This window comes from Mammaliicoccus sp. H-M34, from assembly GCF_022386495.1.
GTDB classification, from domain to species: Bacteria; Bacillota; Bacilli; order Staphylococcales; family Staphylococcaceae; genus Mammaliicoccus; species Mammaliicoccus fleurettii.
On sequence record NZ_JAJNIK010000011.1, the window covers coordinates 1 to 57,671 of the forward strand.

Sequence of the window (57,671 nt, forward strand, 5' to 3'; positions counted from 1 at the left end):
TGAATCGCACGATATCTCAACAGTCTTCGTGCGTTTTGACTCGATTTAGTCCGAATCGCACGATATCTCGAAAGTCTTCGTGCGTTTTGACTCGATTTTGCTTGAATCGCACGATATCTCAACAGTCTTCGTGCGTTTTAGCTCAATTTTGCCTGAATCGCACGATATCTCAACAGTCTTCGTGCGTTTTGACTCGATTTAGTCCGAATCGCACGATATCTCGAAAGTCTTCGTGCGTTTTGACCTGATTTTGCTCGAATCGCACGATATCTCGAAAGTCTTCGTGCGTTTTGGCTCGATTTAGTCCGAATCGCACGATATCCCAACAGTCTTCGTGCGTTTTAACCCGATTTAATCAAACTTCACTTCATAAAACTCTATTCTACTTATTCAACTTCTTATTTAACTTCTCGTCTATTTCTTTTTGTCGACGTTTTCGTTCTTCATTTCTAAGTCGCAATCTTTCTTCTTCTTCTGGATCGCGTTTCTTTTGAAGTTGTTTTTGAATTTTCTCCATGAGTTCTTCTTCTGTTAACGCGGCACATGGGCGGTTGTTAACGAATGCGAATGTTTTTCTTCTGCCTGGTCCACAATAAGATTGGCATGCTACTTCTACTTCGGCTTCTGGATCTATTTTTTTTAATTTTTTCAGTAGTGATGGTAAATTAACAGCTTGGCAATCATCGCAGACTTGAAATTTATTTCGCATTTGTTTCCCCACCTTTCTCGGTTTCTAATTTAGCAATAAATTATTATACCACCTTAACAGTTGTTTGAGAATGTCATTTTATTGTTTTTCCATATTTCGTACCATTTTATCATTTCGTTCAATCATTCTTTCAAAATATTTATCATATAGCTCCCATTCTTCTGTTGTGACGGGATTCATATTTAATGTTGCACCTAATGTTTTTAGACTTCCTAACAACTTGAACAATATGTCATTCGTTGTATAATCTTTATCTAATAATTCATTTATAGATGCCATACTTTCAGGAATGATGGTTGGATAGATAAATTTTGTTTTTTCATTTTTTAATGCATGTTGATAGAATTCTTTCATCATGTTTGCACGTTCTGCTCCAGATCCTTCTACACATAAGTATATTTGAACTGCTATACCACCTCTAACTCTTCGTTGTGATATACCAGCAAACTTTCTGTTATTGATACTTAAGTCATAGCTACCCGGACAGTATGAGGCAGAGATTTCTTTATTTTCAATAGCATTTGTTTCTTCTTTAAACATTTCACGTATGAGACGTAACATCACTTCATATCCCGTATCAATGGATACATCATGTTTACCTTTAAAAATCAAAGATATATTTAGTACACCTTTGTCTAACACAACGCCTAAACCACCTGAATTTCGAACGATTGCACTGTATCCTTTAATATTGTTTAAAAATTCAATGCCATCTTTTAAAAAAGGTAATCTAGAATCGTGTATGCCTAATATCACGACGTGGTTGTGTATCCATGTTCTTACTACACTTGGACTTTTATCATTTCCAACTTGATCACAAAATGTATCATCGAAACTAAAGGACTGCATTGGCTGCAGTCCTGAAGTGTGGTCAATGTATCGCCATTCTTGTGTAAAATAATCTTTCAAAGTTTCCACGATTATAATGTTTGAGCAGCTGTAATAATTGAAAGACTGTATACGTCTTCTGCTGAACAGCCACGTGATAAATCGTTAACAGGTGCGTTTAAGCCTTGTAATACAGGACCAACTGCATCAAATCCACCTAAACGTTGTGCAATTTTGTATCCAATGTTACCCGCTTCTAAGCTAGGGAAGATAAATACATTTGCATCACCTTGAATTTCAGAATTTGGCGCTTTTTTAGCAGCTACTTCTGGAACGATTGCTGCATCAAATTGGAATTCGCCATCTAATACTACATCTTTTAAGTCTGTTGCTTTCAAGTTTTCTTGTGCAATCGATACCGCTTCAGATACTTTTTCAGTATCAGGTGATTTCGCTGAACCTTTAGTTGAGAAGCTTAGCATTGCTACTCTTGGAGACATACCGAATGCTTGAGCAGTCTTAGCACTTTCAATTGCAATTTCAGCTAAGTCTTGTGCATTTAATTCTGGGTTAATTGCGCAATCACCAAACACATACTGTTCTTCACCTTTAGTCATGAAGAATACACCTGATGTTTTAGTAACGCCTGGTTTAGTTTTAATGATTTGTAATGCAGGACGTACAGTATCCGCTGTAGAATGCGCAGCACCACTTACTAGTCCATCTGCTTGATTAGTATAAACTAACATTGTTCCGAAGTAGTTTACATTGTTTAATAATTCTTCAGCTTGTTCTACTGTTGCTTTTCCTTTACGGCGTTCAACAAATTTTTCTACTAAATCAGCTTTTAATTCGCTTTTTTCAGGGTTAATAATTGTAAGTCCATCGATTGATAAATTAGCACCCGCTGCTGTTTCTTTAATTGCTTCTTCGTTACCAAGTACGATTGGTGCAACCAAATCAGTAGCTTGTAATTTAACAGCTGCTGTTAATACACGAGCATCGTCACCTTCTGGTAATACGATACGAACATTCTTACCTGATAGTTTGTCACTTAGGACATTAAGTAAATTAGACATAATTGCCTCCTATATATGATTGCTTTAATTTTTCCATTCATAATTATAACATTTTTTCATAAATTTTCACGTATCCGAACTGTGAATTAATTTTATAAAAATACACAAATTTATGATTTATATCTTGAATAATATAAAATAAATAGGTTGAGACAGTTTAATTGTCTCAACCTATTTTCAATCTATCTTAATTATTATCATTTAAGTAATTATACATTTGACTCGGTTGTCCTAATCTCATATCTACAATAATGTGCTGGGCATCTACAACTTTTTTAACTGGAAAGTCAGCTAAAGGTGCCATTACATGTTCAAAAAGCTGTAATCTTGCTGGTCCTCTATATGCTTCTTTCACTTTTACATCCGTTATTTGGCTGCGTGTTAATTCACTCATTAAAAGTGATCCATCGTAGTGTCTCATCTGTTTCAACATAAATTGTGGTGTTGTTATGATTGACTTAGCTTCTTCATCATCCATACGATAATATTTATATCCCATAGTAGCTTGAGCTACTCTTAATGAGTTGTAGTCCAAAGTGCCAACTAGTACGTCGTTGTCTACATATAAATTAGGCGTACCTGCTTTTTTAGGAAAAGCTGCAACTTCTCTACCTGATGCGATTGCTGCTTGGTTATTTACATACATAGAAAGATAGAATTCGCCAGCTTCACCATTATATTCTACTGGAATAACGTGTCCAGCTTCCATATAAGAACCTAATCCTGTACTGTCAGGCATATTAATGACTTCAAACTTTATTAAATTACTCGTAACTGTAAGTGGTTCTGGAACAATTTCTTTGAGCATATCCATATCTGTTTCATAAACGATATTCAAAAATTCTCTATCTTTAAAATACATGTCAGTTGCAGGAAATACCGGTGCATTCAATGGTGTAGCTGAGATATTTTTAATTTCTTCTTTTCTCATATTAAAAGCTCCTTTTTCTGCTCAATTATTTTAGCAAATTCCGAAATACTTTCACTAAATTGCGGAACTGTCTTTTTATTTTCCGCTTTTGATACGATGTCTACAATTTTATCATTATATGGTGTAGGTATATCGATGTTATCTCCTTCTTGTGCAACTAAACCGTTAATATAGTGAATTTCTGTTTTTCTACCTTTTTGTAAGTCTTGTAACATACTTGCTTCCAATTTACGGTTTGATTCCATTATCATTTTCAACTTTTTAGTTTGTTCTTCAATGTTATCAATTATTTTAAATTGAGTAAAATCAACGCCAGACATGATTTCAAATTCTATACCTTGTTTTTCAGCTACTTGAATGCCTTCACTGATAATATATAATGCTGATTGAATACCTACTTCATTATCCATTATATCGCCATACGTACATCCACATGCTGCAGACAAACCACTAAAAGAACTATTAATTAACAACTTAGACCATTTTGTTCCAATCAAGTTTGATGAAACAAATACACCACCTATATGTTCTAAAACTTCTTTAATATTCTTGATTCTCTCTGTAACAACACCATTTAATTCACCAATTTGTAATGCGTATTCTTTGAATGTGTCATAAGTAGTAGTCAGATTTGATACACCAGGTTCAGCATATGTTGCACCAAATTCTACAGATCCAGCTATAATTTGCTCTTTCGGAATAGTTTCACTGATAAAATGTTCAGGCACACCATTTTGTAAAGATAGCAGTATCCCATCTGTATTTAAAATATTTTTTATAATAGGTAATACATCATTATTATAAATTTGTTTAGTTAATAACAATACTAAATCATATTTTTTATTTATTTTGTCCGGAGTAATTGCATTTACTTTACTATGAAATTCAATACTCCCTTTTATAGTTGCACCATTTTCATTCAATTTATTAATATGTTCTTCGTTTACATCAATTAGATCTACGTTTTCTGCAGATTGTGATAAATAAGCTCCCATTATCGTACCTAACGAACCCGCTCCATATATTGCAATATTCATATATATTCTCCTTTGCTTATATCCAATGTATATTTCACTTACAATGTTACGCTTATGTTAGAATAATTAAAAATACATATATAGGTATATACGCATAACCACCTAGTTATATATGTGAGGAGGTATATAATGGATTTATTACAGCTAAAATACTTTAAAACAGTTGCAGATTTTATGAGTTTCACTAAGGCTGCTAATTTTCTATACATTAGCCAACCTGCTTTAAGTAAAATGATTAAAAATTTAGAAGTTGAATTAGATATTAAGTTGTTTGAACGAAAATTACGACAAATAGAATTAACGAAAAATGGCGAAATATTTTTAAGTTCTGTTAATAAGATTTTTGGAGAAATCGATTATGCAAAAGAGCGTATGTTAAAAAATAAAATTGATGAAGAAAAGACCATTAACATTATTACATCAAGTAATCGTTTTACTTCAGATCCTATTTTATCTTTTACTAAAGACCATCCTGATGAAATATTTAATGTCGAAACGTCAGATAATCATACAATTATTAATAAATTAATGTCTGAAGAGGCTGATTTTGCAATTTCATTTTTTAAAATTGAACACTCAGATATACAGTGTGACTTCCTCTACAGAGAAGATATTGTATTAGTAACGCCACCAGAGTATGATGCTTATGAACCAAAAGATTATATTTATGAAGCAAATAATTTTAAACATTTTCTCTTTATTTCTAATTACAAAGAATACAATCAATTTATTAAAAATAAACTTTATGAAAAAGGTATTAAATATCATAATTTCAATTATGTTGATGATGCTTTATTTAATATTTTTATTCAAAACAGAAAACATTTCACTTATTTACCTGTAGCAGTATGTCGAAATTTTGAAATACCTTATGCAACAGACCAAAATTTACTGATTTCTAAACGCATCTATATATCTAAAAAGAAAGATAACCAATTAAAAAATAAAAGTAAAACTATGTATAACTTTATCTTAGACTATTACCAAAAATATGAGATGAATTATAGAATTTAAAACTGCTAGCAAATAAGTTTAAAAACCACGAGGCTCGGGACAAATTAATTGTCCGAGCCTCGTGGTTTTATTCTGAATATATTTAGAATGAAGGTATTAAAGTATCTTTATGTTTCTCTTTTAAATATTTTTTTACTGCATCACTCTTCATTGCTTTATGTAATGCTTTAATTTTTTCGGAATCTTTATTGTCTTCTCTTGCAACTAATTGTATAGAAAAACGAGTATCAATATTTTTTTCTAGGAATAATGCATCAGCTGGTTTTAATCCAATTTTTGATATATATGTTGGATAATTATAAACGAGTGATACATCTGATTCGCTATACGTTTCTGCTAAATTGAGCAAGTCTACTTTTAACCATTTAAAATCTTTAGGATTATCTACAATATCTTTAGTCGTTCCGTTTACACCAACACCATCTTTTAATTTAATAAGTCCTTGTTCTTCAAGAATTGCTAAAGCTCTACCCTCATTTGAGATATCATTTGGAATAGCAACTTTTGTTCCATTTGGTATAGATTTTGTATCTTTATATTTCTTAGAATAAAACCCTACTTTTGCATCATAAATGGGTTGTATTGCTACTAAATTAGCTTTTCTTTCTTTATTGTATTTTTCCATAAAAGGTTTATGCTGAGCAAAACTTGCATCCGCTTCTTTACTCGTTACCATGTCATTATATGCAACGTTATCATTTACTTGTACAAGTTTGATTTCCCAACCATCTTTTTTAGCTTCTTTAGCTGCTTCTTTCACTACATCTGTCATTGGAGGTGCTTGTGAAGCTACTTTAATAACTTTATCTTCACTGTCTTTCTTATTTGCACCACAACCAGCAATAATAACACTAAACATCAATATCATAATAAATAAACTTTTTTTCATATCTACACTACTTCCTTTTGTCTAATTTTCGAGAAATATTATTCCCTAACATTTGAATGATAAATACACTGATAATAATGATAATAATTGAAAAGTACATAATTTCATTTTCATAACTTTGATAGCCGTATCGAATAGCAAAATCTCCTATTCCACCTCCGCCTACAATCCCCATTACTGTTGAATATGAAACCATACTCACTGCTGTCGTTGTGTAAGCCAAAATAATACCGCTTCTGGATTCTACTAAAATGAAATTCCATATATATTTAAACTTTGTTGCTCCTAATGATTCTGCTAGCGTCTTTATTTCGCCAGGTATATCTAGTAATACTTGTTCAACTAATCTTGAAAAGATCGCAATTCCAACAATACTTAAAGGAATGATGGAAGGATAAGGACCAAAAGCACTTCCTAAAATAAGTCTAGTTAATGGAATTAAACTGATAACAAATAATAAATACGGGAATGAGCGAATAAATGTAATCAAGAAATTAAACGCCCAATAATAGTTTCTATTTAATTCTTTAATGCTTGGATTTGATAAAAACAAAGCTATCCCTAGAGGCAAACCTATTAATAAAGTGATGATCATTGAATACCCTAGCATGATACAAGTTTCTTGCAACGATTGGATAAGTTCTGGCATATAATAATTAATTTTTTCTAAAAACGTCATTCTTCAATACTCCGCTTCACGTTTTCTAAATAAGAACCTGTGTCCTGTTCAACACTTTTAGTTCTATTTTCAATAATATCTAACAATTGACCATCCTCCATCACACATACTTGCTCACATAATTGTTTTACAACATTCAATTCGTGTGTGACAAAAATGATTGTTATATTAAATTCTTTGTTAATATTCTTTAACATTTTTATGATAATTTCAGTGTTGTGTTCATCCAAACTACTTGTAGCTTCATCACATAATAAAATATCTGGATTTCTGACTAAAGACCGTGCTAATGCAACACGTTGCTTTTCTCCTCCAGATAATTGAGCAGGATAGCTATTTATTTTATCTTCTAATCCTACAAATTCAATCAGTTCATTCACTTTGTGTTTATCTTCTTTATTGATAATCTTCAAAGGTAATGCAATATTTTGATAAACATTCAAGTTATTCAATAAATTATAGTTTTGAAAAACCATTCCTATTTTCTCTTTATATTTTCTAATTATTTTTTTAGATACATGATTAATTTCTTTATCTTCAAAAATAATTTTACCTTCAGTTGGTTGCTCTATAAAATTAAGCATTTTCAATAAAGTCGATTTCCCGGATCCACTTTTACCTACAATCCCTGTTATAGAACCTGGCTCTACTGTTAAAGAAAAGTTTTTAACAGCAAACTTATCATTATATTTCTTAGATACATTTTCTAATTTATACAAATTTATGCTCCTATTAAATAAATTTTCAACAATCTATTATCATTATCTAATAAATAAAATCGATAATCAATATCAATAAATTTTCAACGTCACTATTTCTCTTTCACAACAATGTAAAAAGTTGAGTCATTTAATCTGTTTCTAGTATGATAGACTAATAAAGAAGATATTATTTTCTAAAAGGAGCGAAAGTAAAATGAACGAAGCAGCAAAAACATTAGATGGTTGGTACAGCTTGCATTTATTCTATGCGATAGATTGGACTAGCCTTAAAACTGTACCAGAAGATGATAGAAGCACAATGATCAATGAATTCAAAACTTTCCTTGAAGGTTTAGAAACAGTTCATAATAATAAAGAAGGCTCTCATGCTTTCTATAACATCACAGGCCAAAAAGCAGACTTAATGTTATGGTTCTTACGTCCAGATGTTAAACAATTAAACGCTTTAGAAAATGAATTTAATAAATTAGATATAAGTGATTTCTTAATCCCAACTTATTCTTATGTATCAATAGTAGAACTTTCAAACTACCTTGCTGGTGATTCAGACGAAGATCCATACGAAAATCCACATGTAAAAGCAAGATTATATCCAGAAGTACCACGTTCTGAATATGTATGTTTCTACCCAATGGATAAAAGACGTGACGGTGAAGACAACTGGTATATGTTAGATATGGATCATAGACGTAGCTTAATGCGTTCACACGGTTTAATTGGACGTAGCTATGCAGGTAAAGTAAAACAATTTATCACTGGCTCAGTAGGTCTAGACGACTACGAATGGGGCGTAACATTATTCAGTGATGATATGTTACAATTCAAAAAATTAATCTATGAAATGCGTTTCGACGAAGTATCAGCTAGATATGGTGACTTCGGTGCATTCTATGTAGGTAACATTTTAAATATTGATGAATTAGATACATTCTTTCAACTAAACTAAAATTTAAACCGGGTAGACTCGTGGGAGTCTACCCGGTTTTTTATTTTTATTAGAGTGATGTGTCGTTTTCGGGTCGCTAATTATTTTTATCGGCCTGTATTTCGCGTTTTCGGGTCGCTATTTATTTTTATCGGCCTGCATTTCGCGTTTTCGGGTCGCTATTTATTTTTATCGGTCCGTATTTCCCGTTTTCGGGTCGCTATTTATTTTTATCGGTCCGTATTTCTCGTTTCTGGACCGGTAATTTTTTTTATCGGTCCGTATTTCTCATTTCTGGACCGGTAATTTATTTATCGGTCCGTATTTTATCTATAATTATTCCCAAAATAGAAAAGAGGATTTCCAACACTAATAGTTGGAAATCCTCTTCTTATTTTATTTAACTAAATATGTTTATAAATAGTGTAACAATTGGAACGCCTAGTAAATCTATTAAGAATGCTCCTACTACTGGTACTACTAGATATGCTTTTGGTGATGCTCCGAATTTTTTCGTAATAACATCTAAGTTTGCCATTGCATTTGGAGTTGCTCCTAGTCCATGACCTATAAATCCACCGATCATAACTGCTGCATCATAGTTCTTCCCAAGTCCTTTGAATACTACAAACACTGAGAATAATACGATAAACACAATTTGAGCTAGAACAATAACTGTTAATGGTAATGCGAGTTGATAAATTTCTGTTAATTCAATACTCATTAAAGCAATTGATAAGAATAAACTTAATGAAACATCACTTACATGATTCGTAATTTTCATATCGATAATGTTTAAATTACCATAATCAGAAATATTTCTAATAATTACTGCTACAAACATTGCGCCTACATAAACAGGAATATTGATACCAGTTAAACTAGTAAACCCTTCACCGATATATGTACCTATAGCCATACATACTGCAATAATTGTAAATTGAACGATAAACACTGTAGTTGGGTTCATTCTACTATGTAAATTTTGATTGTATTCCACGTCACTATAATCTAATCCTGTATCTTTAGCATCTTCAGGTTTCAAGTCGAACTTTTTAATTAAGAATCTAACGACTGGTCCACCTATTAATCCACCAGCTACTAAACCTAGTGTAGCTGCTGCAAGTGCTGCTGTAACTGCAGAATCAACGCCTAATGTTTCTAATGTTTGACCGTATGCTGCTGCATTACCATGTCCACCTTCCATTGACATAGAACCAGCTGTTAGTCCTAATAATGGTGGAATGTTTAATACTTTTGCTAGTGAAACCCCTATAACATTCTGACAAAATGCTAATATTCCACAAAAAATAAAGTACAGAATTAGCACTTTACCGCCAAGTTTTAATAATTTTAATGATGCTCCTAAACCAATAGTTGTAAAGAATGCAAGCATAAAGAAGTTTTGGATAAATTCAGAATCCAATTTAATCGTTATAATATTTGTTGATTGTAATATCGCCACTAAAATTGCAAATAATAATCCACCAATTACTGGAGCTGGAATACATAAACGCCTCAAAATAGAAACTTTATTTACTACTGCCTCTCCTAATAAAAGTAGGACACATGCTAGCGCCAATGTTGTAATAGCATTGAGCTCTAACATTTCACATTCCTCCTTAAACAACTTGTTTCATACAGTTGTTCTTTATATTTTTCAAGAAATCGTTTTCAAGCCATGAAGAACATTATACATATCAGTCAATAAAAAATCTACCATGCATTTTTTACAATAAAATATTTATTTAAATTAATTATTTAGCCATTAACCTCGCCTTTAAAGTTCTTTATAAAAATTCACTAAATTTTGAAATTTCCAATATACAAATCCGCTTTATCGTGTATATTAATTTATATACAGAGAAAAATTTCATTTAAATTATACATATAAGGAGTAGCTATGAAACAAAATCAAGAACAATCATTACAGAAATCTATCGGACTAATGACTGCTATTACAATTGTCGTTGGTACGATTATCGGATCAGGTGTATTCGTCAAACCAGCAGTCGTTTTAACACATGCAGGCACAAGTAATATGGCCATTCTTGCTTGGGTAGTCGGAGGACTCTTAACGTTAGCAGCAGGCTTAACAATAGCAGAGATTGGCGCTCAAATCCCAAAAACAGGCGGATTATATGCCTATATACGTGATATTTACGGACCATTTTGGGGATTCTTAACAGGTTGGGTTCAAACAATTATCTATGGTCCTGCAATCATCGTATCACTTGTACTATTTTTTGGTATTCTCGTGACAAATTTCTTTAATATCAGTAATGATATGAGTGTCTGGTTTGGATTATTCGCGTTAATATTTTTAACAGCCGTTAATATTTTAGGTACAAAATTCGGTGGATTAATGCAAAATGTCACAACAATCGCAAAGCTTATTCCAGTATTTGCAATTATCATATTTGGATTACTTTGGGGCAATGAAGGAATTTTTGGGCAAGATGTAACATCATTAATTAAAACAGATGGCGAAATAAACTTTGGTCGTGCTGTCCTAGCAACTTTATTCGCTTATGACGGATGGATTATGTTAACGAACATGACTGGAGAAATGAAAAAGCCACAAAGAAATTTACCACTAGCTATGTTAATCGGACTATCAATCGTAACACTTGCTTATGTACTTATTAATATCGCTGTATTCCATGTAATACCTGCTGCAGAATTAGTAGGATTAGGTAATACGGCAAGTGCAGAAGCAGCAAAAGCACTATTCGGTGATATAGGTTCTAAAATTGTAAATATCGGTGTAATCATTTCAATCTTTGGTTGTCTAAACGGTAAAATCATCACATTCCCACGTATTCCATTTGCTATGGCTGAAGACGGATTATTGCCAATGCATAAGTACGTAGGATACATTAGTCCTAAATTAAAATCACCACTTGGCGCATTAATTACTGTGTTCGGAATCTCAATGGTATTAATCGTATTAACATTATTATTCCCAGATGTCGTAAACGCAGACTATTTATCAGAAGTAACAATATTTATTATTTATATTTTCTATATGATGGCCTTCGTCGGGTTGTTTATTCTTAGAAAGCGTAACAAAGATATTAAAAGAGAATATTCAGTACCACTCTATCCATTCATACCATTGTTAGCACTTTTCGGTGGTGCATTTATTATTATTAATACTTTAATCTCTGACTTTATGGGATCATTATACTCATTGATTATATTAGCAATAGGAATACCCGTTTATATGTATTTGAAAAACAAACAAAAAACAGACTAATATTTAGTCTGTTTTTTGTTTGTTTAATCTTTAATTTCTGTTTTTGCTTCTAGTTCTATCATTTCTTCTTTTGTTTTATCTAATACGAGATAATTCAACTCATCGTTTGTCATTTTTTTAAGTGATGGATATCTTATCATAAAGAATATAATTCCAAGTACGAACCATACAAATAATGCGATATATGATGGTAGTGATAAACTTGCTGGTGATCCTGGAATTAGTAATAAACATAAGAATATACCTGCAATGATTGCTCCGATGATAGCAAATGTTTTATATTTCGGATGATACATCATACTTCTTTTATCATAAGAGAATAGTTTAAATGCTGATAAACATGTTATAAAGTATGCGATTGATACACCTGTTGAAGACATATCTACAATCCATGTTAAAGCTGTTCTTCCTAACCAAGGTGCTACTAATGCAAGCACTAATATAAATATAATACTAATATATGGCGTATTATATTTTGGATGTAATTTTTTGAAGATGCTTGGCATAACGGATGCTCTACCCATGGAGAATAATAATCTACTAGAACTCATAAAGAATCCATTTAAACCTGTAAATATCCCCATCATGATCGCAACAATTAACACTGCCAACCCAACAAACGAGAATGCTTCTTGGACAACTGATCCAGTTACCCATAAGTCTCCTCCTACTGCTGATGCATCTTTAAATAACCAACTTGTTAACAATATCATCATGACATAAGTTAATGCTGAAGCTAATAAGCTGAATACGATTAACTTAAATGTCTTACTCGGTGAAAAATTAAATTCTTCTGCTGTTTGTGGAATATTGTCAAATCCTACATATGCCCACGGAGCAACTGCCAAAATTACTACGATAGACGATAACCAACCAACGTCGTTATTAACGACTGGTTTCAAATTAGAGAATGAAAAATCTTGAGTGAAAAATGATCCTGCAAATAATAATATCACTACAACAGCTAATATAACGCAGAATACATATTGTAAACTACCTGAAAAACTTGATCCTTTTATACTAATCCAAGCAAAAATTAATAAAATAAGTGAGGATAGTATAATTTCAGTTATGTACACGTCCCAACCTGCGACTGTATATAATTTACCTTGTTCTAAAAATCCTGGCATAACAAATTTAAAGAGCAAACTAAATGCCGAAGCGTTTAATGCAACGATACATATATAACCAAATGTTAGAAACCATGATGAGAAGAATGATACATATTTACCGAATCCTAAATATCCAAAAGCAAATGCGCCACCGGAAACTGGAAACTTCTCAACGAGTGCACCATAACTAACTGCAATAACGATCATAAGTAAAGCACCAATAAAGATACCGATTGATGCACCTAATGGACCTGCTTGACTAATCCAATCACCAGGAAGTATAAACGCTCCCCATCCGATACTTGAACCGTAAGCTATAGCCCAAACAAATTTTTCAGATAAATTTTTATCTAAATTTCCTCTTGATAAATCTTTCTTTTTTCTTGCCATAAATGTTCCACCTTTATATATATGTTTCGTGAAACGTAATTAACTACTTCTTAAGATTTCCAAACAGCAATTACGAGTAAAATCCAACTTGCAATGAACAGTACGCCACCAATTGGCGTAATAGCACCTAATATTTTAATTTGTGTTACCGCTAAAATATATAATGAACCACTAAAGAACACAATTCCAAATGTCATCAACCAACCTGCTAAATTTAAACTTGTTGATGTTGCTCCCGAAATAATACCAAGTAATATCAATCCTAATGCATGGTACATTTGGTATGTTGTTGCTTTTTCCCATATATCTAAGTACTTAGCTGATAATTTGTTTTCTAAACCATGTGCACCAAATGCTCCAGCTGCTACTGCGATCATTGCATTAATCGCACCTATAATTATAAATAATTTCATTTGTTATCTTCCTTTCTATTATTAAAAATCAAAAATTGAATTTCCATTACCTACACCATCATCTGTTGTTAACTGATTTTCAGTTTTATTAGCAAATGGTTGATCGAGTACTTTTCCACCCATCTTTCTAATTTCTTCATTAGAGACTTTTGATTGTGATTTTTTAATTGGATTTTTTGGAGTCGAAGAGAAGTTTTGTTCCACTTTTATATCGTGATTAATACCCTCTTTTTTATCAACTAACCCACTTAAAGTATGAATTGCATGCATATGACGATTAAAAACTTCATTTGTTGAGGCATTATCAGCTCCAACTAGTTCTTCTTCAATGGCAGCAATTAATTGATCTCTACTAATCATAAATTGTCACCTCCACACCATTTTATAGGCTCTTTTCCATTTGAAGTCAGATATTCGTTTGTTTTACTAAATGGTTTCGAGCCAAAGAATCCTCTATAAGCTGATAACGGGCTTGGATGAACAGATTGTATAATATGGTGACGTTCTGTATCAATCAGCTTAATTTTAGATTGCGCTGGTTTTCCCCACAAGACAAACACAACATCATCTAGTTCACGAGAAACACTTTTAATGATTTCATCCGTGAATATTTCCCAACCAATATCTTTATGAGAATGTGCTTTATGTGCTTCTACAGTTAATACAGTGTTTAACAATAGCACGCCTTCATTTGCCCAATCTTGCAAGTGTGGTGTTTCGCGTTTACACCCTATATCTTCCTCTAATTCTTTATATATATTTCTTAATGAAGGTGGAAACTTTGCATCAGGTTGAACTGAAAAAGCTAAACCATGTGCTTGATTAGGTCCATGATATGGATCTTGACCAAGTATAACCACTTTCACTCTATCTAAAGGGGTTAAATCAAACGCTTGATAGATATTTTCCCTATCTGGATAGATTGTTTTGTTTTGATATTCTTCTTCAAGAAACGACTCCATTTCGCTAAAGTCATGCTCTTTTTTTATATTGTGAAATATTTCTTGCCAATCCATATTATTCACCTCAATCAAAATGATAACATAGCACTAATGAAAAGGTCATAACTATTTTTTACAATTAAAAAACATGATATGATGTAACATATGAAATATTGGGAGGAATCATCAATGGCATTAAAAAAAGTCTTAACAATAGCAGGATCTGACACAAGTGCTGGAGCTGGAATGCAAGCTGATTTAAAAACATTCCAAGAACACGACACATACGGAATGGTAGCATTAGCAGCAGTCGTTACTATGGACCCAAAAACATGGGCACATGATGTAACGCCATTACCTCTTGATTTATTAGATAAACAGTTAAACACTGCTATTTCAATTGGCCCTGATGCAATTAAAACGGGTATGCTCGGTTCAGAAGAAGTCATTAAACGTGCACGTCAAGCATATGATGAATCAGGATCTGAAATTTTTGTAGTTGACCCTGTAATGGTATGTAAAGGTGACGATGAAGTACTTAACCCAGGAAATACTGAAGCAATGATTAAAGAACTATTACCAAAAGCTACTGTCGTAACACCAAACTTATTTGAAGCTGGTCAACTTTCAGGCTTAGGTAAACTTACAACAATTGATGATATGAAAAAAGCAGCAGAAAAAATCCACGAACTTGGTGCACAATATATCATCATTAAAGGTGGAAAAGCTTTAGAATCAGATAAAGCCTATGACTTATACTACAATGGTCAAAAGCACGTTCTGCTTTCAACAGACAAATTCCAATCTAGTTATAATCACGGTGCAGGATGTACATTCGCCGCAGCAACAACAGCTAATTTAGCAAATGGTGAAACACCAGAAGAAGCGGTTAAACATGCAAAAGCATTTGTAGCATCTGCAATTAAAAATGGCTGGAAAATGAATGATTTTGTAGGACCAGTAGATCACGGTGCTTCAAATCGAATTGAAAAAATCGAAGTATATACTGAAGAAGTATAATAAAAACTGCCTACAAAGGTTTCCGACTTTGTAGGCAGTTTTTTTATATTTACTAGTACATTATGCTAAATTCTGCTGTAACTTTAGCTACAACTTTGCGATTCTTAAATAATGTCATTTGATATTGGTAAAATGCATTATCTCCATCTTTGTTTTCTTTAAGACATTCTAATTCTGCGTTGTAATTTTCTAATGTCATAATACGTTCTGTTTGTTCGAACTCACTTTTAATTTGTCTGAGTTTCGTCTTACTCCCCATAAAAGGCTTAAAACTATTAAACTCCCGAAGAATACTTAACAAATATTGAACAGGTACTTCTTCAAAATATTGGTACCCCATTATATTACAATAATCCAATACCGCTTCATCATTAAATGAAATACGCATTGTTTCCACTACTTCCACCCGCCATTTCTTGAGGCTAATCTCAGTAGTAATTGTACTTTAAAGCTAATAATCATTCAAGTGAATTTAAAAACAATGCAATGTTCTAAATTTCTTCTTGTTCACTTAAATATGCGTTATTATCTAATATTACTTCCACATTTGGATGATTGTATAAAGCTGATGCTGGTAAATCAGTTGTGATTTCACCAGTTAATAATTTACGAATTGCATCAGCTTTTTTAGGTCCATATGCTAATAAAATAATACGTTTTGCTTTCAATATAGATTGAATTCCCATTGATATTGCTTGTTCAGGTACTTCTTCTTTTGTTTCAAAGTATCTGCTGTTTGCTTCTATTGTAGACTGTGTTAAACCTACGATACTTGTTAAACTATCAAATGATGTCCCTGGTTCATTAAAACCGATATGCCCATTTTCACCAATTCCTAATATTTGTACATCTACCGGTCCTTCTTTATCTAATAAACCTTCGTAACGTTTTATTTCTTCTTGAAGATTTTCAGCTGACCCATTTGGTAAATGTATTTTCTCTTCGTTCCAAGTTGGTAAATGATTGAACAACACGTCATGCATATATGTGTAATAACTTTCCGGATGGTCATAATCTATTCCAATATACTCATCTAAGTTAAATGTCGTAATTTCACTTAAATCAATCTCATTAATTCTAATTAAATTAACAAGTTGCTCATATACACGAACCATCGTTCCGCCTGTAGCTAAACCTAGCACACTCTTTTTATTTGAAATAATTTGTTTTAACAACTCATTTGCTACGTAATGACACGCTTCCTCTTTAGAACCTAAGTTAATAATTTTCATTATTTATCCCTCTATTTCTTTAATAAATCGTTTTGCTATTTCTAAAGGTCTTGTGATGGCTCCTCCAACTACTGTACAATGCACGCCTAAATCAGTAACACGTTTAAACATTTCAGGTGTAATAACATTTCCCTCTGCTATTACTTTTGCATTAACATTGCTTAATACGTCTTTTAAAAATTGAAAATCATTTTCGTATAAAACATGCCCTTTAGTATATTCTGTGTATCCTCTTAATGTTGTTCCAACGTAATCAAATCCTAATTTATCAGCATTAACCGCTTCTTCTAAATCAGATACATCTGCCATAATCTCAACATTTGGTGCATGCTCTCTAATATAAGAAACAAGCTCCTCAAGTGATTCTTTAGGTCTTTCTTGTTTCGTTGCATCTAAAGCGATCACTTCACAACCACTTTCAATTAACTCATCGACTTCTTTAGATGTAGCTGTAATAAAGACTTTAGATCCTTCATAATCACGCTTTACAATACCTATTACTGGTAAACTGATTTCTTCTTTTATTGCGATGATATCTTCTTTCGTATTTGCTCGAATTCCTTTTGCACCTGCTTGATATGCTGCTAATGCCATCTTACTCATTATAAATGATGAATGCAAAGGCTCCTCTGGTAAAGCTTGACATGAAACAATTAATCCTTGTGGTAACATTTATTAAGCACTCCTTATTTGTTTTCTAATGCTTCTTCTACTTCATTTTTTATTGTTGTAACATGTGGACCGTAAATGATTTGAACACCTGTTCCTTTTTGTACAACACCTCTCGATTCAGTTGTCTTAATAACATCTTCATTGAAAAGTTTTTCATCATTGATTGTTACTCTAAGACGTGTTGCACAACAATCAACTGTATCTATATTGTCTTTGCCACCTAAGCCTTCGATGATTGTCTTTGCGCGATCACTCACGTCAACAGATTTGACTGCATCTTCATCTTCACGGCCAGGTGTCTTAAAGTTAAACTTCGTAATTAAGAATCTAAATGTTACATAATACAATAAGAACCAAACTATACCTATTGGAATAACAAGTAAGAAGTTAGTCTTGCTGTTTCCTTGTAACACGCCAAATAGAATGTAATCAATAAAGCCACCGCTAAATGTTTGTCCAATTGTAATATTAAATATATCTGCCATCATAAATGCTAATCCATCAAATATGGCATGAATAACATATAATACTGGTGCTATAAATAAGAAACTAAATTCTAATGGTTCTGTTATACCCGTTAAAAATGATGTCAATGCTGCTGACAGCATTAAACCACCGACTACTTTTTTCTTTTCTGGTTTAGCTGTATGATAAATTGCTAAAGCTGCACCTAATAGTCCAAACATCATCGTAATAAATCGACCTGACATATATCTAGAAATACCTGAATAATATTGCGTTACATTTGCATCTCCTAATTGTGCAAAGAAGATGTTTTGTGTACCTTGTACAATTTTGCCATTGATTTCCATCGTTCCACCTAATGCAGTTTGCCAGAATGGTAAATAGAATATGTGATGTAAACCAAATGGTCCAAGCATACGTAATACAAATCCATAAATAAATGTACCAATTACACCTGTTTTATTAACAAGTCCCCCCGCATTGAATATCCAACCTTGAATCGTTGGCCAAATAAAGAATAGGATAACGCCTAATCCTATAGAAGCCACAGAAGTTACAATTGGTATAAATCTAGATCCACCAAAGAACCCTAAAAATGGTGGTAATGAAATTTTATTGTACTTATTGTGTAGCATTGCTGTCATAATACCTACAATAATCCCGCCAAACACACCTGTTTCAACAGTTTGAATCCCTAAGACCATGCCTTGTCCAGCTTTAGCTAATTCTTCTTGTGCTGCGACATCATCAGTAATGGTTAATAATGCGTTCATTGTAGCATTCATGATTAAGAAACCTAACATTGCTGCTAAACCTGCTGTTCCTTTATCACTTTTCGCCAAACCTATAGCCACCCCGATTGCAAATAGCACTGGCAAGTTAGCAAAAACGATATTACCTGCTGAAGACATTAAGATAAATATATATTGCAAAAAATCTATATCCAAAATTGGATATGCTTTAATTGTATTTGGATTGCTTAATGCACCACCAATACCTAATAGCAAACCTGCTGCTGGTAGAATGGCGATTGGTAACATAAATGATTTCCCGAATTGTTGCGCTTTATCAAAAATTTTACTCATAAAATACGCACCTCCTATTTATCCTAAATATAACACCATGAAAATTATAGTCAATACTATTATTTGTTTTGAAAAACATTTTCATATATACTCATAATTACTAAATAAATAGAGGTGTAAAATATGAATTTTGAAAATCGTATTCAGCAATTTTCATACCTTTTCACAAAAGCTGACGAAAAAATTGCTAGATACATATTAGATCATCCTGTAGGAGACCATTTTTCAACTATTACTTCATTGGCATACGCTATCGATGTTTCTACTTCAAGTATTACAAGGTTCAGTCATAAATTGAATTATCAACACTTTCAAGATATGAAATTCAACATTCAACAAACTTATGAAAAAACAGATATTCAAAATGTTCCGCTTATTAAAAGGATTCATGAATATCATCAAACAATTATTCAACAAACAGGTGAATTTATATCTAATGAGAAAATCAATCAACTTATTAGTACTTTATCTAATAGTGAACAAACACTTTTTGCAGGTTTAGGAAGTTCTGGATTAACTGCAACTGAGTTTTACTATAGAACAATGAGAATGGGCATAAATGGTAGTGCCGTAACAGATGCACATCAAATGAAAATTGGCGCATCATTATTATCTGAGAAGGATGTACTTATAGCATTTTCAAATAGTGGGAAGACGGATGAACTCATTAATGCTGCAAAAATAGCCAAATCACAAAATGCTACAGTTATCGCTATTACAAATTATGCTGGAAGTGAACTTACCGCAAACTCTGACATTGTTATCATGACAATTGATCAAACAAGAGTGAACGACAAACAATTTATTAATACACAAATTTCAGCTCATTTTCTAATTGATGTAGTGAGTTATATGTTGTTAGAATACCAAAATAATATGAATCAATATCAACACACTAGAGATGTAATATTAAAAGATAATAAATCATAGGTTGTGAGCAGATTGTATATAAATTTACTCAAGAATTTAGTAGAATAGTAAAGTATATACTATGAGGAGTGAAAGGCATGGAATTAATTCAAGTAGATCAAGTACAAACACTAATATCAGAATATGAAAATAAGCCAGTATATCTCCATGTAGAAACGACAAATGGAGCTTATGCTAACCATTTCGACAACAAAGTATTTAATGCTGGTACATTTTTAAGAAATATCCAAGTCACATTTACCCATGCACATTTAACTGGTGGGAATAAAGAGCCTTATCGTGTTGGATTAAAATTAGACAACAATGGTTGGGTCTATGTACAAGGTTTAACACACTTTGAGGTAACTGAAGATAAAGAACTATTATTAGCAGGACTAAATTATGAAGGACAACTTGCTGCGACATTAGAAATAAGTAGCAATCCTTTCAAGGATTAAGAGGTGAATACAATGAATGATGAAAGACAAGTATTAGTTATATTTCCACATCCTGACGACGAAGCATTCGGTACATCTGGCACACTTAGTAAATTTGTAGATGATGGTACCCCTGTAACATATGCATGTTTAACTTTAGGTCAGATGGGGCGTAATCTTGGTAACCCACCTTTTGCTACACGTGAATCTTTACCACATATTAGAGAACGTGAATTAGATGCAGCTGCTGAAGCAATTGGTATAACAGATTTAAGAAAAATGGGATATAGAGATAAAACAATTGAATTTGAACCTAAAGATGAAATAGATAGTATGGTAAAATCATTAATAGATGAACTTAATCCATCACTTATTATTTCATTCTATCCTGGTTATTCTGTTCATCCAGATCATGAAGCAACAGCAGAATCAGTAGTAAGAACAGTTAGTCGCATGGATGAATCATCTAGACCTAAACTACATTTAGTAGCGTTTAGTAATGACACATACAGCGATTTAGGAGAACCAGATATAAATATAGATATTACTGGTTATGAAGAACGCAAGATGAAGGTCCTTCAAGCTCATGCGTCTCAAACCGGTCCAATGTTACAAAATCTCGCTTCAAATACACAAGAAAGTGAAGCGGCTAAAGATATGTGGTTGAAGACAGAACATTTCTGGACATATCATATTGAATAGATAGTGGAGGCAATGTGTATGACACAATTAGATTTATCAACACGTGAAGCGAGATGGAAATATTTCGGTTCAGTTGATCCTATAAAAGGAAATAAACCTACCGAAAAAGAAAAGATGCCTGATTTGCAAAGCTCTAAAAAAGATTTCCTATTCGAAATTGAACATGTTGGTATCAAAAACTTAATTTACCCTGTCAGAATAGATGATTTTCAAACAGTTGGAAACTTTGAATTTTCAACTAGTTTAAATCAAGATGAAAAAGGCATCAATATGAGCCGTATTATTGAAAGTGTTGAAAAGCATTATGATAACGGTGTGAAATTAGAATTTGACCATTTAACAACATTATTGAATACACTTCAATCTGTCATGCTCCAAAACACTGCATCATTAGATGTTACAGCTAAATGGTTCTTTAACCGTTTTAGTCCTGTGACTAACCAAAAAGCAGTCGGACATGCAGACATTAGATATATACTTTCTGTTTCAGATGATAAAGTGACTAAAAAATCTTTAGGCATCGAAGTACCTGTTACAACGTTATGCCCATGTTCTAAAGAAATCAGTGAATATTCAGCACATAACCAACGTGGCATCATTACAGTACTCATTGACTTAGATCCCGAAATAGACCTACCTGATAACTACAAAGACATCGTATTAGACGGTATGGAGGCTAACGCAAGTTCAATGTTGTATCCAATATTGAAACGTACAGACGAAAAAGCCGTTACAGAAAGAGCATATGAGAATCCAAGATTTGTAGAAGACTTAATTAGATTAATAGCTGCTGATTTAGTAGATCTTGACTGGATACAAGGATTCGAAATAGAATGTCGTAACGAAGAATCAATACACCAACACGATGCATTCGCAAGACTAAAATATACAAAGTAATCTTAATATGAACAGACCGCCTCCATGAGCCGGTCTGTATTTTTATGTGTTTCGCGTTTTCGGGTCGCTATTTATTTTTATCGGCCTGTATTTCGCGTTTTCGGGTCTATAAATTTTTTTATCGGCCTGTATTTTGCGTTTTCGGGTCGATAAATTTTTTTATCGGCCTGTATTTCTCATTTCTGGACCGATAATTTTATTTATCGGTCTGTATTTCACGTTTTCGGGTCGCTATTTATTTTTATCGGCCTGTATTTTGCATTTTCGGGTCGCTAAATTTTTTTATCGGTCCGTATTTCGCATTTCTGGACCGGTAATTATTTTTATCGGTCCGTATTTCGCATTTCTGGACCGCTAATTTTATTTATCGGTCCGTATTTTCTTATATAGAACAAAAAGAAGGCAACAGCCTCTGCTGTTGCCCTCTAACCTCTTTATGAATTCACTTGTTCTTCTGCTTCTATCCAAGGATTATTTTTAATTAATTTTGTAATTTGCTCTGTAAACAATTTAACACGTAATTTAATGTCATCTACATCAATATAATATGTGCCATCTTCTGTTTTACCGAAGTCAGCATCTTGTGTTGAAATTTGGACAGGAACTGCAATTCCTAATAAGTTTCTCATAATAATTCTCAAATGTGATAATGGCTCTGTACTTCTCATGCCACCACTATTACATATTAAGCCTACTGGTTTCATTTTAAATTGATCCATTGTTAAATGGTCTAAAGCATTTTTTAAAATACCAGAATATGAACCGTGGTAATTTGGCGTACCAATTATAATCGCATCTGCTTCTTCAGCTTTTTCGCGTAATTCATTTACATTAACTTTAATTCGTTCATCATTTAAATGTTGACCTGATACGTCTAAAAACGGTATTGGTTTGTCATATAAATCAAACAAAGTTACCTCTGCACCTTGGTCTTCTAAATTCCCACGAACAAATTGTGCAAGGGCGTGTGTATGTGAATATTGCTTAGCGCTACCTACAATAAGTAATACTTTCACTGTTGTCACCTCAAAATTTTAATGATATTAATTACGTATCATTATAGCATACTGAGAAACTAAGAATTTAATTTTCATTAAAAATCATTCTTATGGACGATGTATATTAACGGTCATAATTTTTCAATGCATGAATAATCGCTTTTCCTACACCACTATGCTCATTAGTATCCGTAACGTAATCAGCTATTTCTTTCACTTCAGGTGCTCCGTTTTCCATTGCAACAGCATACCCGGCTTTTTCTAACATTGAAACATCATTTAAGTTATCACCAATTGCCATCACATCTGACATTGGAATATTTAATTGATTTGCTATTGCTTCTAAAGCTATACCCTTTTGTGCATCAGAGTGTGTGATTTCAATATTACCTCTTGAAGATGATGAAACTGCTAAACTTTGTGATTCTGAAATTTCAGCTTTAGCTCTATCAATTTTAGATAAATCACTCGCAAATGCTAAAATTTTCAATATAATTTCCCCTGGTCGACTTTCAATCTCATCGTAACTATCTACTGTTTTTAAAGTTCCATTATCAATTCTACTTTGAATATTGGCACGAATTTTTTTGACATCAGCTTTTTGACCAGCTTTTTCTGCTATATCGACATAAATTTCCAAGTCTTTCTCAGGATCTTCAGTATAAATACCAAAGTTCGTATAAACTTGATAATAAATATCTTCTTTATTTAAGACTCCTGTGATTTTATTAATTAAAGGACGTGTTAATTTAGAAGTATGGACGATATTAAATTCTTCATCTCTTACTTCTGCTCCATTTAAACAAATGTATGGTAATGATAAATCTGTTTTTTCAATTGGGCTATGTGCCTCATAAAATGCTCTTCCAGTAGCAATAACTACCGAGATACCTTTTGATTGTGCAAATTTTATTGCTTCATAATTTTCATTTGAAACTTCATGTGCTGCGTTCAACAAAGTACCGTCCATATCTGTTGCGATTAACTTTATCATGAAAGTAACCTCTTTTCTTTATATTCAACATAAATTTTAACAAATAAAAGTAATAATCTCTATAAATCTGTATTATTCTGCTTAATTTGTTTTTTTAGGCTTCTTTTTTCTCTAAAAAACGCACGTAACATCTCACCACATTCTTGCTCAAGTATCCCTCTTTCAACTGTAGCACGGTGATTAAAACGAGTATCTTCTATTAAATTCACTAAGCTACCACTACAGCCACCTTTAGGATCTGTTGCACCATAAACGACATGCGGTATTCTACTCATCACAATCGCGCCCGAACACATGACACAGGGCTCTAAAGTAGCATATAAAGTAGTTTCTTCTAGTCTCCACGATTTCAGATACTTGGCTGCCTCTTGTATTGCAATCATTTCAGCATGTGCAATTGGATCTTGATCATTCTCTCTTAAGTTATGACCTCTTCCAATCACTTCTCCTTTATATACAACAATTGCACCAATTGGTACTTCATCCATTTCCCAAGCTTTTTTTGCTTCTTCAATTGCAAGTTTCATATAATTTTCATGCACGCTATATTTCACTCCGTTTAATTTATGATAGAATAAGTATGTCTATTTTAACATCTAGGGAGATATATATGAAAAAAACCTTTATTGCAATCGAAGGACCTATTGGAGTCGGGAAAAGCTCCTTAACTAAAAAACTTGCTGAAGCTTTAAATTATACCGAAGAATTTGAAATTGTTGACGAAAATCCTTTCTTAAGTGATTTTTATGATGATATTTCTAAATGGAGTTTTCAAACGGAGATGTTCTTCTTATGTCATCGTTACAAACAGCTAACAGATTTAAAGAATATTAAAGGAATCGTAAGTGATTATCATATTTTTAAAAATAAGATTTTTGCAAAAAACACTTTAAACGATAGTGAATTTGATAAATTTAGTCGAATTTATGATATTTTAACTGAAGATATTCGTATGCCTGATCAAATTATCTTTCTCGATGCCTCATTAGAAGTCCTTCAACAACGTATTGCCCATCGTAATAGATCATATGAATCACAAATAGAAAATAATTACTTAGCACAACTAAAAAGTGATTATAATCAATTCTACGAAGAAGTGAAAAGTGAAATCGATGCTATTCAAATTGATACTTCTCATTTAGATTTCGTAAATAACACCGCAGATTATCAACAAATTTTAAAATTATTACAACCTTTGATTGGAGAGATTACACATGACAAATAAAGTCATACCAAGTGATGCTATTATCACAATTGCTGGTACTGTTGGTGTTGGAAAATCATCTTTAACACAAGCACTTAGCGAACGTTTAAACTTTAAGACTTCTTTTGAAAAAGTCGACAATAACCCGTATTTAGAAAAATTTTATCATGATTTCGAACGATGGAGTTTCCACCTACAAATATACTTTTTAGCGGAACGTTTTAAAGAACAAAAAAGAATGTTTGAATATGGTGGAGGATTTATACAAGACCGCTCAATCTACGAAGATGTTGATATCTTCGCAAAAATGCACGAAGAACAAGGAACAATGACAAAAGAAGACTATGCAACTTATAGAGATCTATTTGAAGCAATGGTTATGACACCATACTTCCCTAAACCTGATGCATTAATTTATTTAGAATGCGACTACGAAGACGTTATACAACGCATCAAAAATAGAGGTCGCCAAATGGAAATCGAAACAGACGAAGCATACTGGAAAAAACTTTTCGCACGTTATGATAATTGGGTTAACAATTTCACAGAATGCCCAGTAGTACGTGTAAATATAAATGATTATGACTTATACGAAGATCCAGAATCAATCAATCACATTATCAACAAGATTGCACATGTTATAGAAACACACCGTTCAATCGATACACGAGTAAAATAAAAAATGCTCCAATCCATTAATTATTTCAAATGGTTTGGAGCATTTTTTTAATTATCTTATTTATTCCATTCCTCTTCTTTTAAATAAAACTCGTTAATATCTTTATAAATATAATCTGCACCTGTTAAATCTGCTTTATCTCCTGTACCACTAAGCACGCCAACAACTACTTTGAAATGAGCATTTTTGCCCATTTGTATATCAGTGGGTGTATCTCCTATTATTGCGATTTCATCAGGTGCTACGTTCCATTTTTCATAAAATTTTTCTACCATTTTAGGGTTTGGTTTTTGATAGCCATTTATAGATGCTGTAATTTTTTCATCAATCAAATGTTCTACTTTCGCGTCTTTAATAAATCGTTCTGTACCGTCTATATCATCACTTGTGATGATGCCAATATTATATTTTTTGTCTTTAAAAGCTGTTAAAGTTTCTATTAATCCTTCAATGACGATAGTCTCAGGTTTATATTCACTTATTAAGTCTTTGCTTATTTTTACCGTCCATTTTTCAATTTCTTTTTTATCTATAGTTGGTGCGTATTCAGAGAACACATCTATAATATCTGACAATGTACCTGAAGCAAGTATGCCACTAGATAAAAATCTATCATTTACGTATCCTAGTTTTTCTTGTAAGGCTTGCTTATTATCAATTTGATACTGTTCTACAAATCGATCTATCATAACTAATGAAATCTCTGACCATGTTTCATCAAATTTGAGTAATGTACCATCTTTATCGAACAATAACCATTTAATCATTATTTGTACTCCTTTAAAAAGAGCGGCACTACAATTAGTAGGCCGCTCTTTATTGTTTTTCTATTATACTATTTCGATATGACTTTCTTGTCCTACTACAACTCTCCAACCATTTTTATCTTCTTTTTTACCAGTTTGAATTGCTGTATATTCATCAAATAACGCTTGAGTAATTGGACCAATCTCATTATTATTGATTGTAATTTCTGCCTCTTCGTATTTTAAGAATCCTACTGGAGAAATAACTGCTGCAGTTCCTGTACCGAAAATTTCTGTTAAACGACCATCGTGATGTGCATTAATAATATCATCGATAGATAATCGTTTCTCTTCAGTTTCATAGCCCATTTCTTGAGCAAGTTCGAGTACAGTTTTACGTGTAATACCTGGTAAAATACTGCCGTTTAATTCTGGCGTTACTACTTTTCCATCAATAACGAAGAAAATATTCATGCTTCCTACTTCTTCGATATATTTTTGTTCTACACCATCTAACCACAATACTTGATCGAAACCTAATTCATTAGCACGTGTTTGTGCAATTAAACTAGCCGCATAGTTACCACCACATTTAGCAAAGCCAACGCCGCCTCTTACTGCACGTACAAATTCATCTTCTACATAAATGCTAGTAGGTTTCATTTGTTCATCACCATAATAAGCGCCTACTGGAGAAAGAATCACTAAAAATTCATAGTCTGTTGAAGAACGCACACCTAAGTAAGGTTCAGTAGCATATACAAATGGTCTAACATATAAAGATTGTCCTTCACCACTTGGGATCCATTCACGTTCTAAATCTATAAGTTGTAATAGACCATCTAATACTTTTTCTTCATCGATTTGAGGCATTTCAAGTCTTTTTAAAGATAAATTAATTCTCTTGAAATTTTCGTCTGGTCTGAATAATGCAACATCATCACCATCTTTATAAGCTTTCATACCTTCAAATACTGTTTGTCCGTAATGAAGTCCTTGTGCACTTGGTGACAAAGTAATCGGCCCATATGGAATTATTTTAGGCTCTGACCAGCCTTCACCTTCTTTATATGACATAGACAGCATATAATCAGTAAAGATTTCACCAAAGACTAAATTTTGAAAGTCCGGTTTCTCTTTAAGCTGCTCACGCTTTTCTACGTAAAATGTTTCTGACATAATGATTCCCCCTAGGCTAATTAATAATTAATGTTAACAAGTATATCAGTCATAGAGGTGTTATTCAATGAATTTTTGGAAAATTTAAAAAATATACACATTAAAGTTTACTTTTGGCTAAGTTATCTTTTTCTTCAATTGCTTTAAGCATTAATTCAGTCATACTATCTAAATTATAATTCGGAGAAAATCCCCATTCTTCTTTAGCACAAGATGAATCGATAGCGTTTGGCCAACTCTCGGCAATTGCTTGACGATCTGGATCAACATCATATCCTAGTTCAAAGTTAGGCATTTTCTTTTGAATAGCTGCTTTAATTGTTTCTGGATCAACGCTCATTGCACTCACATTATATGCATTACGGTTAATCAATCGTTCACTGTCTGCTTCCATTAACTGAATGATTGCATCGATGGCATCGTCCATGAACATCATATCCATATACGTATCTTTCGCAATATAACTGTCGTATTTGCCTTCACGAATTGCTTTGAAGTAAATTTCAACTGCGTAATCTGTAGTACCTCCACCTGGTTCTTTTATATAAGAAATTAAACCAGGAAATCTCATACTTCTCGTATCAACACCAAATTTAGTGTAGTAATAATCACATAACAATTCACCCGCTACTTTATTAACACCATACATTGAAGTTGGTCTTTGAATTGTAACTTGAGGTGTCATATCTTTAGGTGTATTTGGACCAAACGCACCGATTGAACTTGGTGTAAAGAACTGCATATCAAATTCTCGAGCTACTTCAAGAGCATTTACTAGCCCACCCATATTCAGATTCCATGCGAATAATGGATTTTTTTCAGCAGTAGCTGAAAGAAGTGCTGCCATATGCATTAAAGTATCCGCTTCAAAATTCTTAACTAATGAATGGAATCTATCTTGGTCGGTTACATCTAAAATTTCAAATGGACCATTATTTATTTCACTTTCACTTTCCGGTTCTCTAATATCTGTTGCTAAAACATTTTCATTACCATACTTCTTTCTTAATTTCATAACTAATTCTGTCCCGATTTGCCCTAGCGCCCCAGTGATCATGATTTTTTTCATTATAAAATCCTCCTGTATTGTTGAAACGTTCATTTGTACTCTTGAGAAAAACAAAAACGCTTTCTTTAATGGTATTTTACTATATTTCACCAAATTTGTATACTTCAGAAGTACATAGCAAGAATAAAAAAGTTACTTAATACAAAAACCAATTGTATAAGAGGTACTTAGGGACATTATTCACAATTCTGCCAGTTAGCTAACACTTAACAACATACTCATTTCATAAATATGAGAAAAAGCAGTAGAAATTCAATTGATACAATGAATTTCTACTGCTTTTTTATAGTTATTCTATTTATAATAATCCTAATTCTTTACCAATTTTTTCATATGCTTCAATTGCATCATCTAGTTGTTCTTTAGTATGTGCAGCTGTTGGCATATTTCTAACACGACCTGTACCTCTAGGAACTGTTGGGAATACGATTGCTTTTGCATATACACCTTCATCCATAAGTCGTTTACTAAATGTTTGTGCTTTTTTCTCTTCACCGATAATGACTGGTGTGATTGGTGTTTCAGAATGACCTATATCGAAACCTTTTGCTTTTAAGCCTTCTTTTAAATAATTAGCATTATCCCATAATTTATCATGTAATTCTGTTGAAGCCATTAATTTTTTAACGGATTCTGTAATTGCTTTAGTATCTCCAGGAGCTAAAGATGTTGAGAATAAAAATGGTCTTGAAGCGACTTTTAACCAATCAATTAAATCTTTAGTACCTGCCACATAACCACCTACTACACCAATCGCTTTAGAAAGTGTACCAATTTGGAAATCAATTTTATCTTGTAATCCAAAATGCTTAACAGTTCCAGCACCTTTACCCATTACACCTGAACCATGTGCATCATCAACATAAGTGATTAAACCAAATTCTTCAGCTATTTCAACGATTTCAGGTAATAAAGCTACGTCCCCATCCATTGAGAACACACCATCAGTGATGTACATGACTTTATTATATTGACCTGATTCAACCGCTTCTTTCGCTTTTGCTCTTAAGTCTTCCATGTCTGAGTGATTTACTCGAATGATTTTCGCTTTTGATAAACGACAACCATCAATAATTGAAGCATGATTTAATTCATCAGATAATATTGCATCATTTTTATTCATGACTGCTGAAATAGCCGCCATGTTACAGTTAAATCCTGATTGATAAGCAATAGCGCTTTCCGTACCTTTAAATTGTGCTAATGTTTCTTCTAACTCTCTATGCAAATCTAATGTTCCATTTATCGTACGTACTGCACCAGCACCTACACCATGTGAATCTATTGCATCTTTAGCTGCTTTTTTCAAGTCTTCGTCTGTAGCTAATCCAAGATAGTTATTTGATGATAAGTTGATATAATTTTTACCGCCAATTGTTATTTCAGCGCCATTTGCACCTTCAACGATATCAATTTCATTATACAAACCATTGTCTTTCAATTCATTTAAATTTGTTGTTAAGAATGTATCTAATGTTTGTACCATATACACTTTCTCCTTTAGCACTTTTTATTTATCATAACACATCAAAATCAAAGAATTAAGCGTTATCATAGTAAATTGAATTGTTTAAATTTTCTATAAACTTTGCTACAATAGTCATACTATATTTTGATGGAATTGAAAGAAGGTTTATTAATGATAAATTGGAAAGAAAAAGTAGCAAATAAATTCGATCGTTTAGTCGAAATTAGACGATATATGCATAAGAATCCAGAACTTTCATTTCATGAGGAAAAAACTCATGATTTTCTTTTATCTGAATTAAAAAAGCTAGATAAATTGACGATTAGAGAGCGCGTTGGAGAGCGTGGAATTGTTGCCAAGCTAGAAGGTAATCAACCTGGTCAAACAATCGCATTCCGTGCTGATTTCGATGCTTTACCTATTCAAGACGAAAAAGACGTTCCATATAAATCTACTGTTGACGGTGTTATGCATGCTTGTGGACATGACGGTCATACAGCGACACTTTTAACATTTTGCGAATTACTTCATGAACATCAACATTTACTTAAAGGGAATGTTGTTTTTATTTTTCAATATGCTGAGGAGTTAAGTCCTGGTGGTGCAAATCCTATGATAAATGATGGGGCGTTAGAAGGCGTTGATAAAGTGTACGGAAATCATTTTTGGAGTGGTCATGAAACCTCTTCAATTAAGACAAAGCCTGCTGATATGATGGCTTCACCGGACTATTTTGATATTACGATTCAAGGTAAAGGTGGACACGGTGCTAAACCACATACATCGATTGATCCGATTGTAATTGTTGCTGAATACATTTCTAGTTTACAAAAAATTATATCTCGACATATTGATCCTATAGATAGAGGTGTCATAACAGTTGGTAAGATAGACGCAGGAAGTGCTTTTAATGTTATAAGTGATACAGCTACCATCGAGGGTACAGTTAGAACTTTCAAACCTGAAGTAAAAGACACGATTGAAGAAGAGCTGGAACGATTATTAAAAGGCATTTGTATTGCCAATAATGCTACATATGAATTCAATTATCGCAGAGGATACCCTACTGTCGTTAACCATGAAGAACAATATAACGTTGTTAAAGAAGCAGCTGAGTCATTAAATTTAACATACGAAGATATACCGCCAATGATGATTGGTGAAGACTTCTCATATTACCTTCTCAATCGCCCTGGCTGTTTCTTCTTAACTGGTAGTGGTAATGAGGGTAAAGCTTCAACAGTACCTCATCATCATCCTATGTTTGATTTAGATGAAGATGCAATGAAAACAACAACTGAAATGTTCATAAAAGTTCTTGAGATTGAAGGTGTTCTATAGATGAAAAATATATTACTACAAAAAGTTGATCATTATTATGATGAAATGATAGAAATTAGAAGACACTTGCATATGAATCCTGAATTATCTTTTGAAGAAGTTAAAACGCCTGCCTATATAGCTAATTACTTAAGAAATCTAGGTATAGATGTTAGAGAAGGTGTTGGTGGACGAGGTGTAGTAGGCACACTTAATAAAGAAAAAGACGGTCCAACATTAGCTATAAGAGCCGACTTTGACGCTTTACCTATACAAGATGAAAAAGAAGTACCTTACAAATCAACAGTTGATGGCGTTATGCATGCTTGTGGACATGATGCACATACGGCCGTTCTCTTAATGACTGCAAAAATATTATCCGAGCATAAAGACGAAATAAATGGTCGTGTAGTATTTATTCATCAACACGCTGAAGAAGTAGATCCTGGTGGTGCAATACAAATGATTGCTGACGGCTGTTTAACGGGTGTTGACGCTATCATTGGACAACATGTATCAAGTAGCTTAGATGTCGGTAAAATAGGCTACAAATACGGCACAACGACAGGTATCCCTGATGATTTTTGGATTACTTTAAAAGGAAGAGGTGGCCATGCAGCTCACCCAGATCAACTTATTGACCCATTAGCTGCAGGTATTCAATTATGTAATGATTTACAGTATATTGTTTCACGTAAAACAAGTGCATTATCACCTGCTGTATTATCCATAACGATGTTTAATGCTGGAGAAACCAACAACGTCATACCTGATACTTGTAAAATTGGTGGTACGATCAGAACATTCGACTCAGATACTCAAGCAAGTGTAATTGAAGGATTTAAAAAAGTACTAGAAGGTATCGCTACTTCTACAGATGTCACTTACGATTTAAAATACAGTAAAGGTTACCCACCTGTTATAAATACTGAAAAAGAAACAGACCTAATATTAGAAGCTACTAAAGAAATAGCTAGTGTTCAAGAATTAGTTGAATTAGAAGCAAGTTTAGGTGGAGAAGATTTTTCTTATTATCAGCAACGTGTACCTGGTGCATTTTTCTATACAGGAACAAGAAATGAACATTTCAAAGCGGATTATCCACATCATCATCCGAAATTTGATATAGATGAGCAAGGACTAATCAACGCTGTTCGAATATTCTTATTAACTACATTTAAGTTTATGGAAAGGAATTATAATAATGAATTTAACGACTGAAGTTAATCAATATATGGATGAATTAATAGATATCAGAAGACATTTGCATCAAAACCCAGAACTATCTTTCCAAGAAGAAAATACAAAAAAATATATAGCTGATTACCTTGAGAATTTAGGTATAGAAGTTAAAAAAGATGTAGGTGGTAATGGGCTCCTAGGTTATATTAAAGGCGGTAATGCGGGACCTACGATTGCTTTAAGAGCTGACTTTGATGCTTTGCCAATTCAAGATGAGAAAGATGTACCTTATAAATCTACAGTGGATGGTGTTATGCATGCATGTGGTCATGATGCTCACACAGCAAGCTTATTAATTACAGCTAAAATCCTAAAACAACACGAAGCTGAAATTCATGGCAATGTCGTCTTAATCCATCAACATGCCGAAGAATCACTTCCAGGAGGAGCAAAATCTATGGTAGCAGCTGGCGCACTTGATGGTGTCGATTATGTTTTTGGTACACATACAGCAAGTCATATAGAAGCAAATAAAGTTGGCTTTTGTTCAGGACCAGCATATGCTGCAGCTGATTCATTTGAAATAGATATCCAAGGTTCAGGTGGCCACGGAGCAATGCCTCAATTAGCTAAAGACCCTATCGTTGCTGCATCTTCACTTATCGTTCAAGCACAAAGTATTGTCTCTAGAACGATAGATCCATTAGAATCTGCTGTTGTAACATTTGGTACATTTAAAGGTGGTAATGCATTCAATGTTATAGCTGATACAGTACAACTTACTGGTACAATCAGAACATACTTACCTACTGTGAAAGATCAAATTAAAGAACGTTTAAACGGCATTTTAAACGGTATTGAATCAAGTTATGGCGTAAAATGCCATTTGAATTATCATGATGGTTATCCTCCAGTTGTTAATCACGTAAAAGAAACAGAATGGGTTAAAAGTCTTGCATCAGAAATTGATACAATTGAAGAAGCATTCGATTTCCCACCCTCACTTGGAGGAGAAGATGTAGGTTATTTCTTACAACATGTACCTGGCACTTATTTCTTTACAGGTGTCGGAAACGAAGCACTTAAAGCTAATTATCCACATCACCATCCAAAATTCGATTTGGATGAGCAATCACTACAAAACAGTGTGAAGCTATTTTTATCAATAATTGAACATAGTTCGGACTTAGTAAAATAAATATTAAAAAACCTCCCAAACCGGAAGTTAATACTAACGGATTGGGAGGTTTTTTTTGAGAAAGAGCATGATAGCTCTTTCTATTTTATTAGTTTAATCAATCGTGTTCAATATCGAAAATTAAGCTTCGATGATTGTAACAACGCCTGATCCAACTGTACGTCCACCTTCACGAATTGAGAAACGAGTACCGTCTTCAATAGCGATTGGTGAAATTAATTCAACGTCCATTTCAACGTTGTCGCCAGGCATAACCATTTCAATGCCTTCTGGTAAGTTTACTACACCAGTTACGTCAGTTGTACGGAAATAGAATTGTGGGCGGTAGTTCGTGAAGAATGGAGTATGACGTCCACCTTCTTCTTTTGATAATACATAAACTTCCGCTTTGAATTTAGTGTGAGGAGTGATTGAACCTGGTTTAGCTAATACTTGACCACGGTTAACGTCTTCACGAGCAACACCACGTAATAATGCACCGATGTTATCTCCAGCTTCAGCGAAGTCTAATAATTTACGGAACATTTCAACACCAGTTACAGTTGTTTTAGAAGATTCTTCAGTTAAACCGATGATTTCAATCTCTTCACCAACTTTGATTTGACCACGTTCAACACGGCCTGTAGCAACAGTACCACGACCAGTGATTGAGAATACGTCCTCAACTGGCATCATGAATGGTTTGTCAGAATCACGTTCTGGAGTTGGAATGAAAGTATCTACAGCTTCCATTAATTCCATGATTTTGTCTTCATAAGCTTCGTCGCCTTCTAAAGCTTTTAATGCTGAACCAGCGATTACAGGAACATCGTCGCCAGGGAAGTCATATTCAGATAATAAGTCACGAACTTCCATTTCAACTAATTCTAATAATTCTTCATCGTCAACCATGTCAACTTTGTTTAAGAATACTACTAATGCAGGAACACCTACGTTACGTGATAAAAGAATGTGTTCACGAGTTTGAGGCATTGGGCCGTCAGCAGCAGATACTACTAAGATACCGCCGTCCATTTGAGCAGCACCAGTGATCATGTTTTTAACATAGTCAGCGTGTCCTGGGCAGTCAACGTGAGCATAGTGACGTTTTTCAGTTTCATATTCGATGTGTGAAGTATTAATTGTAATACCACGTTCTTTTTCTTCTGGAGCGTTATCGATTTGGTCGTAAGAACGAGCTTCTCCGTCACCAGAACGTTTTGATAATACAGTTGCGATTGCAGCTGTTAAAGTAGTTTTACCATGGTCAACGTGACCGATAGTACCAATATTGGCATGTGTTTTTGAGCGATCAAATTTTTCTTTAGCCATTATGAAATCTCTCCTATTCATATTAAAATTATTTTTTATTTAAGCCTCATGATGGTTACTCACCATCATGAGGATACATATATTTACTTTATAAATCATTTTGATGAAAAAATCAATTTATTAAAGCGAATTTATTATTCACCTTTGTTTTTCTTGATAATTTCTTCTGAAATTGATTTAGGAACTTCTTCGTAGTGATCAAATACCATAGTATAAGTACCACGACCTTGAGTGTTAGAACGTAAGTTTGTAGCGTAACCGAACATTTCTGAAAGTGGAACAAATGCACGAACAACTTGAGCGTTACCGCGTGCTTCCATACCTTCAACACGTCCACGACGACTTGTTACGTCACCCATAATGTCACCCATGTACTCTTCAGGCATAACGATTTCAACTTTCATCATTGGCTCTAAGATTACTGGATCACATTTTTTAGCTGCTTCTCTAAGTGCTAATGATGCTGCTACTTTGAAGGCCATTTCTGATGAATCGACATCATGGTATGAACCGTCATAAAGTTTAGCTTTAACATCAACTAATGGATAACCAGCTAATACACCGTTTTCCATAGCATCTTTAAGACCAGCTTCAACTGATGGAATGTATTCACGAGGAACTACACCACCGACAACAGCGTTTTCGAATTCGAAACCGCCACCTTGTTCGTTAGGTGTAAATTCGATATGAACATCACCATATTGTCCACGTCCACCTGATTGACGAGAGAATTTACCTTGTACTTGAGCAGGTGTTTTGAACGTTTCACGGTAAGATACCATTGGCGCACCAACAGTACACTCAACTTTGAATTCACGTTTCATACGGTCTACTAAGATATCAAGATGTAATTCACCCATACCACCGATGATAACTTGTCCAGTTTCATGGTCAGTGTGTGCATGGAATGTTGGGTCTTCTTCTTGTAATTTAACTAACGCGTTAGTCATTTTATCTTGGTCAGCTTTAGATTTAGGTTCAACTGACAAGTGGATAACTGGTTCTGGGAATTCCATTGATTCTAAGATAATGTTATCTTTTTCATCACATAAAGTATCACCAGTTGCAGTATCTTTAAGACCTACAGCACCAGCAATGTCACCAGAATATACAGTAGAAATCTCTTCACGAGAGTTAGCGTGCATTTGTAGGATACGACCTACACGTTCACGTTTACCTTTAGTAGAGTTTCTTACGTATGAACCTGATTCCATTGTACCTGAATAAACACGGAAGAATGTTAATTTACCTACGAATGGGTCAGTCATTACTTTGAACGCTAATGCAGCAAAAGGTGCTGAGTCATCAGGTTTAGCAATTACTTCTTCATCGTCATCGTCAGCTCTATGTCCAACAATTGGTTTAACATCTAATGGAGATGGTAGGTAATCAATAACTGAGTTCAACATTAATTGAACACCTTTGTTTTTGAATGCAGTACCACAAAGTACTGGGTAGAATTCAACGTCACAAGTAGCTTTACGGATAGCCGCTTTAAGCTCTTCGATTGAAATTTCTTCTCCACCTAAATATTTTTCCATTAATTCGTCATTTGATTCAGCTACAGCTTCAATTAAAGCTTCACGAGCTTCTTCAGCTTGTTGCTTATGAGATTCAGGAATTTCAACTTCTTCAATTTCAGTACCTAAATCGTTATTGTATTGGAAACATTTCATTTCTACTAAATCAATAATAGCGCTGAAATCATCTTCCGCACCGATTGGTAATTGAATTGGGTGAGCATTTGCTTGCAAACGATCATGTAATGTACCAACTGAATATTCAAAGTTCGCACCCATTTTATCCATTTTATTAATGAATACAATACGTGGTACTCCGTAAGTTGTAGCTTGACGCCAAACTGTTTCAGTTTGAGGTTCAACACCTGATTGTGCATCAAGTACAGTTACTGCACCATCAAGTACACGTAATGAACGTTCAACTTCAACAGTGAAGTCTACGTGTCCTGGTGTATCGATGATGTTTACACGGTGACCATCCCATTGTGCAGTAGTCGCAGCAGAAGTGATTGTAATACCACGCTCTTGCTCTTGTTCCATCCAGTCCATTTGTGAAGCACCTTCATGTGTTTCACCAATTTTATGGATACGGCCTGTGTAATAAAGAATACGTTCAGTAGTCGTTGTTTTACCAGCATCGATGTGTGCCATGATACCGATATTACGAGTGTTTTTCAAAGAAAAATCTCTTGCCATAGTATTCTTACTCCTTCCAAAATATTGGATATTTGGTTGTTGTTCGTATAGATACTTTGATACCCTAAGTGTTTAAAAAACTAGAGATGACCTTAAAAAAGGAATCTTTATGATTTTAACGCTTAGGGTCCTAAGTTCTATCTTACCAACGGTAATGAGCAAATGCTTTGTTAGCTTCTGCCATTTTGTGAGTATCTTCACGTTTCTTAACTGCGCCACCAGTATTGTTGGCAGCATCTAAGATTTCATTAGCTAAACGCTCTTCCATAGTTTTTTCACCACGAAGACGAGCATAGTTAACTAACCAACGTAAACCTAAAGTTGTACGACGCTCTGGACGTACTTCAACAGGTACTTGATAGTTTGAACCACCTACACGGCGAGCTTTAACTTCAAGTACAGGCATGATGTTGCTGATAGCTTCATCGAATACTTCGATTGCATCTTTACCTGAACGTTCTTGAACAAGTTCAAATGCTGAATAAAGAATTCTTTGAGCAGTACCACGTTTACCATCAAGCATGATTTTGTTGATTAATTTTGTTACTAATTTTGAGTTGTGAATTGGATCTGGTAATACATCTCTTTTTGCAACTGGACCTTTACGAGGCATAATCGTAATCCTCCTTCCTTATTATAAAGTTTATTTGATTTATCGTCATTTAAAAAACTGTTATTTACAGAAATTTAACGTTAGATTATTTTTTTGCAGCTTTTGGTTTTTTAGCACCATAAAGTGAACGGCTTTGCATACGACCGTCAACACCAGAAGTATCTAAAGCACCACGTACGATATGATAACGCACACCAGGCAAGTCTTTTACACGTCCACCACGAATAAGTACAACACTGTGTTCTTGTAAGTTATGGCCGATACCAGGGATATACGCGTTAACTTCGATGTTGTTTGATAAACGAACACGAGCATATTTACGTAAAGCTGAGTTAGGTTTTTTAGGTGTCATAGTTCCCACACGCGTACAAACACCACGTTTTTGTGGAGAGTATACAGTAGTCATTTTTTTCTTCATGCTATTGTAACCTCTGTTTAACGCTGGTGAGTTTGATTTTTGTGATTTACTAGTACGAGGTTTACGTACTAATTGGTTAATAGTAGGCATCTTTAATGTCCTCCTCTCTTCATTTCTTAATTCCACACATCCAGGTGGTTCATTTTAAGGCAAATAAAAATAGTAAGCACAGCTTACAAATTTATTTAAGCAATGCAACAACTGTCGCATTAACTTCTATTCCATAGTGCGATCCAAGTTCTTGTCTACTAGGACTATAACTTAACGGAACGCCTGTCTCAAATGCTAAAGTTAACACCCTAGACAAAATATGAATATTGACATCTTGAGCAATAATTACTTTACGTACCTCATGCTTCAATAATGCTTTAGTGGTTTGTTTTAAACCAATGACATAACTGTCTTGATTTAAGCTTAAGGCTTTTTCATTAGACATTTGATATCCTCCAAAGCGTCTGCTTTCATCAACCTTAACAATAATAACATCGTACAGTTTTAAAGTCAATATATTTCATGCCGTTTTTATAATAAAATATAAGCTGTTCTAGACACCTAGAACAGCCTATATATATTAGTCAGTAACGACTGGTTCTTCAGGTGAAACTTTCTTTTCAACTTTTTCAAAGTCAACACCAGTATATCTTCTCATACCTGTACCAGCAGGAATTAATTTACCGATGATAACATTTTCTTTAAGTCCAAGTAAGTTATCACGCTTACCTTTAATAGCAGCATCTGTAAGAACTCTTGTTGTTTCTTGGAATGAAGCTGCAGATAAGAAACTTTCTGTTTCTAGAGATGCTTTAGTAATACCAAGTAATACAGGTTTTGCAGTTGCTGGACGCTTACGCGTAGCAAATACTTCTCTGTTAGCATCAGTGAATGTATGAATATCAACTAATGCACCTGGTAATAATTTAGTATCCCCTGCTTCAATAATTCTAACTTTACGAAGCATTTGTCTAACCATAACTTCAACGTGTTTATCTGAAATTTCAACACCTTGCATACGGTAAACTTTTTGAACTTCTTTAAGTAGATATTTTTGAGTAGCATTTAAGCCTGCAACTGCTAATAATCCTTTAGGCTCAATTGAACCTTCAGTCATTACTTCACCACGTTCAACGTATTGTCCTTCTTCAACTTTAAGTCGAGAAGTACCAGGAGCGTTATAAGTACGGATTTCATTTTCGCCTTTAACTTTAATTTCTTGTTGACGATCTTTAACGATTGTTATTTCAGTTACTTCACCGTTAATTTCAGAAATTACCGCTTGACCTTTAGGATTACGCGCTTCAAATAACTCTTGAATACGAGGTAAACCTTGAGTAATATCGGCTCCTGCAACACCGCCGGTATGGAATGTACGCATTGTAAGCTGAGTACCTGGTTCACCGATTGATTGTGCAGCAATTGTACCAACTGCTTCACCAACTTCAACTTGTTCACCAGTTGCTAAGTTCTTACCATAACATTTTTCACATACACCATGACGTGTGTTACAAGTAAATGCTGAACGGATATGCATTTCAGTAATACCAGCATCAACGATTATTTTAGCAATTTCTGCTGTAATAAGTTCGTTCACTTTAATAATTACTTCGTCCGTTTCAGGATGACGTAACGTTTCTTTAGAGTAACGACCTTCTATACGTTCAATAAATGGTTCAATTAGTTCTGAACCTTCTCTTATATCAGAAACTAGTAATCCTCGGTCAGTACCACAATCTTCTTCTCTAACGATAACATCTTGTGCTACGTCAACTAGACGACGTGTTAAGTAACCTGAATCGGCAGTTTTCAGCGCTGTATCGGCAAGACCTTTACGAGCACCGTGAGTAGAGATGAAGTATTCAAGTACTGTTAAACCTTCACGGAATGAAGATTTAATAGGTAACTCAATAATTCTGCCAGATGGATTGGCCATCAAACCACGCATACCAGCTAACTGAGTAAAGTTAGATGCGTTACCACGCGCTCCTGAATCACTCATCATAAAGATTGGGTTTAAACTATCTAATGACATCATTAATTTAGCTTGAATATCATCTTTCGCTCTAGTCCAAATCTCAATAACAGCTGCATAACGTTCGCTTTCAGTAATTAAACCACGGCTGAATTGTTTTTGTACTTTATCTACTTTAATTTCTGCTTCTCCGATAATTTCTTGTTTCTCAGGAAGAACCACAATATCAGAAACACCAACTGTAATACCAGCACGAGATGAGTATTTAAATCCTAAATCCTTCATCTTATCTAGCATCATTGAAGTATCTGTAATATGGAATTTATTGAAGATTTCAGCAATGATTTGACCTAAGAATTTTTTGTTGAATGGTTTAACAAGTTCAACATCTTCTAGGTATTCAATCAAGCCACCTTCTGGAATATCAGTAGGTGAAACAAAGTATTTATCTGGTGTTGATTTTTCTAAATTGAAATTAGTCGGTTCATTTATATAAGGGAATGATTCCGGCATAATTTCATTAAAGATAACTTTACCAACAGATGTAATTAATAATTTGCTATTTTGTTCTTCAGTAAATGTTGGGTTCTTTAATGATCTTGCATGAACAGCTATACGAGAATGTAAATGTACATATCCATTTACATAAGCTTTAATAACTTCATCTGTTTCACTAAAGATATCTCCAGCTCCTATTGCACCTTTACGCTCTAGAGTTAAGTAATAGTTACCTAATACCATATCTTGAGAAGGTGTAACAACTGGTTTACCATCTTTAGGGTTTAAGATGTTTTGTGCCGCAAGCATTAACATACGAGCTTCTGCTTGTGCTTCTTTTGATAATGGAACATGGACAGCCATTTGGTCACCATCAAAGTCAGCGTTATAAGCTGTTGTAACAAGTGGATGAAGTCTAATCGCACGACCTTCTACCAATGTAGGTTCAAATGCTTGAATACCTAAACGGTGAAGTGTTGGTGCACGGTTTAGTAATACTGGATGTTCTTTAATAACATCTTCAAGTACGTCCCAAACTTCTTCTTCCATTCTTTCGATTTTACCTTTTGCATTTTTGATGTTAGTAGCGATTTCATGTTCAACAAGTTCTTTCATAATGAAAGGTTTGAACAATTCAAGCGCCATTTCTTTTGGTAAACCACATTGGTACATTTTAAGACTTGGTCCTACTACGATAACCGAACGACCTGAATAGTCAACACGTTTACCTAGTAAGTTTTGACGGAAACGACCTTGTTTACCTTTTAACATATGTGATAGTGATTTCAACGGACGGTTACCCGGACCTGTAACAGGACGACCACGACGACCATTGTCGATTAACGCATCTACAGCTTCTTGTAACATACGTTTTTCATTTTGTACGATAATACCAGGTGCACCTAAGTCTAATAAACGTTTCAAACGATTATTACGGTTGATGACACGACGGTATAAATCATTTAAATCACTTGTAGCAAAACGGCCACCATCTAATTGAACCATTGGACGAATTTCAGGTGGGATAATTGGTAACACATCTAAAATCATCCATGATGGATCATTGCCAGAGTGACGGAATGATTCAACAACTTCTAAACGTTTGATTGCTCTAGTTAATCTTTGTCCAGTTGCTGATTCTAATTCTTCACGTAACACTTTCAGTTCTTTTTCTAAATCAATATCATTTAGTAAATCACGAATGGCTTCTGCACCCATTTTTGCTGTAAATTTACCAGGATATTTATCGTAGTATTCACGGAATTCACCTTCAGTTAATAGTTGTTTCTTATCTAATCCAGTTGGACCTGGATCAATTACTGTATAAGAAGCAAAATATATAACTTCTTCAAGTGAACGTGGTGACATATCAAGTAATAGTCCCATACGACTAGGGATACCTTTGAAGTACCAAATATGAGAAACTGGTGCTGCTAATTCAATGTGCCCCATTCTTTCACGACGCACTTTTGATTTAGTAACTTCTACACCACATCTGTCACAAACCATGCCTTTATAACGTACTCTTTTATATTTACCACAACTACATTCCCAGTCCTTAGTTGGACCAAAAATTTTCTCACAGAATAAACCATCTCTTTCAGGTTTTAACGTACGGTAGTTAATTGTTTCTGGTTTCTTCACTTCACCAAATGACCAAGAACGAATCTTTTCAGGTGAAGCAAGTCCTATTTTCATGTAATGGAAATTATTTACATCAATCAAGGAGCCTACCTCCTTCAATTTAAATTAGTTGTGCCGGTTGATTGATAATGTATAACAAATGAAAAGCGCAAAGGTAATACCAAATGCGCTTTATTAACTTTTAATCAGTTACTTGTTGTCCTTCTATTGCTGCATCTTGTGAAACACCTAAATCAACTTTTTTGTCCATCATATCTTCATCTTCTAAATCACGCATTTCGATTTCATTATCATGTTCGTCCATAACTTTAACGTCTAGACCTAAACTTTGTAATTCTTTCATTAATACGCGGAACGATTCAGGAACACCCGGTTTAGGGATGTTTTCACCTTTAACAATGGATTCATAAGTTTTAACACGACCTACAGTATCATCAGATTTATAAGTTAAAATCTCTTGTAAAGTATATGCAGCACCATATGCTTCAAGTGCCCATACCTCCATCTCACCAAAACGTTGTCCACCAAACTGAGCTTTACCGCCAAGTGGTTGTTGTGTAACTAGTGAGTATGGTCCAGTAGAACGTGCGTGTAATTTGTCATCTACCATGTGTGCAAGTTTAAGCATATACATAACACCTACAGATACACGGTTGTCAAACGGTTCACCAGTACGACCATCGTAAAGTACAGTTTTACCATCACGAGCCATACCTGCTTCTTCAATAGTTGACCAAACATCATCATCGTTTGCACCATCAAATACTGGTGAAGCAACATGAATACCTAAATTCTTAGCTGCCATTCCAAGATGAAGTTCTAACACTTGTCCGATATTCATACGAGAAGGTACACCTAATGGGTTTAACATGATATCAATTGGTGTTCCGTCTGGTAAATAAGGCATATCTTCTTCAGGTAAGATACGAGAAATAACACCTTTGTTACCATGTCGACCACACATTTTATCTCCGACATGTATTTTACGTTTTTGAACGATGTATACACGTACTAATTGGTTAACACCAGGAGATAATGAATCATCGCCTTCTTCTCTATTGAACACTTTAACATCTAATACAATACCACCTGCACCATGAGGTACACGTAATGAAGTATCACGAACTTCACGAGCTTTTTCACCAAAGATTGCATGTAATAATCTTTCTTCAGCAGTTAGTTCTGTTACACCTTTAGGCGTTACTTTACCCACCAGAATATCTCCGTCTTTAACTTCTGCACCAACATAGATAATACCTCGATCGTCTAAGTTTTTAAGTGCATTGTCAGAAACGTTTGGAATATCACGTGTAATTTCTTCAGGTCCTAATTTAGTATCACGAGCCTCTGATTCATATTCTTCAACGTGAATTGAAGTGTAAACGTCATCTTTAACTAAACGTTCACTCATGATTACAGCATCCTCGTAGTTATAACCATCCCAAGTCATGAAACCAACAACTACGTTACGACCAAGTGCCATTTCACCTAGTTCCATTGAAGGACCATCAGCTAAAATTTCACCTTTAGTAACGATATCGCCACTAGCAATAATTGGACGTTGGTTATAACAAGTACCAGAGTTACTACGTTTGAATTTAGATAATGGATAACGGTCTAATTCCGTTTCAATTTCTTTACCATTTTCTTCAACAATACGTCTAACAAGAATTTCTTTAGCTTCAACGTGTTCAACTCTACCTTTGTATTTCGCAACAACAGCTGCACCGGAGTCACGAGCAGTTACGTGTTCCATACCAGTACCAACAAATGGTGCTTCTGGATTCATTAAAGGTACTGCTTGACGTTGCATGTTTGCACCCATAAGCGCACGGTTAGAGTCATCGTTTTCTAAGAAAGGAATACATGCTGTCGCAGCAGAAACAACTTGTTTAGGTGAAACGTCCATGTAATCCATACGTTCTTTCGGTTTCGTAGTATTATCCCCACGGAAACGACAAAGTACTTCATCATCAACGAATTTACCAGTTTCATCTAATACTGAGTTTGCTTGCGCAACAACATAACTATCTTCTTCGTCAGCTGTTAAATAGTCAATTCTGTCAGTAACTTGGTTTGTTTCTATATTAACCTTACGATAAGGTGTTTCAATAAATCCAAATTCATTTACTCTCGCATAACTTGATAAAGAGTTAATTAAACCAATGTTTGGTCCCTCAGGTGTCTCGATAGGACACATACGACCATAGTGAGAGTAGTGAACGTCACGTACTTCCATACCAGCACGTTCACGAGTTAAACCGCCGGGTCCAAGAGCTGATAGACGACGTTTATGCGTCAACTCAGCTAATGGGTTTGCTTGGTCCATGAATTGTGATAATTGAGAGCTACCAAAGAATTCTTTAATAGATGCAATTACTGGACGAATATTTATTAATTGTTGAGGTGTGATTGAATCAGTATCTTGAATTGACATACGTTCACGTACTACACGTTCCATACGTGATAAACCAATTCTGAATTGGTTTTGTAATAATTCGCCTACTGAACGTAAACGACGGTTACCTAAGTGGTCAATATCATCTGTATAACCTACACCATGTAACAAGTTAAAGAAATATGATAATGAAGAAATTATATCTGCTGGCGTAATACACTTAACAGCTTCATCAGGGAATGCATTACCGATTACTGTTGTTGTACGTTTTTCTTCATCACCAGGAATATATATTTTAACAGCTTGTACTTCAACTGGTTCATCTAATACACCGCTATTTAACTCATATACATGAATATTAGCGTTAGATTCTAAAACGTCGATAATTTTATCTAAGTTACGACGATCTAGTACAGTACCTTCTTCAGCTGCAATTTCACCTGTTTCAACATCAACAATAGGCTCAGCTAAAGTTTGATTGAATAAACGATGTTTAAGGTGTAATTTTTTGTTCATTTTATAACGACCAACGCTTGCTAAGTCATAACGTTTTGGGTCGAAGAAACGTGAATATAATAAACTTTTAGCGTTTTCTACTGTTGGTGGTTCTCCTGGACGTAAACGCTCATAGATTTCAAGCAATGCTTGATCCGTTGTTTCAGTATTATCTTTGTTCAAAGCATTTCTTAGGTATTCATTGTCACCAAGTAAATCAATGATTTCTTGATCTGATGAGAAGCCTAATGCACGGACTAATACTGTGATTGGTAATTTACGAGTTCTGTCTATTCTTACGTAAGGAACATCTTTTGCATCTGTTTCATACTCTAACCATGCACCACGGTTAGGAATTACAGTAGTTCCAAAACTCACTTTACCGTTTTTATCAACTTTTTCATTGAAATAAACGGAAGGTGAACGTACAAGTTGAGATACAATAACACGTTCTGCACCATTAATAACAAAAGTACCTGTGTCAGTCATTAATGGGAAATCACCCATAAATACTTCTTGGTCTTTTACTTCGCCTGTTTCTTTATTGATTAAACGGACTTTAACACGCAATGGCGCAGCATATGTCGCATCACGGTTTTTAGACTCCTCTAAATCATACTTCGGTTCACCTAAACGGTAATCTACGAATTCTAAAGATAGGTTACCTGTAAAGTCATCAATTGGAGAAATGTCTCGGAACATTTCAAGTAAACCTTCTTTAAGAAACCATTCATATGATTTCGTTTGAATCTCGATTAAGTTAGGTAGTTCTAAAATCTCGGAAATTCTCGCATAACTTCTACGAACACGATGTCTTCCATACTGGATAAGTTGACCTGTCAACAGATTCACCCCTCAAATATTGTGAATATAACTTTGCGTCTTACAAAATAAATATAATAAGACAAAAAGAAAACGGAAAGTCAATGATTCCATTTTCTATTTCGTACGACTTATTCCTAACATTCAATTAAGGGCGACGCAAAAGTACACACTTATTGAATATAATTTTTAACATTCTATTACTATATCAGAACAAAACAGCAAAATCAAGCTTTTACACTTTTTAAAATGTAATAACCCTTGCTTTTTTCTATTGTTTCTGCATTACCATAAAGATCTTGCATTTTCTTCTTTGCAGAAGGCATGCCTTGTTTCTTTTGAATTACGACCCAAAGCTCTCCACCACTAGATAATACGTCATTACTTTGTTCAAGTATTTGATGCACAATTTCTTTTCCAGCTCTTATTGGAGGATTTGTTAATACACAATCGAATTTTAAATCTAAGACAGCATCTAAACAATTACTAACTTGTATATTTGCATTACTTATTTTATTAGATTTCTGGTTATCTTTCGCTAAATCTAATGCACGTTCATTAACATCCACTAACGTTATTTCGCTGTATGGAAGTACTTTTGCACACATTAAACCTATCGGGCCATAACCACAACCTACATCCAATATTTTCTTTTTAGGACCAGGGGGATTTGCATTTAAAAAAGTAGAAATCAACAAATCAGATCCAAAATCTATTTTCCCTTTCGAAAATACACCATGATCCGTTTGAAGTGAGAGTTTGTTGTCGCGATAGAAATAATCGAAATTTTCTCGTTCCGACTTCACATTTGGATCATTATCAAAATAATGACTCATTACGCCACCTCTTTATCGCATTTAATGAGTAAAGAAAAACCCGTTATCATGATAATAACGGGTTTTTGATTTAATACAGAAATTATTTTACTTCTACAGATGCGCCAACTTCTTCTAATTTTTCTTTTAAAGCTTCAGCGTCTTCTTTAGATAATCCTTCTTTAACAACTTTAGGAGCGTTGTCTACGATTTCTTTAGCTTCTTTTAAGCCTAAACCAGTTACTTCTTTAACTGCTTTAACAACTTTAATTTTTGAATCTCCAGCTGAAGTTAATTCAACGTCAAATTCAGTTTGTTCAGCTGCTGCGTCTCCACCAGCTGCGCCAGCTGCTGCTACAGGAGCTGCTGCTGTTACACCAAATTCTTCTTCAATAGCTTTTACTAAGTCATTTAATTCTAATACTGACATTTCTTTAATTGCTTCGATAATTTTTTCATTAGACATGATATATATCCTCCATTAATTAATTTTATTTGTTGCTGAATTATTCAGCACTTTCTTCTTTTTGTTCTCCAACAGCTTTAACTGCATAAGCAAAGTTACGAACTGGAGCTTGTAATACAGATAGTAACATTGATACAAGACCATCTTTTGATGGTAATGAACCGATTGTGTTAACTTCTTCTGCAGTAACAACTTGTCCTTCAATAACACCTGCTTTGATTTCTAAAGCTTCGTTTTGTTTAGCGAAATCAGCAAGAATTTTCGCTGGTTCAACTACTTCTTCATTTGAAAAAGCAATTGCGTTAGGACCAGTTAATGATTCTTCTAAACCTTCGATTCCAGCAGCTTCAGCAGCACGACGAACTAAAGTATTTTTGTAAACTTTATATTCGATTCCAGCTTCACGTAATTGTTTACGTAATTCAGTAACTTGTGCAACTGTTAAACCACGGTAATCCACAACAATTGTTGAAACAGAATTTTTAAATTGTTCAGTAATTAAATCAACTTTTTGTTGTTTCACTTCAACGATTTTTGAGTTAGACATCTTTACACCTCCATATTATTTATCACGTGCTTTTATGATGAGGTATCTCAACAAAAAAGCACTTTTTACCCAGGGCAAAAAGTGCTTGAAATTTATACGTTCAAGTCAATTTAGGCCTCGGTAGGATTAACTTTTAAGTCCAAAAATGAACTCCTACTGTCTTAGGTTAAATATTACACATCCAAAACTATAACGCGTTTTGGACGTGAAGTCAATATATTTATATTATAATTTAAAGCTAGAAGTATCAACTTTGATACCAGGGCCCATTGTTGTTGTAACAGCAACAGACTTGAAGTAAGTACCTTTAGATGATGCTGGTTTAGCTTTTGTTAATGTATCTTGAATTGTTTTGAAGTTATCAACTAATTGTTGTTCATCAAATGATACTTTACCAATAGAAGCATGAACAATACCAGATTTTTCAGCACGGTATTCTACTTTACCTGCTTTAATTTCTGCTACTGCTTTTTTGATATCCATAGTAACTGTACCAGTTTTAGGGTTTGGCATTAAACCTTTAGGTCCTAATACACGACCAAGTTTACCAACTTCACCCATCATATCAGGTGTAGCAACGATTACATCAAAGTCAAACCAACCTTGGTTGATTTTATTAATGTACTCTTCACCTACATAATCTGCTCCAGCTTCTTCTGCTTCTTTGATTTTATCGCCTTTAGCGAATACTAATACACGTTGAGTTTTACCAGTACCGTGTGGTAATACTACAGCACCACGGATTTGTTGGTCATTTTTACGAGTATCAATACCTAAACGAAATGCAACTTCAACAGATGCATCAAAGTTAACAGTACTTGTTTCTTTTGCTAATTTGATTGCTTCTTCTACAGCGTAAGCTGAAGTACGATCAACTTTAGCAATTGCTTCTTGATACTTTTTACCTTTTTTAGCCATATTGTTTTTCCTCCTTTAGTGGTTTTAGCGGAATGTTACCTCCCACGTGCATTGCCATCAAGACAATGCAATAGCAGACAGCGAAATAGCCGCCTGCTTAAACTTCAATACTTAATTATTCTACGACAATACCCATGCTACGTGCAGTACCTTCAACGATACGCATAGCTGCTTCTTCAGATGCCGCGTTTAAGTCAGGCATTTTAGTGTTAGCAATTTCACGTACTTGATCTTGAGTTACTGTTGCAACTTTAGTTTTGTTAGGTTCACCTGAACCTTTTTCTACTTTAGCTGCTTTTTTAAGTAATACTGCTGCAGGTGGTGTCTTAGTGATGAAAGTAAATGAACGATCTTCAAATACTGTAATTTCAACTGGAATGATTAAACCTGCTTGCTCTTGTGTACGAGCGTTGAATTCTTTACAGAATCCCATAATATTCACACCGGCTTGACCTAATGCAGGACCAACTGGTGGTGCTGGGTTTGCTTTACCTGCAGGAATTTGCAATTTAACTACTTTAACTACTTTTTTAGCCACGATGTGCACCTCCTTGATATCGTGATGTGGTCATGGGGTAATGATATTTTACCCTCCCACTCTTCATTTCATAATGAAATGGTTGCGCATAGTCCGAGCGCGACCTTTAAATAATAACATTGAAAATTAGGAATTTCAAGTGTTTTTTTACAACTTTTCAATTTGGTCGAATTCTACTTCAACCGGCGTTTCTCTACCGAACATGTCAACAAGTACAGTTAGTTTATACTTTTCAACATCTATTTCTTTTATTTCGCCAACTTGGTTATTGAATGGACCGCTTGTTACACGAACTTGTTCTCCTAGTTCAACTTCAACATCGACTGTTTTTTCTGACATACCCATTTGTTTTAAAATGAATTTCGCTTCATCATGTAACAATGGGTTAGGTTTAGAACCTGCACCAGCAGACCCAACAAATCCTGTAACACCTGGTGTATTTCTAACAATATACCATGATTCATCCGTCATAATTAGTTCTACTAATACATAACCTGGAAATGTCTTCTTAATTTGTGTTTTGGCTTTACCATCTTTAATAGAAGTTTCTTCCTCTTCTGGAATTACAACTCTAAAGATTTGTTCTTGCATGTTCATTGTATCAACACGTTTTTCAAGGTTAGTTTTTACTTTGTTTTCATAACCTGAATAAGTGTGGACTGCGTACCATCGTTTAGCGCCTGTATCTTCTGACATTTTGCCACTCCTTACTATCTAATCAAATTAATTAATTCTGTAATTCCTAAATCTAGTGCATAGAAAAAGATTAAGAAAAAGATTACTGTGCACACTACTATTGTTGTATATTTAACAAGTTCTTTGCCTGTTGGCCAACTTGTTTTCTGCATTTCTGATTTTACGCCTTGAAAGAAGTTTTCTTTTTTAGCCATTGATTTTCCTCCTTTTAGATGGATTCTTTATGCAATGTATGCGTATTACAAGTTTTACAAAACTTTTTTAGCTCTAAACGGTTATCTGTATCTTTTTTGGGGACTGTATAATTCCTAGCTCCGCATTTTTCGCAATTTAAAGGGACTTTTCTCATCTTATCACCTAATTCATTCTAATCCTAGATTAATATACAAAACAAAACACCTAATTGTCAAACAGTGCTGAATTAATTTCAGCTCTATTGAACTTCTTTTTTAATCGGTATTGTGCGTTATATATATGTTTCACAGGTACATCGAGTTCTTTTGAGATTTCTTTTTTCGTTCTTCCTTGCAAAGTTAATTTTACTACGCTTTCTTCCATTTTAGTTAACTTTTTTCGTTCCATTAAATATATTAGTGTACTTTCTGTTAACAGCATATCTTCAAATGACTGAGCTTTAGTATCATAAATACGCTCTACTAAACTATACGCTTCTTTTTTATTTTCATCTATACTGAGCGACTCTGTATGCAGTTTATACTTTTCGCTTTTCATTTTACGTATATAATCAATCTTAGCATTTTTAATAATAACGTTCACACAATGCACAAAAGAATCATCTTGTTGGCAATCAAAAGTCAGTACTTGTTTATATATTTTATATCTGATAACTTGCGCGATATCTTCTTTATCTTCATGAGTTAAACTTAAAGTATTCAACCTTTTAGTAATGTCTTTTTCAAAAACGTTTAACAACTGGCTAAACACTTCTGTATTTCCTTGTTGTATAGCATGAATCCATTTTAGAAGTTGCTTATCTGTAAATATGTCATTCATGATGTTCATTCCTTATCATAGGTGTTGACCATATTTTACAGAGCGCTATACTTTTTAATCAAACTTCAAAAAATAAAGTTTACTTGTGATTTCGTCGCCATTTTTCAAATTGTTCTAATACTTCATCTGGTAAGTCCAACCTGTTTCTAGGTGTTTTTGTTTCTATTTCGGATAACCGCTTCGTAATTACAGATTCTTGGTTAGCAATCGTTGACCACATTTCTCTTGAAGAAATTCTATATGCTCCTGAACCGAAAATAGCATGTTGCTCACTCATATCACTTGTTACGACGGTTATATGTGTAATGTGCTTACGATATAGTTCGTATGTTAATTTTTCAATGTAGCTGTCCGCAGTTTCTTTACCTTTTGTGTAAACAACTTTTACACCGTGTTTAATTTCAATAGATTCTGTACCCTCTACTCCATAAGCATCAAAAACAACAATCATTTCACCATCATGTTGTGTATTGTAATTAATAAGTGTGATTAACAGTTTATCTCTTGCTTCTTCTAAAGAAACTTGAGCAATTGAAGATAATTCGTTTGACTGTCCTATTAAATTATAGCCATCGATAATTAAATAGATATCTTTCATTACGACTGACCTATAGGGTGCCTTTTTCGGTAAACTTCATACATTAATAGACTTGCTGCAACTGATGCATTAAGGCTGTTAACATGGCCAACCATTGGTAATTTAATATAAAAATCACACTTTTCTTTAACTAATCGACTCATGCCTTCACCTTCACTACCAATAACAATCAATAGTGGCATTCCAGCATCCATTTGACGATAATCTGTTGCATTCTGTGCATCCGTACCTGCAACCCAATATCCTACTTCTTGAAGACGTTCAATTGTTTGTGGCAAATTCGTAACTCGAATCACTGGAACATGTTGAATAGCACCAGTTGATGCTTTAGCTACAGTTGCATTTAATTGAACTGACCTTCTTTTCGGTATGATAATTCCATCAATACCGATAGCATCAGCAGTTCTCATAATCGATCCTAAATTATGTGGATCTTCCAAACCATCTAACATTAATAGACAAGGTTGGTGGTCAATATCTTTCGTTTCTGAAATAAAATCTTCCAATTCCTTATAAGGATACGGTGCAATCTGTGCCGCAATACCTTGATGAGGAACATCTGTTAAATAATCAATTTTTGATTTAGGAACAGTCTGAACAACAATTTTTTCAGATTTTGCAAGTTTTAAAATCTCACCGATTTGTTTCTTATTGATGCCTTCTTGAATAAGCACTTTATTAATTGTGTGCCCTGAAGTTATCGCTTCTTTTACTGCATGTCTACCAACAATAACTGATTCATCCATTTGTACTCACCCTTTCTTCTGTAATTTCAATCATTTTATAAACTAATTCTTCTAGACGCTCTATTTCATCTATCAAAAACAAATATCCAATAACCGCTTCAATTGCCGAACTTTTTCTATAAGTTTGAATGTCGGTATTTTTAGCTTTAGTATGACTTTTCGCATTTCGACCACGTTGTATGATTTCTAACTCTTCTTCATTAAAGAATGATTCTTCTATCAATACATTAAGTACATATGCTTGTCCTTTTGCTGAAACATATTGTTTTGACAATTGATGGAGACGATTCGGCTTGCCTTTAATTTTAAGGATAATATGTTTTCTAACATAAGTGTCTAAAATAGAATCTCCCATATAAGCTAAAGATAAAGGATTTAACATTTTCACTGTTAATTTATCCACGTTTAAACCTCACACCTTGTGCTGTATCTTCAAGAATAATATTTTGTTCTTTTAAAGCATCTCTAATTTCATCAGCTCTTTGGAAGTTCTTAGCTTTTCTCGCTTCATTACGTTCTTCGATTAAAGCTTCGATTTCTTCGTCTAGTAGTTCATTTTGCTCTTTACCAACTAAAGGCACGCCCAATACATCGCTGAAAATTTGATAAACTTCTTTAAAATGTTGAATCGTTTGAGTTGATGTCGTATTTTCTAACAAGTATTTATTCGCCAATTTATTCAAATCATACCATGCAGTCATAGCATTAGCAGTGTTAAAATCATCATCCATATACGTTTCAAAATCTTTCAACGTTTGATTGATGCTTTCCATATATTGATTTGTTTCATCTTTATCTTGTAGTGCGAATTTTTCTCTGTCTACTAAAGATTTATAACTATTACGAATTCGCTCTAAACCTTTATTCGCTGCTTGAACAAGATCTAAATCATAATTAATTGGGTTTCTATAATGTGCACCAACCATAAAGAATCTTAATACATCAGGATCAATTTCTTTAATGATGTCATGAACTAAAATAAAGTTTCCTAATGATTTACTCATTTTTTCGTTATTTATGTTTACAAATCCATTATGCATCCAATAATTAGCAAACGTCTTATCATTATGTGCTTCAGATTGTGCTATTTCATTCTCATGATGCGGGAATTGCAAGTCTGTTCCACCAGCATGAATATCAATCGTATCACCTAAATGAACTTGAGCCATTACAGAACATTCTATATGCCATCCTGGTCTACCTGCTCCCCATGGGCTATCCCATTTAATTTCACCAGGTTTAGCTTGTTTCCACAGTGTGAAATCTAATTCGTCTTCTTTTTGTTCACCTGTTTCAATTCTTGCACCAACTTTTAAATCATCTATGGATTGATGACTTAACTTACCATATCCATCAAAACGTCGTGTACGATAATATACGTCTCCGCCACTTTCATACGCATATCCTTTTTCCACAAGTACATTTATAAAAGCAATGATATCGTCCATATGATCCATAACTCTAGGGTTAGCTGTGCCTCGTTTACAGTTTAGTGCGCCAGTATCTTCATAAAATGCTTCTATAAATCGATCTGCAATTTCAGGTACAGTTTCACCTAATTCATTGGCTGTCTTGATCAACTTATCATCAACATCAGTGAAATTAGATACGTATTGAACATCATACCCACGATATTCTAAATATCTTCTTACTACATCAAATGCAACTGTCGCTCTAGCATTTCCAATATGAATGTAGTTATAAACAGTTGGACCACACACATACATTTTTACTTTTCCTTCTTCAATGGGAATAAATTCTTCCTTTTGCCTCGTTAACGTATTATATAACGTAATCATCAACAATCTCTCCATTCTTCGTCTTTTCAAGTTGACGTTCTAATTCTTTTAATTGTTCGTATATAGGGTCTGGTAACTTCGTATGATTAAAGTTTTTACCGACTTTCAATCCATCTTGTTTAACGATTCTACCTGGTATACCAACAACTGTTGAGTAATCCGGAACATCTTTCAACACGACTGAGTTCGCTCCAATGTTCACATTACTTCCTACTTCTATGTTGCCAAGTACTTTTGCTCCAGCAGCAATTAAGACATTATCACCTATATCAGGGTGTCTCTTACCTCGCTCTTTACCTGTCCCTCCAAGTGTCACACCTTGGTATATCGTCACATTATTTCCAATGTTACATGTTTCACCTATTACAATTCCCATACCATGGTCGATAAACAATCTACTACCTATAGTTGCTCCTGGATGAATTTCTACACCAGTAAAAAAACGAGATATTTGCGATATCGATCTTGCAATAAAGTACATTTTTTTCTTAAAAAACCAATTCGCGATTAAATAACTCCATATAGCATGTAGTCCTGAGTAAGTCATAACGATTTCAAATGAAGATCTTGCTGCTGGGTCTTGATCGAATACCATTTGAATATCATCTTTGACTCTTTTAAACATTTAAATCCCCCCTCAGATAACAAAAAGGCGCCTCTAACAATAATTGCTAGAGGTGCCTTTTTGCACGGTTCCACTCTTTTTAGCATTAAAAAATGCTCACTCATTTAAATATCAATATATTATGCTTGTGTAATAAAGGTGCATTCGATTATATAATGTGGCACATTTTCAGCAACCATGTACTCTCTAATTTCACATTATCCAAACTACTTGTCCTTTAAGTCATTTTTATAATAGATTCTTATTCTAAAAAAATCAAACGAAACGTTTTAATCTTGCTAGTACTTTATCTCTACCTAATAATGCAATTGTATTAGGTAACTCTGGGCCATGTGTTTGACCTGAAACAGCAACACGAATCGGCATAAATAATTGCTTACCTTTTATTCCTGTTTCTTTTTGTACTGCTTTAATAGATTTTTTTATTTCAGCTGGTTCAAATGGCTCTAAAGTCTCAAGTTGTTTTGCAAGCTCAGCCATTACAGTTGGTACTTGTTCACCATCTAAGACTTCTTGCGCTTCCTCTGTGAAATCAAGATGTTCTCTGAAGAATAGTTCAGATAATGGAACAATTTCACCTGCATAGCTCATTTGTTGTTGATATAAACCTACTAAATCTCTTGCCCAAGTTAATTCAGCTTCTGAAGGACTTTCTGATAACATACCAGCTTTAACCATATGTGGAATTGTCATTTGGAATACTGTTTCAGAATCTTTTTCTTTCATGTATTGGTTATTAATCCATTCTAATTTTTTCTTATCAAAGAATGCAGGTGATTTAGAAAGACGTTTTTCGTCGAATATTTTAATAAATTCTTCTTTAGAGAAGATTTCTTCTTCACCTTCTGGAGACCATCCTAATAATCCAATAAAGTTAAAGATTGCTTCAGGTAAATAACCTAAATCTTTATATTGTTCAATAAACTGTAGAATTTGTCCATCACGTTTACTTAATTTTTTGCGGTCTTCATTAACGATTAACGTCATGTGTGCAAATTTTGGTGGTGCAAAGCCTAAAGCTTCATATATCATCAGCTGTTTAGGTGTATTTGAAATATGATCATCACCACGAATAACGTGAGAAATTTCCATATAATAATCATCAATTGCAACAGCAAAGTTGTAAGTTGGTATACCATCTTTTTTAACGATTACCCAGTCACCAATACCATTTGAGTCAAAAGCAACTTCGCCTTTAACGATATCATCAAATTTGTATTCAGTATTTTGTGGTACTCTGAAACGAATACTTGGTTGTCTGCCTTCAGCTTCAAATGCTTCTTGTTCTTCTTTAGTTAAATGCGCGTGTTTCCCACCATATCGAGGCATTTCTCCTCTAGCGATTTGTTCTTCACGTTCAGCTTCTAATTCTTCTGAAGTCATATAACATTTATAAGCTTTATCTTCAGCTAATAGTTGCTCTATCAGTGGTTTATATATGTGCCCACGTTCTGATTGACGATATGGACCGTATCCTCCATCTTTATCAACAGATTCATCCCAACCTAAACCTAACCATTCAAGGTTAGAAAATTGTGACGCTTCTCCGTCTTCTAAATTTCTGGCTATGTCTGTATCTTCAATACGTATAACAAAGTCCCCATCATAATGTTTAGCAAATAAATAGTTAAATAATGCGGTTCTTGCGTTACCGATGTGTAAGTAACCAGTCGGACTTGGCGCGTATCTTACTCTTACTTTGTTACTCATCGTCTCACTCCTGTTTTATTCTTTACTTGTTAATAATACCACAGCTTGCGCTTGTATGCCTTCTTCTCTTCCTATAAATCCTAATTTTTCATTAGTAGTCGCTTTCACATTTACATCTTCAATAGACACTTCAAATATTGAAGCAATGACATCTCTCATTCTATCAATGTGGGGTCTAAATTTTGGTTGTTCAGCTATAATTGTAGCATCTACATTTCCAAGTTTATATCCCTTTTTCAAAACTTGTTTATAAGCTTCTCCTAATAACAACTTTGAATCTGCATTTTTAAATGTTGGATCGGTATCAGGGAACAGTTTACCTATATCACCAAGACTTGCAGCACCAAGAATAGCATCCGTAATTGCATGTAACAATACATCAGCATCACTATGTCCTTTTAATCCATGTGAATGTTCTAATTCAATACCACCTA

At 34.0% G+C, this 57,671-nt stretch carries 60 protein-coding genes and 1 other annotated feature (1 of these 61 running past the window's edge); of the genes, 13 read left to right on the forward strand and 47 right to left on the reverse strand.

Going from position 1 to position 57,671, the window contains the following annotated elements; translation table 11 throughout:
* Nucleotides 1-382: 382 nt before the first annotated feature.
* From LQ608_RS11335 to LQ608_RS11355, 5 genes are all read right to left on the reverse strand, one after another.
* Nucleotides 383-709: a YuzB family protein gene (locus tag LQ608_RS11335; RefSeq protein WP_078357822.1), complete on the reverse strand. Its 327-nt coding sequence runs from the start codon at nucleotides 707-709 to the stop codon at nucleotides 383-385.
* A gap of 78 nt (nucleotides 710-787) precedes the next feature.
* Nucleotides 788-1,627, reverse strand: a complete 840-nt coding sequence (locus LQ608_RS11340; protein ID WP_107509405.1) for a lipoate--protein ligase family protein — start codon at nucleotides 1,625-1,627, stop codon at nucleotides 788-790.
* A gap of 2 nt (nucleotides 1,628-1,629) precedes the next feature.
* On the reverse strand, nucleotides 1,630-2,616 hold the full coding sequence (gene pta, locus LQ608_RS11345) for a phosphate acetyltransferase (protein ID WP_239751986.1): 987 nt from the start codon (nucleotides 2,614-2,616) through the stop codon (nucleotides 1,630-1,632).
* A 187-nt stretch (nucleotides 2,617-2,803) separates the two neighbouring features.
* Nucleotides 2,804-3,547, reverse strand: a complete 744-nt coding sequence (locus LQ608_RS11350; RefSeq protein ID WP_239751988.1) for an acetoacetate decarboxylase — start codon at nucleotides 3,545-3,547, stop codon at nucleotides 2,804-2,806.
* Nucleotides 3,544-4,584 carry a ketopantoate reductase family protein gene (locus LQ608_RS11355; protein ID WP_239751990.1) on the reverse strand — a complete coding sequence of 347 codons (1,041 nt, stop codon included), beginning with the start codon at nucleotides 4,582-4,584 and terminating at the stop codon, nucleotides 3,544-3,546. Before LQ608_RS11355 ends, LQ608_RS11350 begins: the two co-directional genes overlap by 4 nt.
* A gap of 129 nt (nucleotides 4,585-4,713) precedes the next feature.
* On the opposite strand from LQ608_RS11355, the gene LQ608_RS11360 reads away from it, so the two are divergent.
* On the forward strand, nucleotides 4,714-5,598 hold the full coding sequence (locus LQ608_RS11360; protein ID WP_239751993.1) for a LysR family transcriptional regulator: 885 nt from the start codon (nucleotides 4,714-4,716) through the stop codon (nucleotides 5,596-5,598).
* A gap of 82 nt (nucleotides 5,599-5,680) precedes the next feature.
* Here the strand turns inward: LQ608_RS11360 and LQ608_RS11365 are convergent, their stop codons facing one another.
* From LQ608_RS11365 to LQ608_RS11375, 3 genes are read right to left on the reverse strand one after another with little or no spacing between them, the layout of a single operon-like run.
* A complete protein-coding gene (locus tag LQ608_RS11365; RefSeq protein WP_239751995.1) occupies nucleotides 5,681-6,487 on the reverse strand; it encodes a MetQ/NlpA family ABC transporter substrate-binding protein in 807 nt (268 codons plus the stop codon).
* A 7-nt stretch (nucleotides 6,488-6,494) separates the two neighbouring features.
* A complete protein-coding gene (emtB, locus tag LQ608_RS11370) occupies nucleotides 6,495-7,166 on the reverse strand; it encodes a metal ABC transporter permease EmtB (protein WP_078357813.1) in 672 nt (223 codons plus the stop codon).
* The gene (locus LQ608_RS11375) at nucleotides 7,163-7,885 is read right to left on the reverse strand and encodes an ATP-binding cassette domain-containing protein (RefSeq protein ID WP_239751997.1); all 723 of its coding nucleotides are present in this window, start codon (nucleotides 7,883-7,885) and stop codon (nucleotides 7,163-7,165) included. The genes emtB and LQ608_RS11375 overlap by 4 nt, the downstream gene beginning before the upstream one ends.
* Before the next feature lie 196 nt (nucleotides 7,886-8,081).
* On the opposite strand from LQ608_RS11375, the gene hemQ reads away from it, so the two are divergent.
* A complete protein-coding gene (gene hemQ, locus LQ608_RS11380; RefSeq protein ID WP_078357811.1) occupies nucleotides 8,082-8,834 on the forward strand; it encodes a hydrogen peroxide-dependent heme synthase in 753 nt (250 codons plus the stop codon).
* Between the two features lie 379 nt (nucleotides 8,835-9,213).
* Here hemQ and gltS read toward each other — a convergent pair whose 3' ends face one another.
* Nucleotides 9,214-10,422, reverse strand: a complete 1,209-nt coding sequence (gene gltS / locus LQ608_RS11385) for a sodium/glutamate symporter (protein WP_239751999.1) — start codon at nucleotides 10,420-10,422, stop codon at nucleotides 9,214-9,216.
* Between the two features lie 294 nt (nucleotides 10,423-10,716).
* Here gltS and LQ608_RS11390 point away from each other — a divergent pair, with 294 nt between their 5' ends.
* Nucleotides 10,717-12,072 (forward strand): APC family permease, encoded by a 1,356-nt coding sequence (locus LQ608_RS11390; RefSeq protein WP_107509278.1) that lies wholly within the window; start codon nucleotides 10,717-10,719, stop codon nucleotides 12,070-12,072.
* A gap of 23 nt (nucleotides 12,073-12,095) precedes the next feature.
* On the opposite strand, the gene LQ608_RS11395 is transcribed toward LQ608_RS11390, so the two are convergent.
* Genes LQ608_RS11395 through LQ608_RS11410 form a run of 4 tightly spaced genes read right to left on the reverse strand, consistent with a single transcriptional unit; the run spans nucleotide 12,096 to nucleotide 15,012 of the window.
* Nucleotides 12,096-13,574: an APC family permease gene (locus LQ608_RS11395; RefSeq protein ID WP_239752001.1), complete on the reverse strand. Its 1,479-nt coding sequence runs from the start codon at nucleotides 13,572-13,574 to the stop codon at nucleotides 12,096-12,098.
* Between the two features lie 50 nt (nucleotides 13,575-13,624).
* The gene (locus LQ608_RS11400; protein ID WP_107509277.1) at nucleotides 13,625-13,987 is read right to left on the reverse strand and encodes a DUF423 domain-containing protein; all 363 of its coding nucleotides are present in this window, start codon (nucleotides 13,985-13,987) and stop codon (nucleotides 13,625-13,627) included.
* Nucleotides 13,988-14,008: 21 nt separating this feature from the next.
* The gene (locus LQ608_RS11405) at nucleotides 14,009-14,347 is read right to left on the reverse strand and encodes a DUF5327 family protein (protein ID WP_239752002.1); all 339 of its coding nucleotides are present in this window, start codon (nucleotides 14,345-14,347) and stop codon (nucleotides 14,009-14,011) included.
* The gene (locus LQ608_RS11410; protein WP_345773106.1) at nucleotides 14,344-15,012 is read right to left on the reverse strand and encodes a uracil-DNA glycosylase; all 669 of its coding nucleotides are present in this window, start codon (nucleotides 15,010-15,012) and stop codon (nucleotides 14,344-14,346) included. The genes LQ608_RS11405 and LQ608_RS11410 overlap by 4 nt, the downstream gene beginning before the upstream one ends.
* A 105-nt stretch (nucleotides 15,013-15,117) precedes the next feature.
* Here LQ608_RS11410 and thiD point away from each other — a divergent pair, with 105 nt between their 5' ends.
* Nucleotides 15,118-15,948, forward strand: a complete 831-nt coding sequence (gene thiD / locus LQ608_RS11415) for a bifunctional hydroxymethylpyrimidine kinase/phosphomethylpyrimidine kinase (protein ID WP_239752006.1) — start codon at nucleotides 15,118-15,120, stop codon at nucleotides 15,946-15,948.
* 52 nt (nucleotides 15,949-16,000) lie between these two features.
* On the opposite strand, the gene LQ608_RS11420 is transcribed toward thiD, so the two are convergent.
* From LQ608_RS11420 to ptsG, 4 genes are all read right to left on the reverse strand, one after another.
* Entirely contained in the window at nucleotides 16,001-16,336 is a 336-nt protein-coding gene (locus LQ608_RS11420) for a hypothetical protein (protein ID WP_237687752.1), read from the reverse strand.
* Between the two features lie 103 nt (nucleotides 16,337-16,439).
* Complete coding sequence (gene nagB, locus LQ608_RS11425) at nucleotides 16,440-17,180, reverse strand: glucosamine-6-phosphate deaminase (protein ID WP_239752008.1); 741 nt, start codon at nucleotides 17,178-17,180, stop codon at nucleotides 16,440-16,442.
* Between the two features lie 3 nt (nucleotides 17,181-17,183).
* On the reverse strand, nucleotides 17,184-17,852 hold the full coding sequence (locus LQ608_RS11430) for an N-acetylmannosamine-6-phosphate 2-epimerase (protein WP_078357801.1): 669 nt from the start codon (nucleotides 17,850-17,852) through the stop codon (nucleotides 17,184-17,186).
* A 14-nt stretch (nucleotides 17,853-17,866) separates the two neighbouring features.
* Complete coding sequence (gene ptsG / locus LQ608_RS11435) at nucleotides 17,867-19,402, reverse strand: glucose-specific PTS transporter subunit IIBC (RefSeq protein ID WP_239752010.1); 1,536 nt, start codon at nucleotides 19,400-19,402, stop codon at nucleotides 17,867-17,869.
* Nucleotides 19,403-19,525: 123 nt separating this feature from the next.
* On the opposite strand from ptsG, the gene LQ608_RS11440 reads away from it, so the two are divergent.
* The 4 genes from LQ608_RS11440 to folE2 all read left to right on the forward strand — a co-directional run bounded on the left by LQ608_RS11440 (nucleotide 19,526) and on the right by folE2 (nucleotide 22,347).
* Nucleotides 19,526-20,332, forward strand: a complete 807-nt coding sequence (locus tag LQ608_RS11440; RefSeq protein ID WP_078357799.1) for a MurR/RpiR family transcriptional regulator — start codon at nucleotides 19,526-19,528, stop codon at nucleotides 20,330-20,332.
* Between the two features lie 77 nt (nucleotides 20,333-20,409).
* Nucleotides 20,410-20,769, forward strand: coding sequence for a YojF family protein (locus tag LQ608_RS11445; RefSeq protein ID WP_078357798.1), 360 nt, complete (start codon nucleotides 20,410-20,412; stop codon nucleotides 20,767-20,769).
* A gap of 12 nt (nucleotides 20,770-20,781) precedes the next feature.
* Nucleotides 20,782-21,450, forward strand: coding sequence for a bacillithiol biosynthesis deacetylase BshB2 (bshB2, locus tag LQ608_RS11450; protein ID WP_078357797.1), 669 nt, complete (start codon nucleotides 20,782-20,784; stop codon nucleotides 21,448-21,450).
* Between the two features lie 18 nt (nucleotides 21,451-21,468).
* Nucleotides 21,469-22,347, forward strand: coding sequence for a GTP cyclohydrolase FolE2 (gene folE2, locus LQ608_RS11455; protein WP_239752012.1), 879 nt, complete (start codon nucleotides 21,469-21,471; stop codon nucleotides 22,345-22,347).
* A 434-nt stretch (nucleotides 22,348-22,781) separates the two neighbouring features.
* On the opposite strand, the gene LQ608_RS11460 is transcribed toward folE2, so the two are convergent.
* The 3 genes from LQ608_RS11460 to tadA all read right to left on the reverse strand — a co-directional run bounded on the left by LQ608_RS11460 (nucleotide 22,782) and on the right by tadA (nucleotide 24,881).
* Nucleotides 22,782-23,363, reverse strand: coding sequence for an NADPH-dependent FMN reductase (locus LQ608_RS11460; RefSeq protein ID WP_078357795.1), 582 nt, complete (start codon nucleotides 23,361-23,363; stop codon nucleotides 22,782-22,784).
* Nucleotides 23,364-23,469: 106 nt separating this feature from the next.
* Nucleotides 23,470-24,339 (reverse strand): Cof-type HAD-IIB family hydrolase, encoded by an 870-nt coding sequence (locus LQ608_RS11465; RefSeq protein WP_239752013.1) that lies wholly within the window; start codon nucleotides 24,337-24,339, stop codon nucleotides 23,470-23,472.
* Between the two features lie 59 nt (nucleotides 24,340-24,398).
* Nucleotides 24,399-24,881 carry a tRNA adenosine(34) deaminase TadA gene (gene tadA, locus LQ608_RS11470; RefSeq protein WP_345773105.1) on the reverse strand — a complete coding sequence of 161 codons (483 nt, stop codon included), beginning with the start codon at nucleotides 24,879-24,881 and terminating at the stop codon, nucleotides 24,399-24,401.
* Between the two features lie 68 nt (nucleotides 24,882-24,949).
* On the opposite strand from tadA, the gene LQ608_RS11475 reads away from it, so the two are divergent.
* Nucleotides 24,950-25,564 (forward strand): deoxynucleoside kinase, encoded by a 615-nt coding sequence (locus LQ608_RS11475; protein WP_078357793.1) that lies wholly within the window; start codon nucleotides 24,950-24,952, stop codon nucleotides 25,562-25,564.
* A complete protein-coding gene (locus tag LQ608_RS11480) occupies nucleotides 25,554-26,222 on the forward strand; it encodes a deoxynucleoside kinase (protein ID WP_115337853.1) in 669 nt (222 codons plus the stop codon). The genes LQ608_RS11475 and LQ608_RS11480 overlap by 11 nt, the downstream gene beginning before the upstream one ends.
* Before the next feature lie 56 nt (nucleotides 26,223-26,278).
* Here LQ608_RS11480 and LQ608_RS11485 read toward each other — a convergent pair whose 3' ends face one another.
* The 4 genes from LQ608_RS11485 to LQ608_RS11500 form a co-directional block, all read right to left on the reverse strand.
* Complete coding sequence (locus LQ608_RS11485; RefSeq protein ID WP_239752016.1) at nucleotides 26,279-26,989, reverse strand: HAD family hydrolase; 711 nt, start codon at nucleotides 26,987-26,989, stop codon at nucleotides 26,279-26,281.
* A 63-nt stretch (nucleotides 26,990-27,052) separates the two neighbouring features.
* Entirely contained in the window at nucleotides 27,053-28,147 is a 1,095-nt protein-coding gene (locus tag LQ608_RS11490) for a branched-chain amino acid aminotransferase (protein WP_239752017.1), read from the reverse strand.
* Between the two features lie 100 nt (nucleotides 28,148-28,247).
* The gene (locus LQ608_RS11495) at nucleotides 28,248-29,216 is read right to left on the reverse strand and encodes an L-threonine 3-dehydrogenase (RefSeq protein WP_239752019.1); all 969 of its coding nucleotides are present in this window, start codon (nucleotides 29,214-29,216) and stop codon (nucleotides 28,248-28,250) included.
* Between the two features lie 298 nt (nucleotides 29,217-29,514).
* The gene (locus LQ608_RS11500; RefSeq protein ID WP_078357788.1) at nucleotides 29,515-30,702 is read right to left on the reverse strand and encodes a glycine C-acetyltransferase; all 1,188 of its coding nucleotides are present in this window, start codon (nucleotides 30,700-30,702) and stop codon (nucleotides 29,515-29,517) included.
* 153 nt (nucleotides 30,703-30,855) lie between these two features.
* On the opposite strand from LQ608_RS11500, the gene LQ608_RS11505 reads away from it, so the two are divergent.
* The 3 genes from LQ608_RS11505 to LQ608_RS11515 are packed head-to-tail and all read left to right on the forward strand — an operon-like array spanning nucleotide 30,856 to nucleotide 34,384.
* A complete protein-coding gene (locus LQ608_RS11505) occupies nucleotides 30,856-32,025 on the forward strand; it encodes an amidohydrolase (RefSeq protein WP_239752021.1) in 1,170 nt (389 codons plus the stop codon).
* Nucleotides 32,026-33,225, forward strand: coding sequence for an amidohydrolase (locus LQ608_RS11510; protein ID WP_239752023.1), 1,200 nt, complete (start codon nucleotides 32,026-32,028; stop codon nucleotides 33,223-33,225).
* Nucleotides 33,209-34,384 carry an amidohydrolase gene (locus LQ608_RS11515; RefSeq protein ID WP_239752025.1) on the forward strand — a complete coding sequence of 392 codons (1,176 nt, stop codon included), beginning with the start codon at nucleotides 33,209-33,211 and terminating at the stop codon, nucleotides 34,382-34,384. The genes LQ608_RS11510 and LQ608_RS11515 overlap by 17 nt, the downstream gene beginning before the upstream one ends.
* A 120-nt stretch (nucleotides 34,385-34,504) precedes the next feature.
* Here LQ608_RS11515 and tuf read toward each other — a convergent pair whose 3' ends face one another.
* From tuf to ispF, 23 genes are all read right to left on the reverse strand, one after another.
* Nucleotides 34,505-35,695 (reverse strand): elongation factor Tu, encoded by a 1,191-nt coding sequence (tuf, locus tag LQ608_RS11520; protein WP_078357784.1) that lies wholly within the window; start codon nucleotides 35,693-35,695, stop codon nucleotides 34,505-34,507.
* 134 nt (nucleotides 35,696-35,829) lie between these two features.
* The gene (fusA, locus tag LQ608_RS11525) at nucleotides 35,830-37,911 is read right to left on the reverse strand and encodes an elongation factor G (protein ID WP_239752028.1); all 2,082 of its coding nucleotides are present in this window, start codon (nucleotides 37,909-37,911) and stop codon (nucleotides 35,830-35,832) included.
* 142 nt (nucleotides 37,912-38,053) lie between these two features.
* On the reverse strand, nucleotides 38,054-38,524 hold the full coding sequence (gene rpsG / locus LQ608_RS11530; RefSeq protein WP_078357782.1) for a 30S ribosomal protein S7: 471 nt from the start codon (nucleotides 38,522-38,524) through the stop codon (nucleotides 38,054-38,056).
* Between the two features lie 85 nt (nucleotides 38,525-38,609).
* Nucleotides 38,610-39,032: a 30S ribosomal protein S12 gene (gene rpsL / locus LQ608_RS11535; protein WP_078357781.1), complete on the reverse strand. Its 423-nt coding sequence runs from the start codon at nucleotides 39,030-39,032 to the stop codon at nucleotides 38,610-38,612.
* A gap of 91 nt (nucleotides 39,033-39,123) precedes the next feature.
* On the reverse strand, nucleotides 39,124-39,378 hold the full coding sequence (locus LQ608_RS11540; protein ID WP_078357780.1) for a ribosomal L7Ae/L30e/S12e/Gadd45 family protein: 255 nt from the start codon (nucleotides 39,376-39,378) through the stop codon (nucleotides 39,124-39,126).
* A gap of 135 nt (nucleotides 39,379-39,513) precedes the next feature.
* Nucleotides 39,514-43,131, reverse strand: coding sequence for a DNA-directed RNA polymerase subunit beta' (gene rpoC / locus LQ608_RS11545; protein ID WP_239752029.1), 3,618 nt, complete (start codon nucleotides 43,129-43,131; stop codon nucleotides 39,514-39,516).
* Between the two features lie 100 nt (nucleotides 43,132-43,231).
* The gene (gene rpoB / locus LQ608_RS11550) at nucleotides 43,232-46,786 is read right to left on the reverse strand and encodes a DNA-directed RNA polymerase subunit beta (protein WP_239752031.1); all 3,555 of its coding nucleotides are present in this window, start codon (nucleotides 46,784-46,786) and stop codon (nucleotides 43,232-43,234) included.
* A gap of 206 nt (nucleotides 46,787-46,992) precedes the next feature.
* Nucleotides 46,993-47,601 (reverse strand): class I SAM-dependent methyltransferase, encoded by a 609-nt coding sequence (locus tag LQ608_RS11555; RefSeq protein WP_078357777.1) that lies wholly within the window; start codon nucleotides 47,599-47,601, stop codon nucleotides 46,993-46,995.
* 82 nt (nucleotides 47,602-47,683) lie between these two features.
* Nucleotides 47,684-48,046: a 50S ribosomal protein L7/L12 gene (gene rplL / locus LQ608_RS11560; protein WP_237687749.1), complete on the reverse strand. Its 363-nt coding sequence runs from the start codon at nucleotides 48,044-48,046 to the stop codon at nucleotides 47,684-47,686.
* 40 nt (nucleotides 48,047-48,086) lie between these two features.
* Nucleotides 48,087-48,593 (reverse strand): 50S ribosomal protein L10, encoded by a 507-nt coding sequence (gene rplJ, locus LQ608_RS11565; RefSeq protein WP_078357775.1) that lies wholly within the window; start codon nucleotides 48,591-48,593, stop codon nucleotides 48,087-48,089.
* A 43-nt stretch (nucleotides 48,594-48,636) separates the two neighbouring features.
* Nucleotides 48,637-48,777 (reverse strand) — a sequence feature (ribosomal protein L10 leader region).
* Nucleotides 48,778-48,818: 41 nt separating this feature from the next.
* Nucleotides 48,819-49,511 (reverse strand): 50S ribosomal protein L1, encoded by a 693-nt coding sequence (rplA, locus tag LQ608_RS11570; RefSeq protein WP_078357774.1) that lies wholly within the window; start codon nucleotides 49,509-49,511, stop codon nucleotides 48,819-48,821.
* 115 nt (nucleotides 49,512-49,626) lie between these two features.
* Nucleotides 49,627-50,049, reverse strand: a complete 423-nt coding sequence (rplK, locus tag LQ608_RS11575; protein ID WP_025904858.1) for a 50S ribosomal protein L11 — start codon at nucleotides 50,047-50,049, stop codon at nucleotides 49,627-49,629.
* Between the two features lie 147 nt (nucleotides 50,050-50,196).
* Nucleotides 50,197-50,745 carry a transcription termination/antitermination protein NusG gene (gene nusG, locus LQ608_RS11580; protein ID WP_078357773.1) on the reverse strand — a complete coding sequence of 183 codons (549 nt, stop codon included), beginning with the start codon at nucleotides 50,743-50,745 and terminating at the stop codon, nucleotides 50,197-50,199.
* A gap of 14 nt (nucleotides 50,746-50,759) precedes the next feature.
* Nucleotides 50,760-50,939: a preprotein translocase subunit SecE gene (secE, locus tag LQ608_RS11585; protein WP_025904856.1), complete on the reverse strand. Its 180-nt coding sequence runs from the start codon at nucleotides 50,937-50,939 to the stop codon at nucleotides 50,760-50,762.
* Between the two features lie 14 nt (nucleotides 50,940-50,953).
* Entirely contained in the window at nucleotides 50,954-51,094 is a 141-nt protein-coding gene (gene rpmG / locus LQ608_RS11590; RefSeq protein WP_078357772.1) for a 50S ribosomal protein L33, read from the reverse strand.
* A gap of 50 nt (nucleotides 51,095-51,144) precedes the next feature.
* The gene (locus LQ608_RS11595) at nucleotides 51,145-51,759 is read right to left on the reverse strand and encodes a sigma-70 family RNA polymerase sigma factor (RefSeq protein ID WP_239752032.1); all 615 of its coding nucleotides are present in this window, start codon (nucleotides 51,757-51,759) and stop codon (nucleotides 51,145-51,147) included.
* Nucleotides 51,760-51,838: 79 nt separating this feature from the next.
* The gene (locus LQ608_RS11600) at nucleotides 51,839-52,357 is read right to left on the reverse strand and encodes an NYN domain-containing protein (RefSeq protein ID WP_078357770.1); all 519 of its coding nucleotides are present in this window, start codon (nucleotides 52,355-52,357) and stop codon (nucleotides 51,839-51,841) included.
* Nucleotides 52,357-53,103 carry a 23S rRNA (guanosine(2251)-2'-O)-methyltransferase RlmB gene (gene rlmB / locus LQ608_RS11605; RefSeq protein ID WP_078357769.1) on the reverse strand — a complete coding sequence of 249 codons (747 nt, stop codon included), beginning with the start codon at nucleotides 53,101-53,103 and terminating at the stop codon, nucleotides 52,357-52,359. The genes LQ608_RS11600 and rlmB overlap by 1 nt, the downstream gene beginning before the upstream one ends.
* Complete coding sequence (locus LQ608_RS11610; protein ID WP_239752054.1) at nucleotides 53,096-53,485, reverse strand: Mini-ribonuclease 3; 390 nt, start codon at nucleotides 53,483-53,485, stop codon at nucleotides 53,096-53,098. The genes rlmB and LQ608_RS11610 overlap by 8 nt, the downstream gene beginning before the upstream one ends.
* A 13-nt stretch (nucleotides 53,486-53,498) precedes the next feature.
* The gene (gene cysS / locus LQ608_RS11615) at nucleotides 53,499-54,902 is read right to left on the reverse strand and encodes a cysteine--tRNA ligase (protein WP_078357767.1); all 1,404 of its coding nucleotides are present in this window, start codon (nucleotides 54,900-54,902) and stop codon (nucleotides 53,499-53,501) included.
* Nucleotides 54,886-55,527, reverse strand: coding sequence for a serine O-acetyltransferase (cysE, locus tag LQ608_RS11620; protein ID WP_078357766.1), 642 nt, complete (start codon nucleotides 55,525-55,527; stop codon nucleotides 54,886-54,888). Before cysE ends, cysS begins: the two co-directional genes overlap by 17 nt.
* Nucleotides 55,528-55,782: 255 nt before the next feature.
* Nucleotides 55,783-57,237: a glutamate--tRNA ligase gene (gene gltX / locus LQ608_RS11625; protein ID WP_239752034.1), complete on the reverse strand. Its 1,455-nt coding sequence runs from the start codon at nucleotides 57,235-57,237 to the stop codon at nucleotides 55,783-55,785.
* Nucleotides 57,238-57,252: 15 nt separating this feature from the next.
* A protein-coding gene (ispF, locus tag LQ608_RS11630; protein WP_239752036.1) for a 2-C-methyl-D-erythritol 2,4-cyclodiphosphate synthase crosses the window boundary here: on the reverse strand, nucleotides 57,253-57,671 show its 3' portion. The gene runs 61 nt beyond the window's last position; only the last 419 of its 480 coding nucleotides appear in the window; its start codon lies beyond the right edge, outside the window; its stop codon occupies nucleotides 57,253-57,255.

Excerpts from the sequence above, each read along its gene's own strand:
- LQ608_RS11430 (WP_078357801.1), bottom strand. The coding sequence starts at position 17,852 with ATGTTACCACAAGGATTAATTGTTTCATGTCAAGCTTTACCAGAGGAG.
- thiD (WP_239752006.1), top strand. The coding sequence starts at position 15,118 with ATGGCATTAAAAAAAGTCTTAACAATAGCAGGATCTGACACAAGTGCT.
- rplL (WP_237687749.1), bottom strand. The coding sequence starts at position 48,046 with ATGTCTAATGAAAAAATTATCGAAGCAATTAAAGAAATGTCAGTATTA.
- LQ608_RS11540 (WP_078357780.1), bottom strand. The coding sequence starts at position 39,378 with ATGTCTAATGAAAAAGCCTTAAGCTTAAATCAAGACAGTTATGTCATT.
- LQ608_RS11335 (WP_078357822.1), bottom strand. The coding sequence starts at position 709 with ATGCGAAATAAATTTCAAGTCTGCGATGATTGCCAAGCTGTTAATTTA.
- LQ608_RS11420 (WP_237687752.1), bottom strand. The coding sequence starts at position 16,336 with ATGCGTATTTCATTTAATGATGAAGCGGTATTGGATTATTGTAATATA.
- LQ608_RS11355 (WP_239751990.1), bottom strand. The coding sequence starts at position 4,584 with ATGAATATTGCAATATATGGAGCGGGTTCGTTAGGTACGATAATGGGA.
- LQ608_RS11505 (WP_239752021.1), top strand. The coding sequence starts at position 30,856 with ATGATAAATTGGAAAGAAAAAGTAGCAAATAAATTCGATCGTTTAGTC.
- rplA (WP_078357774.1), bottom strand. The coding sequence starts at position 49,511 with ATGGCTAAAAAAGGTAAAAAGTATCAAGAAGCAATTGCTAAAGTTGAT.
- gltX (WP_239752034.1), bottom strand. The coding sequence starts at position 57,237 with ATGAGTAACAAAGTAAGAGTAAGATACGCGCCAAGTCCGACTGGTTAC.
- LQ608_RS11595 (WP_239752032.1), bottom strand. The coding sequence starts at position 51,759 with ATGAATGACATATTTACAGATAAGCAACTTCTAAAATGGATTCATGCT.
- LQ608_RS11485 (WP_239752016.1), bottom strand. The coding sequence starts at position 26,989 with ATGATTAAATGGTTATTGTTCGATAAAGATGGTACATTACTCAAATTT.
- LQ608_RS11465 (WP_239752013.1), bottom strand. The coding sequence starts at position 24,339 with ATGATAAAGTTAATCGCAACAGATATGGACGGTACTTTGTTGAACGCA.
- LQ608_RS11475 (WP_078357793.1), top strand. The coding sequence starts at position 24,950 with ATGAAAAAAACCTTTATTGCAATCGAAGGACCTATTGGAGTCGGGAAA.
- ptsG (WP_239752010.1), bottom strand. The coding sequence starts at position 19,402 with ATGAGTAAAATTTTTGATAAAGCGCAACAATTCGGGAAATCATTTATG.
- LQ608_RS11390 (WP_107509278.1), top strand. The coding sequence starts at position 10,717 with ATGAAACAAAATCAAGAACAATCATTACAGAAATCTATCGGACTAATG.
- LQ608_RS11395 (WP_239752001.1), bottom strand. The coding sequence starts at position 13,574 with ATGGCAAGAAAAAAGAAAGATTTATCAAGAGGAAATTTAGATAAAAAT.
- emtB (WP_078357813.1), bottom strand. The coding sequence starts at position 7,166 with ATGACGTTTTTAGAAAAAATTAATTATTATATGCCAGAACTTATCCAA.
- LQ608_RS11490 (WP_239752017.1), bottom strand. The coding sequence starts at position 28,147 with ATGTCAGAAACATTTTACGTAGAAAAGCGTGAGCAGCTTAAAGAGAAA.
- LQ608_RS11600 (WP_078357770.1), bottom strand. The coding sequence starts at position 52,357 with ATGAAAGATATCTATTTAATTATCGATGGCTATAATTTAATAGGACAG.
- LQ608_RS11350 (WP_239751988.1), bottom strand. The coding sequence starts at position 3,547 with ATGAGAAAAGAAGAAATTAAAAATATCTCAGCTACACCATTGAATGCA.
- LQ608_RS11510 (WP_239752023.1), top strand. The coding sequence starts at position 32,026 with ATGAAAAATATATTACTACAAAAAGTTGATCATTATTATGATGAAATG.
- rpsG (WP_078357782.1), bottom strand. The coding sequence starts at position 38,524 with ATGCCTCGTAAAGGTCCAGTTGCAAAAAGAGATGTATTACCAGATCCA.
- LQ608_RS11480 (WP_115337853.1), top strand. The coding sequence starts at position 25,554 with ATGACAAATAAAGTCATACCAAGTGATGCTATTATCACAATTGCTGGT.
- LQ608_RS11365 (WP_239751995.1), bottom strand. The coding sequence starts at position 6,487 with ATGAAAAAAAGTTTATTTATTATGATATTGATGTTTAGTGTTATTATT.
- folE2 (WP_239752012.1), top strand. The coding sequence starts at position 21,469 with ATGACACAATTAGATTTATCAACACGTGAAGCGAGATGGAAATATTTC.
- rpsL (WP_078357781.1), bottom strand. The coding sequence starts at position 39,032 with ATGCCTACTATTAACCAATTAGTACGTAAACCTCGTACTAGTAAATCA.
- secE (WP_025904856.1), bottom strand. The coding sequence starts at position 50,939 with ATGGCTAAAAAAGAAAACTTCTTTCAAGGCGTAAAATCAGAAATGCAG.
- LQ608_RS11405 (WP_239752002.1), bottom strand. The coding sequence starts at position 14,347 with ATGATTAGTAGAGATCAATTAATTGCTGCCATTGAAGAAGAACTAGTT.
- nagB (WP_239752008.1), bottom strand. The coding sequence starts at position 17,180 with ATGAAAATTATTAACTTAGGTTCTAAAGAGGAAGCGTGTCATTACGTA.
- LQ608_RS11610 (WP_239752054.1), bottom strand. The coding sequence starts at position 53,485 with ATGTTAAATCCTTTATCTTTAGCTTATATGGGAGATTCTATTTTAGAC.
- LQ608_RS11440 (WP_078357799.1), top strand. The coding sequence starts at position 19,526 with ATGAATTTTGAAAATCGTATTCAGCAATTTTCATACCTTTTCACAAAA.
- pta (WP_239751986.1), bottom strand. The coding sequence starts at position 2,616 with ATGTCTAATTTACTTAATGTCCTAAGTGACAAACTATCAGGTAAGAAT.
- LQ608_RS11495 (WP_239752019.1), bottom strand. The coding sequence starts at position 29,216 with ATGAAAAAAATCATGATCACTGGGGCGCTAGGGCAAATCGGGACAGAA.
- fusA (WP_239752028.1), bottom strand. The coding sequence starts at position 37,911 with ATGGCAAGAGATTTTTCTTTGAAAAACACTCGTAATATCGGTATCATG.
- gltS (WP_239751999.1), bottom strand. The coding sequence starts at position 10,422 with ATGTTAGAGCTCAATGCTATTACAACATTGGCGCTAGCATGTGTCCTA.
- LQ608_RS11555 (WP_078357777.1), bottom strand. The coding sequence starts at position 47,601 with ATGAGTCATTATTTTGATAATGATCCAAATGTGAAGTCGGAACGAGAA.
- LQ608_RS11500 (WP_078357788.1), bottom strand. The coding sequence starts at position 30,702 with ATGGTACAAACATTAGATACATTCTTAACAACAAATTTAAATGAATTG.
- rpmG (WP_078357772.1), bottom strand. The coding sequence starts at position 51,094 with ATGAGAAAAGTCCCTTTAAATTGCGAAAAATGCGGAGCTAGGAATTAT.
- LQ608_RS11360 (WP_239751993.1), top strand. The coding sequence starts at position 4,714 with ATGGATTTATTACAGCTAAAATACTTTAAAACAGTTGCAGATTTTATG.
- rlmB (WP_078357769.1), bottom strand. The coding sequence starts at position 53,103 with ATGGATGAATCAGTTATTGTTGGTAGACATGCAGTAAAAGAAGCGATA.
- cysE (WP_078357766.1), bottom strand. The coding sequence starts at position 55,527 with ATGTTTAAAAGAGTCAAAGATGATATTCAAATGGTATTCGATCAAGAC.
- LQ608_RS11445 (WP_078357798.1), top strand. The coding sequence starts at position 20,410 with ATGGAATTAATTCAAGTAGATCAAGTACAAACACTAATATCAGAATAT.
- cysS (WP_078357767.1), bottom strand. The coding sequence starts at position 54,902 with ATGATTACGTTATATAATACGTTAACGAGGCAAAAGGAAGAATTTATT.
- hemQ (WP_078357811.1), top strand. The coding sequence starts at position 8,082 with ATGAACGAAGCAGCAAAAACATTAGATGGTTGGTACAGCTTGCATTTA.
- LQ608_RS11515 (WP_239752025.1), top strand. The coding sequence starts at position 33,209 with ATGAATTTAACGACTGAAGTTAATCAATATATGGATGAATTAATAGAT.
- LQ608_RS11400 (WP_107509277.1), bottom strand. The coding sequence starts at position 13,987 with ATGAAATTATTTATAATTATAGGTGCGATTAATGCAATGATCGCAGTA.
- bshB2 (WP_078357797.1), top strand. The coding sequence starts at position 20,782 with ATGAATGATGAAAGACAAGTATTAGTTATATTTCCACATCCTGACGAC.
- rplJ (WP_078357775.1), bottom strand. The coding sequence starts at position 48,593 with ATGTCTAACTCAAAAATCGTTGAAGTGAAACAACAAAAAGTTGATTTA.
- nusG (WP_078357773.1), bottom strand. The coding sequence starts at position 50,745 with ATGTCAGAAGATACAGGCGCTAAACGATGGTACGCAGTCCACACTTAT.
- tuf (WP_078357784.1), bottom strand. The coding sequence starts at position 35,695 with ATGGCTAAAGAAAAATTTGATCGCTCAAAAACACATGCCAATATTGGT.